A 57,671-nucleotide genomic window follows, 5' to 3' on the forward strand; every position below is an offset into this window, starting at 1 on the left:
TCGCGGCCGGCGACACTTTCTGGGATCTGGCTGTGACCTTCTATGGCGATGGGACGCTGTGGCGGAAGCTTTCGGAGGCCAATGGCAAGCCGAATCCGCACCACCTGACGGTTGGCAAGGAGATCCAGGTTCCTGCAAAGTAAGACGATTTGTCTCGACACCATCGGCCGGCTCGGGGTTTCCCGGGCCGGCTTTTCTTTCTATAGGGTGAACCATGTTCTCGAGGCTGCGTATCAGCCGACGGACAAGGAGCGTTGGGGCCAGAATGACAGCAGATATTTCACTTCGTCCGGCGGATCATCCGGCCGTCAAGTCAGGCAAGATCGGCGTCCTGCTTGTCAATCTCGGCACGCCCGACGGCACCGACTACACCTCGATGCGCCGCTATCTCAAGGAGTTCCTGACCGATCGCCGCGTCATCGAATGGTCGCCCTGGAAATGGTATCCGATCCTCTTTGGCATCGTGCTCAACACCCGTCCGCAGAAGGTCGGCAAGGCCTACGAACTGATCTGGAACAAGGAGAAGAACGAAAGTTATCTCCGCACCTACACGCGCAACCAGTCGGAACTGATGACCGAGCGCCTGCGGGATCTCGAAAATGTCAAGGTCGACTGGGCGATGCGCTACGGCACGCCGTCGATCGCTTCGCGCATCGAGACGCTGAAGGAGGAAGGCTGTGACCGCATCGTGCTCTTCCCGCTCTATCCGCAATATGCGGCGGCGACGACCGCGACCGTCAACGACAAGGCCTTCCAGAAGCTGCTCTCCATGCGCTGGCAGCCGGCGCTGCGCACCGTGCCGGACTATCATGACGACGAGACCTATATCGAGGCGCTCGCCCAATCCGTCGAAAGGCATCTTGCGACGCTCGACTGGAAACCGGACATGCTGCTCGCCTCCTTCCACGGCATCCCGATGTCCTATTTCAAGCAGGGCGACCCCTATTACTGTCAATGTCAAAAGACCGGCCGGCTCCTGCGCGAACGGCTCGGCCTGACTCAGGAAAACTTCATGGTCACCTTCCAGTCCCGCTTCGGGCCGGAAGAATGGCTGCAGCCCTATACCGACAAGACGGTGGAGAAGCTTGCCCAGGATGGCGTCAAGCGCATCGCCGTCATCAATCCCGGCTTCGTCTCCGACTGCCTGGAAACGCTGGAAGAAATCGCCGAACAAGCCGCGCATTCCTTCCACGAGAACGGCGGCGACAAGTTCACTCATATCCCCTGCCTCAACGATAGCGAAGACGGCATGAAGGTGCTGGAAAAGGTGGTCCGCCGCGAATTGCAGGGTTGGGTCTGAGAAGAAGCTAAAGACCTTGCCTAGAACCTCCTTTTCACCTGGAGGTGGTGCATGCGCGTGTCATTTCTTCCTCGCAAAGAACATGCTAATTCACCACATCAGTTGTGAGGCGCGTGCGCATGCGCCGATGGGAGGAATTTTTCATGCTGTTCGGCGGCTTCGACATCGTCGTGATCGTGCTGGTCATCTTCGTCATTCTGGTGCTCTTTGCCGGGATCAAGACCGTACCGCAGGGCTATCGCTACACCATCGAGCGCTTCGGCCGTTATACCCGCACGCTGGAGCCCGGCCTCAACCTCATCACTCCCTTCATCGAGCGCGTCGGAGCGCGGATGAACGTGATGGAGCAGGTGCTGAATGTGCCGACCCAGGAAGTGATTACCAAAGACAATGCCTCGGTTTCAGCCGATGCCGTCGCCTTCTTTCAGGTTCTGAATGCTGCCCAGGCCGCCTATCAGGTTTCCCACCTCGAAAATGCCATCCTCAATCTCACGATGACCAATATCCGCTCGGTCATGGGCTCCATGGATCTCGACGAACTGCTTTCCAATCGCGACGCGATCAATGACCGGCTGCTGCGCGTCGTCGACGAGGCCGTACAGCCCTGGGGCATCAAGGTCACCCGCGTCGAAATCAAGGACATCCAGCCGCCACGCGACCTCGTCGATGCGATGGCTCGCCAGATGAAGGCTGAGCGCGAAAAGCGCGCCCAGGTGCTCGAGGCCGAAGGCGCGCGCAATGCGCAGATCCTCAGGGCCGAAGGAGCCAAGCAATCCGCGATCCTCCAGGCGGAAGGCCAGCGCGAAGCCGCCTTCCGCAACGCCGAAGCCCGCGAGCGACTGGCCGAGGCCGAAGCCAAGGCGACGAAGATGGTCTCCGAAGCGATTGCCGCCGGTGACGTTCAGGCGATCAACTATTTCGTCGCCCAGAAATACACCGAAGCGCTCGCCTCGGTCGGCTCGGCGCCCAATTCCAAGATCGTGCTGATGCCGATGGAAGCCTCTTCCATCCTGAGCTCGCTCGGCGGCATCGGCGCCATCGCCCGCGAAGTCTTCGGTGACGCCGGCAATCCGCCACCGCCTCCCCCGCCGCGTCCGCGTCCCGCGCCGATCCGCTCTACGCCACCGATCAATCCGCCGGCCCCCAATCCCTTCAATCCGGATCAGGAGCGATAAGCCATGCTGGCGAAGATCATCGCGGAACTCGGTCCATGGAACTGGTGGGTTGCAGGCCTCGTGCTGCTCGCCGCCGAAATGATCGTGCCCGGTTTCTTCCTGGTCTGGATCGGCCTCGCGGCCTTGATCGTCGGCGCACTGTCGCTGCTCTTCTGGGACAGCGCCTTCTGGGTCTGGGAACCTCAGGCGATCCTTTTTGCGCTTCTGGCCGTGGCCACGACCTTTGCCGGCCGCCGGCTGACGCTGCGCAACGCCGAGACCGACGAGCCCTTCCTCAACCAGCGCGGCGCAAGTCTTGTCGGACGCACCGCCACGCTGCAGGAGCCGATCCGCGAGGGGCGCGGCCGCATCCGCCTCGACGATACGCTATGGCAGGTCATGGGGCCTGATTTGCCCGTGGGAACACAGGTGAAGGTGATCTCGTGTCACGGCCGCGACCTGCGGGTCGAACCGGCCTGATCAGGCGACGCCGATCCGCAGCAGGTCGTGGAAGTGCACCAGCCCGATCGGCCGACTGTCCTCGTCGATGACGATCAGGGCGCCGATGTGGTGCTGGTTGAGCAACGCCAGGGCCGCCGTCGCCAGCATCGTCGGTTTCACCGTCTTCGGCGTCTTCGTCATGATGTCGTCGACGGCAAGCTCGGCAAGATTGCGGCTCAGGTTCCGAGCCATGTCGCCTTCGGTGACGATGCCGCAGAGCCGCCCATCCTGGTCGAGCACGCCGACGCAGCCGAAATGCTTGCGCGACAGCACCGTGATCGCCTCCGGCATCGGCGTGCCCTTGGCAACGAGCGGCAGCTTCTCGCCGGTATGCATGATGTCTGCGACATGCATCAGGCTCGCACCCAGCTTGCCGCCGGGATGAAAAACATGGAAATCGGTGGCGGTAAAGCCGCGCGCCTCTAGAAGCGCCACCGCCAAGGCGTCCCCGATGGCAAGCTGCATGATCGCCGAGGTCGTCGGCGCCAGGCCATGCGGACAGGCCTCCGTCTCCTTCGGCAGCTTGAGGACGATGTCGGCGGCAAGGCCGAGGCTCGATGTCTCATCATAGGTGATGGCGATCAGCGGAATGGAAAACCGCCTCGAATAGGAGAGGATCGCCTTGAGTTCCTGTGCCTGCCCGCTCCACGAAATTGCGATAATCGCATCGCTCTGGCCGATCATGCCGAGGTCGCCATGATTGGCCTCGGCCGCATGCACGAAGAATGCGGGCGTTCCGGTGGAAGCAAGGGTCGCAGCGATCTTCACGCCGATGTGCCCGCTCTTGCCGACGCCGGTAACGATGACCCGGCCGGAGATGTCGCCGATGATCTCGACTGCCCGTGTGAAAGGGCCGGCCAGTCCATTGTCAAAAGCCTGTTCGAGCGCTTCAAGACCGCGTTTCTCGGCCTCTACCGTGCGTTTTGCTGATTCGAGCACGCTGTTTTCGACGAGTTTGACCGCTCTTTTGTTCATGCAGATGCGTTAGACCTTTTCACTTTCCGAGTCCACCCTGGGATATTTCCGAATTGTGAACAACGCCCACCGGTGGCAACGAATGATTAACCACAAGGCTTTACCTTTGAGTAAGAACCGAAAGCATGTCAGGCGAGTGAATGGGCCAGCCAAAACAGACGAGCAGTGTGACGCCGCTCCGCGCGATGAGGCGTGTCGTCTGCTTTACTGCGTTCGGCACCCTGCTGTTCGGCCAGGCCGCGGCACTCGCACAGTCCGCCTCACAGCAGCCTGTCGCTAGCCGCTTCGCCAGCCAGGACAATCGCACCACGAACAATGCCGCAGCCGGTTTCGATGACGAAATCGACGTTTCTACCGCTCCTGTGGCAACGGGTGCGGCGGGAAACCCGGACGATGCCCAGCAGAAGCCCGCCATACCGGACGCGCAATCCGGCAACGACATTACCGGATCCATCCTCGATGAGGACATGCGCCGACTGAACACCCGTGAAGCGCGGATCGACGAGACGCCGCCGGTCCGCAGGGCTGGCGAAAGTGCCTCGACGGCAGAAACACCCGGCATTCCGATCGGCACCTTCGTGCTCCGTCCGAGCGTGACCCAAAGCATCAACACCGAGACCACCAAGGACGGCAATACCCGGCAACGGCGCGCCTTCTTCGAAACGGATGCAGCCGCGACGCTCACCTCGGACTGGGGACGACACCAGCTGACCGTCACGTCGGCAGGCGCCTGGCAGAGGAATATCAGCGGCGAAGGCGAGGAGCAGCCGTCTTTCAAGGTCAACGGCGACCTCCGGCTGGACCTTGCCGACGACACGGTGGCGCACCTCACGGCCGGCTACAATTTCTACCGCGAGGATACGGATGATCCCGACGCCATCGCCGATGCCACACAACAGTCCGATGTGCAGGAATTCAGCGCCGGCGCCTCCATCCAGCGCGATTTCGGCATTCTGCGCGGCACGACGGCGCTGGTGCTGAGCCGTTCGATCTATTCCGACGCCACGCTTGCGAACGGCACGACCGTGGCATTGAGCGATCGCAACCAGACCACCGGTACGCTGCGCGGTCGCGTCGGCTATGAGCTGTCGCCCGCGATCATCCCCTTCATCGAGGCCACGATCGGCCGTACCCTCTATGACGAAACACGCGACTCAGCCGGTTACGAGCGCTCAGGCCATAGTTATGGCGCCAAAGCCGGCGTTGAGGTCGACCTCGGCGAAAAGCTGAAGGGTGAAGTCGGCGTCGGTTACGAAAGGGCGGATTTCAAAGACAGCCGGCTGGCCTCGATCGATACGGCCACGCTCGATGCGAGCCTGCTTTGGTCGCCGATCCGTGGCACCGATATCAATCTCGACCTGCAGACAAGCATCCAGCCCTCGACCACCGCCGGAGAGAGCGGCTACGTCTCGCATGCGCTGACGACGACGGTCACCCAGCAGCTGCGCGACAATCTGGTCGGAACCATGATCGGCGGCGTCATATGGCGCGACTATCCCACCGACAGCACCATCAACGACGAGCTCGTCTATACTGCAGCGACCGGCCTGACCTGGAACATCAACCGATATCTCGATCTCACCAGCACGCTCGGCTACGAGCTGACGACGCGCAAGGACGGCGACGACTCACAGCAATGGCGCGCCGGCGTCGGCCTTAAGCTGAAACGCTAAACGCCGCGCCTCCGGTGGGAGGCGCGGCGCTCGATCAACATGTGCGCAAACCTTAATTCAGGCCGGCAAGCAATTCCTTGAAGCCGCCTTCGACCGATGGGCGGATATCGGCGCGTTCGAGGGCGTAGGCAACGTTGGCCAGGATGAAGCCATCCTTGGCGCCGCAGTCGTAGGTCGTGCCACGGAAGTGGTAGCCGGCGAAATCCTGTTCCTTCAGCAGCTTCAGCATGCCGTCGGTGAGCTGGATTTCGTTGCCGGCGCCGCGCTCCTGGGTTTCGAGGATCTTGAAGATCTCAGGCTGCAGGATGTAGCGGCCGTTGATGAAGAAATTCGAGGGTGCCGTTCCCTTGGCAGGCTTTTCCACCATGCCGGTGATGCGGAAGCCTTCGCCGATCGCTTCGCCGACGCCAACGATGCCGTATTTATGAGCCTGATCGGGGGCACATTCCTCGACAGCGATGATGTTGCCGCCGCTCTGGCCGTAAAGGTCGATCATGCCCTTCATGCAGCCCTTGTCGCCCTTCATGATCATATCGGGCAGCAGCAGCGCGAAAGGTTCGTCGCCGACGATCTCGCGGGCGCACCAGACGGCGTGACCGAGGCCGAGCGGTTCCTGCTGCCGGGTGAAGCTTACCGTCCCGGCCTTCGGCAATTGCTCGGCAAGAAGGGTGATTTCCGCCTCCTTGGCGCGCTCGCGCAGTGTCTGTTCCAGCTCGAAATGAATGTCGAAATAGTCTTCGATTATGTGCTTGTTGCGTCCGGTAACGAAGACCAGATGCTCGATCCCGGCTTCCAGCGCCTCATCGACGACATATTGGATGATAGGCTTGTCGACAACGGTCAACATTTCCTTTGGAACAGCCTTCGTTGCCGGCAGGAATCGCGTTCCCAACCCCGCCACCGGAAAAACTGCCTTACGAACTTTATTGTGATGCGCCACACAGGCCTCCTGCTTTGACTAAATCGCCTTTTAAATAAAGCCGTTCACGTCTGACTAGTATAGAATTGCGACTGTTTTGCAATGGTGACCGCCGCGGGTCGCCATGGTAAAGAATTTGTTGACTCCGTTCCTGTAGTCTCGGGTCTGGGCGGACATGATGCCCTGCTGCACCGAAAACTGAAGATGACGGATACGACTGTCGATGATCCAGAATCACAAAAACTCCCTTCGTGGTCTTGCTCTCGCCCTCGTTGTCGCCGCCCAGGTAGGGCTGGCCCCCGACAACGCGAAAGCCGATTCCCGGTTCCAGAAATGGATCGCGGACTTTTACCAAACAGCCGCTGAGAGTGGCATCAGTAAGGCAACCTATCAAAAGGCCTTTTCCGGGGTGAGCGAACCCGACCCGACCGTGCTCGAAAAGGCGGCCTATCAACCGGAATTCACCTCGAAGATCTGGGATTACATTGATTCCCGCGTTAACCCCTACACCGTCAGGATCGGCCGCGAGATGGCCGTCAAGCATGCGCGGACGCTCAATGCGATCGAGCAGCGCTTCGGCGTCGACAAGACCATTCTGCTGGCGATCTGGTCGATGGAATCGAATTACGGCGCAATCCTCGACAAGGACGACCGGCTGCATTATGTGCCGCGCGCACTGGCAACCCTTGCCTATGCCGATCCGAGCCGGGCCAAATTCGCCAAGAAGCAGCTGGTTGCCGCGCTGAAGATCCTGCAGAACGGCGATGTGCCGGCACGTCAGATGACCGGCTCCTGGGCGGGCGCCATGGGCCACACTCAGTTCATCCCGACAAGCTACCTGCTCTACGCTGTCGATGCCGACGGCAACGGCCATCGCGATATCTGGACTTCGGTGCCGGACGCGCTGGCGACCTCGGCCAATCTCCTGATGAAGAACGGCTGGGATACCGGCCAGACCTGGGGCTACGAAGTCGTCGTTCCCGCCGCAGCCGCCAAGCAGGCCGGCAAGACCCATACGCTCGCCCGATGGGCGGAGCTCGGTCTGAAACGGCCGAACGGCAAGGCCTTCCGCGACGGCGGCACCAAAGCCGTGCTGAAAATGCCGGCCGGAGCCGGCGGCCCCGGCTTCCTGATGACGGCAAACTTCTTCACCATCAAGAACTACAATGCGTCGGACAGCTACGCGCTTGCCGTGGGCCTGCTGGCCGACCAGATCGCCGGCTATGGCGGCATGCAGCAGCGCTGGCCGCGTCCCGACGGCGCGCTCGACATCACCGAGAAATTCGAGCTGCAGACCCGTCTCAAGACGCTCGGCTATTACAATGGCGAGGTTGACGGCAATTTCGGCTCGGGTTCGAAAGCGGCGATATCGGCCGTGCAGGAGCGCATCGGCATGCAGCCGGACGGCGAGCCCTCGTTGCCGCTTTTGAACGCACTTCGCCGCTAGGCGCGGACGCCGGACAATATCTGATTGGAAGCGGCAGAACCGTGACCTAACTAATAAGCGGAGTGGATGCTGACCTACCCTGCGTGCAAGATGCCGGCAGATGCGGAACTGCTATGACGAAAACTGATCGAACCCCAATCCGCTGGCTCGCGCTTGCCTTGACGACGGCTGCGCTATGCCTCGGCGCGCTTGCGCCCATTCGTGTTGCCGAAGCCCAGGAGCAGCGTTACCAGCGTCGCTCGATCCTCGATTTCTTCCTGGGTCGGCGCTATCTCGACGACGAGCCGCAGGCCCCTGATGTCCAGCAGCCGAGACGCCAGCAGCGCAAGCGCCCGCCGGCGCAGAAAGCCGTGATCAATACCCGCACCGCGTCGCCTGTGCGGCCGCCCGTGCAGGAAGAGCCGGTCGTGCAGAAGCTTGGTGACGCGCGGAAAATCCTGATCGTCGGCGATTTCCTTGCCAGCGGCCTCGGCGACGGGCTTACCGCCGCCTTCGAGACTTCACCGGGCGTCATCGTCGAAGCCCGCGGCAACATTTCCTCGGGCCTTGTCCGCGACGACTATTACGACTGGCCGGAACAATTGCCGAAGATGATCGACGAGCTGAAGCCGGCAATGGTCGTCGTCATGATCGGCGCCAATGACCGCCAGCAGATGGTGACCGATAGCGCGAAAGAGAAGTTCCGCACCGATGGCTGGTTTGCCGAATATCGCCGTCGTGTCCTTTCTTTCGGCAAGGAAGTCACCAGCCGCAAGATACCGCTGCTCTGGGTTGGTCTTCCCGCCTTCGAATCCGATCAGATGACGGCCGATGCTGTCCAGATGAACCAGCTCTATCGCAACCAGGTCGAGAGCATCGGCGGCGAATTCGTCGATATCTGGGATGGTTTTGTCGACGAAAACGGCAATTTCATCGTTACCGGTTCCGACGTGAACGGCCAGCAGGTGCGCCTGCGCACCTCCGACGGCATCAACCTTACGCAGGCTGGCCGGCGCAAGCTTGCCTTCTATGTGGAAAAGCCCGCCCGCCGGATTCTCGGCACCCAGGCAAGTCCCGATCTGGTGCGCCTCGACGAAAGCAATTTGCCAGGTCTCGGCCTTCCGACCAATCCGGTCGAGCACACCGTGCCGATCAGCCTCTCCGATCCCAATCTTGACGGCGGCGCCGAGCTCCTTGGCGCAAGACCCCCACCAGTGACCCTGACGAAATCGCCGCGCGACCTCCTGGTCGAGCAGGGCGAGATGACGCCGGCACCTGTCGGTCGCGTCGACGACTACCGCATGCCGGCGGCCAAGACGCCGGCCGAAGTCTCGGTGAAATAAAAAGGCTACGCTAGGCGGCCTTCTTATGCCGCCTGCGGCCAGCTCAGATAATAGTAGTTCGAGCCGATCAGCCCGAAGAAAGCATTGCTGTCGTTTGTCTGGTCGACATAGCTGCCGTTCTCCTTGACAAAGGCGCCGTCGAAACCGCGCTCCAGATGCGCATCGAGGAAATCGCTCCAGCCGCTGATATCGATCGCCTCGCCGGCCTTGCTTTCCGTGTCGGCCTCATCCGGATCATCGACGTTCCAGGCGGGGATCGACACGCCCTGCGTCGGATCGGAGATGGTGAGCGTGCCTGCTTCGAGCGCAGCCAGCATGTCATGAGCCTTGCCGCTTTCGCCTTCGGCCGCGGCCGCTTCCTGCAACTGCTGCTTCAGCATCGACATGAAGGAGGCGCTGGTCACATCGGCGCTGTCGCCAGTCGTGTCGGTCTCGTCGAAGGTGTCGTCCTTGGACAAAAGCGTGTCGAGCAGCCCCGACAGCGCCTGATTGGAAAGAAGCGACGCGGAGCTCGAATCGAGTCCGTAGCTGCTCAGAATGCTTGCCGCCGACGAACTCTGCGTATCCTCCGAGCTTTCGTCGGAGCTACGAAGATTCTTCAAGGCGTATTGGGCCGAAACCATCCTGGTATTATCGAGTGCAGAAACCATTTGAATAATCCTTGTCGATCATTCGCGGCGGCTCCTCCTGAGCCCGCGTCAGGCATAAGCCTCACCGCCCGGCATTGCTTCAAGCTTGCGTCCCACCCAGGCGCGTCAAGCGGTCGCACCGGGAAAAAGAAGTCCCGCCTGACGCGCCGCACACAATAAAAAACTCCGCCGGAAAGGCGGAGTTCGTGTCTTCGTCAGCCTCTATGAGACGCGATCAGTTCGGCAGGACGGTCGAGCCCATCAACGCCTCGTCGATGGCGCGCGCTGCCTGGCGGCCTTCGCGGATCGCCCAGACCACCAGCGACTGGCCGCGGCGCACGTCGCCCGCCGTCCAGAGCTTGTCGACCGAGGTCTTGTAGTCGCGGTCGTTGGCGACGACGTTGGTCGAGCCGCGTTTGTCGGTGTTGAGCGTCAGCTTGCCTTCGAGCTCCTTCAGCACGCTTGTCGTGAACGGGCCGCGGAAGCCGATGGCGATGAAGGCCAGATCGGCGCGGATGACGAATTCCGTGCCGGCAACCGGCCGCCGGCGCTCGTCGACCTCGCAGCACTTGACGCCGGTCAGCACGCCGTCTTCGCCGACGAATTCGAGTGTTGCGACCTGAAACTCGCGTACGGCGCCCTCAGCCTGCGAGGAAGAGGTGCGCATCTTCGTCGCCCAGAAGGGCCAGACGGCGAGCTTGTCTTCCTTCTCGGGCGGCTGCGGCCGGATATCGAGCTGGGTGACCTTGACGGCCCCCTGGCGGAAGGCCGTGCCGACGCAGTCCGAAGCCGTATCGCCGCCGCCGACGACGACGACATGTTTGGCGCCAGCAAGGATCGGATCCGACGGCCAGCCGGCGCTGTCGATATTCTCGCGTCCGACGCGACGGTTCTGCTGGACCAGATAGGGCATAGCATCATGCACCCCGGCAAGGTCGGTGCCTGGAATGCCCGCCTCGCGCGGCGTCTCGGAGCCGCCGCAGTAAAGGACGGCGTCGTGGTCGGCCAGCAATTGTTCGATCTTGACGTCGACGCCGACATTGACACCGCAATGGAAGGTGACGCCCTCGCCCTTCATCTGCTCGACGCGGCGGTCGATGAAGTTCTTCTCCATCTTGAAATCGGGAATGCCGTAGCGCAGCAAGCCGCCCGGCTTGGTCTCGCGCTCATAGACATGCACCTCGTGGCCGGCGCGGCCAAGCTGCTGGGCGGCGGCCATGCCGGCGGGGCCGGAGCCGATGACGGCGACCTTCTTGCCGGTATGGACCGTCGCCGGCTGCGGCCGGATGAAACCGAGTTCATAGGCCTTGTCGGCAATCGCCTGCTCGACCGTCTTGATGGCGACCGGCGCATCCTCGAGATTCAAAGTGCAGGCTTCCTCGCAGGGGGCGGGACAAACGCGGCCGGTGAACTCCGGGAAGTTATTGGTCGAATGCAGGTTCTGGATCGCCGCTTCCCAGTTGTTGTTGTAGACGAGGTCATTCCAATCCGGAATCTGATTGTGAACCGGGCAGCCGGTCGGGCCGTGACAATAGGGAATGCCACAGTCCATGCAGCGCGCGGCCTGTTTCTGCACTTCCGGGTCCGACATCGGGATCGTGAACTCGCGGAAATGACGGATGCGATCCGACGCCGGCTGATACTTCGCCACCTGCCGGTCGATTTCCAGAAATCCTGTAACCTTACCCATGTCTTCGTCCCTTACCCTCATGACCGCCTCACCGCGGCCAGTTGTCTGTCGTCAGTCCCCGGAGTCCCGGGCGGGTTGCTTGTCTTGACCGTCATTGGAACAGATCTCCTGAAGGACACCGCGCGATCCGGGCGGCCTTTCGCCGTCGTCATTGCTACGGGTCGTCGAGATATTTCCGTCATCCGCCACCTGCAATCGGCAGGTGGCGGATGCTCCGGTTCAAATCATTCCGCGGCGATGCCCATCCTGCTACGCTCCATTTCCTCGAGCGCACGGCGATATTCCACAGGCATGACCTTGCGGAACTTCGGACGGTAGTCTGCCCAGCTGTCGAGAATCTGCTTGGCGCGAGCCGAGCCCGTATAGTGCAGATGATTGGAGATCAGCTGATAGAGGCGCTCCTCGTCGTGGCGCGTCATGTCGCCCGAGACGTCGACACGTCCCTTGTGCATGAGGTCGCCGCCGTGATGATGCAGCTTCTCCAGCATGTCGTCCTCCTCCGGCACCGGCTCGAGTTCGACCATCGCCATGTTGCAGCGGCTGGCGAAATCGCCGGCTTCATCGAGCACATAGGCGACGCCGCCCGACATGCCGGCCGCGAAATTGCGGCCGGTGGCACCGAGCACGACGACGACACCGCCGGTCATATATTCGCAGCCATGGTCGCCGACGCCCTCGACGATGGCGATCGCACCCGAGTTGCGCACGGCGAAACGTTCGCCCGCCACCCCGCGGAAGTAGCATTCGCCCTCGGTCGCACCGTAAAGCACGGTATTGCCGATGATGATCGAGTTTTCGGCGACGATCCGCGAATTCTCCGGCGGCCGGATGATAATTTTGCCGCCCGAGAGCCCCTTGCCGACATAGTCGTTGCCGTCACCGATCAGGTTGAAGGTGACGCCACGCGCCAGGAAGGCGCCGAAGCTCTGCCCCGCCGTGCCCCGAAGCGTCACATTGATCGTGTCTTCCTTCAGCCCGCGATGGCGGTAACGCTTGGCGACTTCGCCCGACAGCATCGCGCCGGCTGAACGGTCGACGTTCTTGATGCCGACCTCGAAGGCGACGGGCGTCTTGTCGGTCAGCGCCGGCTGTGCGAGCTCGATCAGCTTGCGATCGAGAATATCATCGATCGGGTGCTGCTGCCGGCTCGTCCAGAAAGTCTCCTCCTTGGCAGCCTCGACCTTGTGGAAGATTCGGCTGAAATCGAGGCCTTTCGCCTTCCAGTGCGCCAGCATCTCGTCCTTCTCGAGGAGCTCCGAAGCGCCGATAATGTCGTCGAGCCGGGTGAAGCCGAGCGAGGCGAGGATTTCGCGCACTTCGTTGGCGACGAAGAAGAAGTAGTTGATGACATGCTCCGGCGTGCCCTTGAAGCGCTTGCGCAGCACCGGATCCTGTGTCGCCACACCGACCGGACAGGTGTTGAGATGGCACTTGCGCATCATGATGCAGCCGGCTGCAATCAGCGGCGCGGTGGCGAAGCCGAACTCGTCGGCGCCGAGCAGCGCCCCGACGATGACGTCGCGGCCGGTCTTGAGGCCGCCGTCCACCTGCAGTGCAACGCGCGAGCGCAGACCGTTCAGCACCAGCGTCTGCTGGGTTTCGGCAAGGCCGATTTCCCACGGACTGCCGGCATGCTTGAGCGAGGTCAGCGGCGACGCGCCCGTGCCGCCATCGAAGCCGGCGACCGTGATATGGTCGGCGCGCGCCTTGGCGACACCGGCGGCGACGGTGCCGACGCCGACTTCGGAGACCAGTTTGACCGAGACGTCGGAGGTCGGGTTGACGTTCTTCAGATCGTAGATCAGCTGTGCCAGATCCTCGATCGAATAGATGTCGTGGTGCGGCGGCGGCGAGATCAGGCCGACACCCGGCGTCGAGTGGCGGGTCTTGGCAACGGTCGCGTCGACTTTATGACCCGGAAGCTGACCGCCTTCGCCGGGCTTGGCGCCCTGCGCCACCTTGATCTGCAGCACGTCGGCATTGACCAGATATTCGGTGGTGACGCCGAAGCGGCCCGATGCGATCTGCTTGATCGCCGAGCGTTCGGGGTTCATCGAACCATCGGAGAGCGGCATGTAGCGGTCGGATTCCTCGCCGCCTTCGCCGGTGTTCGACTTGCCGCCGATCCGGTTCATGGCGATCGCCAGCGTCGTATGCGCCTCTCTGGAGATCGAGCCGAAGGACATCGCCCCGGTCGAGAAACGTTTGACGATATCGGCGGCCGGCTCGACCTCGTCGATCGATACCGGCTTACGTCCGAGCGCCTCGGCGCTCTTGATGTTGAAGAGCCCGCGGATCGTGTTCATCCGCAGCGCCGAGTTGTTCACCATTTCGGAGAATTCGCGGTAACGATCCTCGGCATTGCCGCGCACGGCATGCTGAAGGGCTGCAACCGCGTCCGGCGTCCAGGCATGGCTTTCGCCGCGCATGCGGTAGGCATATTCGCCGCCGATATCGAGCGTTGTCGCCAGCAGCGGATCCTTGCCGAAGGCTGCGGTGTGGCGGGCAACGGTCTCTTCAGCGATCGCTTCGAGGCCGATGCCTTCGATCATCGTCGCGGTTCCGAAGAAATACTTATCGACCAGTTCCGACGACAGGCCGATCGCATCGAAGATCTGCGCGCCGCAATAGGACTGGTAGGTCGAGATGCCCATCTTCGACATCACCTTGAGGATGCCTTTGCCGACCGCCTTTATGTAGCGGTAGACGATTTCGGATGCATCGACTTCCTTCGGAAACTCGCCCTTGGCATGCATGTCGAGCAGTGTGTCGAAGGCGAGATAAGGGTTGATCGCCTCGGCGCCGTAGCCGGCGAGCAGGCAGAAGTGATGCACTTCGCGCGGCTCCCCCGTCTCGACGACGAGACCGACGGAGGTGCGAAGCCCCTTGCGGATCAGGTGATGGTGCACGGCAGCCGTCGCCAGCAGGGCCGGAATGGCGATTCTATCAGGGCCGATCTGGCGGTCGGAGAGCACGATAATGTTGTAACCGCCCTTGACGGCCGCCTCCGCGCGCTCGCAGAGCCGGTCGAGCATCTCAGGCATGCCGGCAGCACCGCGCTCGATATCATAGGTGAAATCGAGCGTCTTGGTGTCGAAGCGGTCTTCCGTATGGCCGATCGAGCGGATCTTTTCGAGATCGCCATTGGTCAGGATCGGCTGGCGCACTTCGAGGCGCTTGGCGTTTGCCATGCCTTCGTGATCGAGAATGTTCGGACGCGGGCCGATGAAGGAGACGAGGCTCATGACGAGCTCCTCGCGGATCGGATCGATCGGCGGGTTCGTCACCTGCGCGAAGTTCTGTTTGAAGTAGGTGTAGAGCAGCTTCGGCTTTTCCGACATCGCCGAAATCGGCGTATCCGTGCCCATGGAGCCGATTGCTTCCTGACCAGTCGTCGCCATCGGCGACATCAGGATCTTGGTGTCCTCGGTCGTGTAGCCGAAGGCCTGCTGGCGGTCGAGCAGCGACACGTCGCGGCGCAGCGCCCGCGGCTCCACCGGCTTCAGCTCTTCGAGGATCAGCTGGGTGCGGTCGAGCCAGTTACGATAGGGATGCGCCGTTGCAAGCTTCGACTTCACCTCGTCGTCGGAGATGATGCGGCCTTCTTCCATGTCGATCAGCAGCATCTTGCCCGGCTGCAGGCGCCACTTCTGGATGATCCTCTCCTCAGGAACCGGCAGCACGCCGGCCTCGGATGCCATGATGACGCGGTCGTCATCGGTCACGAGATAGCGCGCCGGCCTGAGGCCGTTGCGGTCGAGCGTCGCGCCGATCTGTCTGCCGTCGGTGAAGGCGACGGCAGCCGGTCCGTCCCACGGCTCCATCAGCGCGGCGTGATATTCGTAGAAGGCCTTGCGTTCGGCCGCCATCGACTGGTTGCCGGCCCAGGCTTCCGGGATCAGCATCATCACCGCATGCGCCAGCGAGTAACCCCCGCGCACCAGGAATTCCAGTGCATTGTCGAAACAGGCCGTGTCCGACTGTCCCTCGTAGGAAATCGGCCAGAGCTTGGAGATGTCCTCGCCGAACAGCGGCGAAGAGACCGAGGCCTGTCGCGCCGCCATCCAGTTGACGTTGCCGCGCAGCGTGTTGATCTCGCCGTTATGGGCGACCATGCGATAGGGGTGCGCGAGCTTCCATGAGGGGAAGGTGTTGGTCGAAAAGCGCTGGTGCACGAGAGCAACCGCGCTTTCGAACCGCGGGTCGGCCAAATCCTTATAATAGGCGCCGACCTGATAGGCCAGGAACATGCCCTTGTAGACCACCGTCGTCGACGACAGCGATACCGGATAGAAATTGCTCTCCTCGCCCTCGAACTCGTCATAGATGCGGTTGGAGATCACCTTGCGCAGCGTGAACAACCGGCGCTCGAACTCATCGTTGTTTTCGGCATCTTCGCCGGCGCCGATGAAGACCTGCACGTGATGCGGCTCGGTCGCGGCAATATCAGGCGCCTTGGAAAGCGAGGAATTGTCGACCGGCACGTCGCGGAAGCCGATGAAGACTTGGCCTTCCTCGACGATGACGTCCTTGATCACCTTCTTGAAGTGCTCGATCTGCTTTTCGTCGCGCGGCATGAAGATATGGCCGACGCCATATTCACCAACCGGCGGCAGAGTGATGCCCTGCGCCGCCATCTCCTCGCGGAAGAAGCGGTCGGGAATCTGCACCAGAATGCCGGCGCCGTCGCCCATCAGCGGATCGGCGCCGACGGCGCCGCGATGCGTCAGGTTCTCGAGAATGAAGAGGCCGTCCTTGACGATCTGGTGCGACTTCTCGCCTTTCAGATGCGCGACAAAGCCGACGCCGCAAGCGTCATGCTCGTTGGCAGGATCGTAAAGCCCCTGCTTCTTCGGCAGGCCGGAAGCGGATTTGGACGTCTTGGCCGTCGCGCGCGCCTCGGCAGCGGCAAACCGGTCAAACTCCATGGATGGCGTCTTCGTCATCGTCTTTCCTCCTGTCGAAGCCCGCGGGGCCGCGGGCGGCTTTTCGTCTTGCGCCGCAACCCGAAAACAGGTCCGTCGCATGACAGCGCTGTTGCATTGTGAAGATCGGCCGCAGACATCTGCTTTAAGGGAAAGCAAACCGCCGCGTTCCGCGCCTGCCATTCGCCTCCGCGCGCCGCCTGGGGCTTGACGCTTGGAAGAACTATAGCGTGAAAGCCCGTCGCTGCCAGGGTTTTCGGCGCCTCTTCGGCCGCAAGGGCCAAAATAGGACAGCAACACTGCCCTAATTCATCAGTTCCATGCCAGAAACGATCTCGGTCCGCAAGAGCGTCACGTCAAAAATCGTGATTTTGCGACGGAAGATTGCCAGATAATCCACAATGGAGAAATAAAATTACGCATATAAGCCCTATTCTTTTTATTGATTGCGTAATTCAATTTTCGTGATGTGTCGGGGGCGACAACCTTGATCCCGTGAAGCTTTGGCGTAAGGTCCGCTGCGAACCTCCCAGCTCCTTCCACTCCCCACGGTCTCCGCCATGTTCTTTGCTTCCGATAATTGGGCTGGCGCCCACCGATCCATTGCCGAACGCCTGCTCGCGGAATCGGCCGGCTTCGCTCCTGCCTATGGCGCCGGCGATCTCGACAAAAAGGTCGAGGCCCGCTTCTCAGAGATCTTCGAGCGTGAGGTTTCCGTCTTCTTCGTCGCCACCGGCACGGCCGCCAACTCGCTGGCGCTGGCGAGCGTCCAGCGGCCCGGCGGGATTACCTTCTGCCATTCGGAAGCCCATGTGATCGAAGATGAATGCGGTGCGCCGGAATTCTTCTCCGGCGCCGCCCGCCTAATGGCCGTTGACGGCGAAGCCGGCAAGATCGATCCGGCCAGGCTTTCGGCAAAGATCGCCCACTTCCCCGAGGATGCCCTTCGTCATGGCCGCGCCAGCGCTGTCACCATCACCCAGGCGACCGAGATCGGCACCGTCTATTCGCTGCCGGAGATCGGCGAGATCGCCGCCATATCGAGGAAGCGCAACCTGCCGCTCCACATGGATGGCGCCCGCTTCGCCAATGCATTGGTGGCCCTCGGCGCCACCCCAGCCGAAATGACCTGGAAGCGCGGCGTCGACATGCTATCCTTCGGCGGCACCAAGAACGGCTGCTGGTGCGCGGAAGCGATCGTCTTCTTCACCCCGGACCAGGCAAAGGAAATGCCTTTCATCCGCAAACGCGCCGCCCAGCATTTCTCCAAGTCGCGCTTCATCGCCGCCCAGTTCGATGCCTATTTCGAAAACGGCCTCTGGCTCGATCTCGCCCGCCATTCGAACACCATGGCCAGCCGCTTACGCGCCGGTATTGCCGCCAGCAGCGCCGGGCGCCTCGCCTGGCTGACCGCCTCCAACGAGGTGTTTGCCGTCATCAGCAGGAGTGCTGCTAGAACCGCAGAGGAAAAAGGTGCGAAATTCTATGAATGGCCAGCGCCTGCGGCAACGTCGGAACTCGTTTCCGAAAACGAAACCCTGATCCGCCTCGTCACCAGCTTCGCGACCACAGAAGCTGACGTGGATGGTTTCCTGAGGTGTCTGGCTGCCTGAGCGCCGCCCGGTAGGGCTTTCCTGATCGGTGACGGCGATGGGTCATGCGGACCTCAACCCCCTTACCTTTTGCAGAATATCGTCGGACAGCGCCGCGACCAGCACCTGATCCGCGCCCCTACGCGGCACCAAGACGAATTCCACGTCCTCGAGCACCGGCAGTTTTCCCGCGGCGATCTCTTTCAGTCCGGAAGGAGCCATACTGCGCGGCTGCACCAGCACACCCATTCCCGCCCGCGCTGCTGCCGTCAGCCCGCTCAGGCTGCCGCAGGTGCAGACGATCCGCCATGCCACTCGGTTTCGCCCGAGCGCTTCCAAAGCGATCGCCCGCGTGACGCTCGGCGGCGGAAAAGCGATCAGCGGCAATGGGCCGGAGGCGAGCACTCGTTCAGGATCGCGCGCCAGCCAGACGAGCGGCTCGCGATAGACCAGTTTTCCGCGCGCATCGCCAAGCCGGCGCTTGGCGAGCACCAGATCGATTTCGCCATTGTCCTGCATCTCATAAAGCACGCCTGAAAGCGCCACGGTCAGTTCCAGGTCGACCGACGGATGCGAACGAACGAAATCCTCCAGCACCGCCGGCAGCTGGCTGGTGACGAAATCCTCCGAGACGCCGAGCCGGAGGCTGCCGCGCAGGCTGGTGCTCTTGAACAGCGCCTGCACCTGCCCCTCGATCGAAAGCATGGCGCGCGCATGCGAAAGCAGCGCCTCGCCATCGCCGGTCAACATCACCTTGTGCGTGTCGCGCGCCAGCAGCTTGCGCCCAAGTGCGGCCTCCAGCCGCTGGATGTGCTGGCTGACCGTCGACTGCCCGAGGCCCAGCCTTTCTGCGGCGAGCGTGAAACTGCCCATCTGCTCGACGGCGACGAAACTGCGCAATTGCGAAAGATCCATCATGATATCCGGTTTCCCGATAACTGTTATTCCTTGCATCCTGCTTCATAATGAAGGAGAGAACAATGGCTAGTTCCTTTCGTCGCGAGACCGCCATGCGCCGCTTTCTGCCCGATACGTTCACAATCCTGCTCGCCTGCACCGTCATCCTCGCCTCCCTGTTTCCGGCGAGCGGCAGTTTTGCGGATTATTTCGGCATCGCCACCCATATTGCCATCGCGGCGCTGTTTTTCCTGCACGGCGCGCGCCTTTCCCGTGACGTCGTCATTGCTGGTCTGCTGCACTGGCGGCTGCATCTGATCATCCTGCTGACGACCTTCGGCATCTTCCCGCTGCTCGGGCTCGGGCTCGGCTTCATCCCCGACGCGATCCTGCCACGGCCGCTTTATCTCGGCATTCTCTTCCTCTGCGTGCTGCCGTCGACGGTGCAGTCGTCGATCGCCTTCACCTCAATGGCGGGCGGCAACGTGCCCGCCGCGATCTGCTCGGCCTCAGCCTCGAACATTTTCGGCATGTTCCTGACGCCGCTGCTGGTCGGCCTGCTCTTTTCCGTCGGCGGCCATGGCGGCTTCGCCTTCGACGCGCTTCAGCAGATCTTGCTGCAGCTGCTTGCCCCCTTTATCGTTGGCCAGATCCTGCAGCCCTGGATCGGCGATTGGATTCGCGCCAAGAAGAAGATCCTGATGCCGGTCGACCGCGGCTCGATCCTGATGGTGGTCTATCTCGCCTTCTCGACGGCGATCGTCGAAGGACTGTGGCACACTTTCTCGATTGCCGACATCGCCGTTGTCGTCGTCGCCGACGTCGTGCTTCTGGCGTTTGTGCTTGTTTTGACGATGTTCGGCAGCCGCTGGCTGGGCTTCGACAAGTCCGACGAGATCACCATCACCTTCTGCGGCTCGAAGAAGAGCCTGGCAAGTGGCGTGCCGATGGCAAACGTCATCTTCGCCGGCCAGTCGATTGGTGCGATCGTGCTTCCGCTGATGCTCTTCCACCAGATTCAGCTGATGGTCTGCGCCGTCATCGCCCAGAAATATGCCGCAGCAGCAGCCCGGCGCGTAACGGAACAGCAAATGAAGGACGCCGCCAGCCCGGCCTGAACAATAAGATGAACAGCAATAAAAAACGGCGCCCCGATCGGAGCGCCGTCCATTGTCCCTGAGGGACAGCTGTTAACCGCTGATGACCTGCGCCTCGATCGCCTTCGGAGCCTCGATCGGCTCGGCGGCAATCGTGATCTTGCGGGGCTTCATAGCCTCGGGAATATTACGCAGAAGATCGATGTGAAGCAGGCCATTCTTCAGCGAAGCGGCTGATACCTCGACGTGATCGGCAAGCTGGAAGCGGCGCTCGAAGGCGCGCTTGGCAATGCCGCGATAGAGGAATTCGCCGCCTTCGGCGGTTTCCTCGTTCTTTTCACCCTTCACGGACAGCACATGGGCGTGGGCTTCGATCGAAAGCTCGGTCTCGTCGAAACCGGCGACCGCCATGGTGATGCGATAGGTGTTTTCACCGGTGCGCTCGATATTATAGGGCGGATAGGTCTGTGCCTGCTCCGGCTGAGCAAGGCTGTCGAGCATGGTGAAGAGGCGGTCGAAACCGACCGTCGAACGATAAAGGGGAGAGAAGTCTACGTGACGCATGATGTCCTCCTAGGGAAGCGACGTGTTGCGATAAAATGCCCCTGAAACCCCATCTTGGCGGCCTCGGGACGGTTGCACGGGCCCTTTTGGCACCCGCAGGATGGAGATGGTGATGCGATTCGGGGAGTTCAAGACCGAAATCCCCTCGACCGGCCGTGAACCGCGCGTGAACGGCCGGTTCGGTAGGCGTTCAGACATGCCTGCCTAGAAATGACGATCTCGGGTGACACTGGCCCCGATGGCTGAAGTACATCGTCCCTTCTTCTTCAGTCTAAACTTGGGCCGGCCGCGAGCGCCCTCACGCTCCCGCCGGCCCTTTTTCCCCCTGCTTTCCAAGCCGGGCGCCATGCGGTATCCCTGATAGAGAAGCATTCAGCAGCGGCGCATTGGCAAGTCATGGATCAGGTTCTCTATTCGACGCCCGACAATCCCGTCCCGGAAAACCGCACCGAAGGGTTCTTCGAAACCCATGACGGCCACCGGCTGCGTTACGCCGTTTTCCGCTCCGGTGGCCAGGTCGCCAAGGGCACGGTCGTCATCATCCATGGCCGCAACGAATATATCGAAAAATATTTCGAGACGATCCGTGACTTGACGGGCAAGGGCCTCTGGGTCGCGACCTTCGACCTGCGTGGTCAAGGCGGTTCGTCGCGGCTCCTGAAGCGCCGTAATCACGGCCATATCCGCCGCTTTTCCGATTACGAGCGCGACCTCGACACCTTCCTCGAAAAGATAGTGCTGCCGGATACCCGCCTGCCCTTCTACCTGCTCGGCCATTCCACCGGCGGGCTGATCGCGCTGTCGGCCGCTCCCTATCTCACCACCCGCATCGATCGCATGGTGCTATCAGCTCCCTTCATCGGCCTGACCGGTCAGTCGGCCTCGCCTCGCGTCATCCGCACCCTCGCCGGCGCGCTGACGGCCGCCGGCCTTGGCTTCATGCCGCTGACTTCGAAGCTGAAGGATCCGGATTTCCGCGACAATCCGCTGACCTCGGACGAAACCCGCTTCGAGCGCAATGTAGCGATGATGAAGGCCTATCCGGAACTGACGCTCGGGCCGCCGACGGCCCGCTGGCTGACCGAAGCCTTCCGGACCATGGACCGGGTCACCTCGCCCAACCATCTCTTCTCGATCACCATCCCGACCATCGTCATCGCCCCGACACGAGACGGCGTCGTGCCCTACACGGCGCAGGAGCGGCTCTCGCGTTATTTCCGCGCCGGCCAGTTGGTGCCGATCAACGGCGCCCGCCATGAGATCTTCCAGGAACGGGATATCTATCGCGCCGCGGCGCTGGCGGCCTTCCACGCCTTCATCCCCGGCAGCGATGCCGAGGAAAATCATGATGTCGCCGCCCTCGGCACCTGAGCCGGATCAACCGAGCCGCCAGCAGAATCGGCCTTGCCGACCTGGGGCATCGGCTTTGCCGAGCCCGGGTTCAGCGCTGCAGGATGGCAATTGCCTGCTCGTAGACCGCGCGGCTGCCGGCGGCGATGATCGAACCGCCGTTTTCCGGCCGTCCGCCGTCCCAGGTGGTGATGATGCCGCCCGCCCCCTCGATGACGGGAATGATCCCGCCGACGTCATAGGGTTTCAGCCCGTTTTCGATGACGAGATCGATATGGCCGGCGGCAAGCAGCGCATAGGCATAGCAGTCGCATCCATAGCGGAAGAGCCGCACCTGACCCTCGATCTCCCGGTATTTCTCCATCTCCCCGCCGGCGAAGAGATGTGGCGAGGTCGTGAACAGAATGGCGCTCGAAAGCGCCTCGCACTGGCGCGTCACCAGCCGCCTTTCACCCTCCGGGCCGGTATAGATCGAGCCGTTCTCGTCGGCGAAATAACGTTCGCCGGTAAAGGGCTGCTCGATCATGCCCATGATCGCCCGGCCTTCCCTATGCAGGCCGATCAGCGTTCCCCAGACCGGCACGCCCGATATGAAGGCGCGCGTGCCGTCGATCGGATCGATCACCCAGACATAGTCCCGGTCGAGCCCGACATCGCCGTGCTCCTCGCCGAGAATGCCGTGGTCGGGGAAATTCTCCTCGATCAGCGCCCGGATAGCGAGCTCGGCCGCCCGATCACCTTCCGTCACCGGATCGAAGCCGGAAGAAAGTTTATTCGTGACATCGAGCCCGGAGCGGAAGCGCGGCAGCGTCTCGGCGCGGGCGACCTCCGCCAGACGATTGAAGAATGAATGGTCAGGAAGCATGGTGACACCGTTTGGCTGGCGGGAATGCGCTTTCATAGCGAAAACGAGCGGGAATGCAAACGAAGCGGGCAACCTCAGGCGAATTGCCCAAAGATATCGCAGCGCAATATATTGCTTGACATTTGTGCAACGCAATAGTAGCGTCGTCATTACAGTCTTCTGACTGTAAATACCCTCCTTGGGTGTTTCCTCCCTAGACTTAGCCGCGCTGACAAGCGCGGTTTTTTTTGGCCTGGGGAGGCAAGCCGAGAATCAGGAAATTGCAGGTTTACTCGGCGGCCAGCGCCCGATCGCCGGCGAATTTTTCGACATAATCCGCCATCTGCCGCATGAAGGCCGCGACGGCGTCGGCCACCGCGGCGAAATCCTCGCGCTTCTCCAGCGTCACCTCGTCGACATAGATCGCCCGGTTCACTTCGATCTGCAGCGCGTGCAGACCGCGCGAGGGACGGCCGTAATGCTCGGTGATGAAGCCGCCGGCATAAGGCTTGTTACGGATCGCAGCGAAGCCCATTTCCTCGAGGATGGCGATCGCGGCGCGTGAAAGTTCGGCCGAAGCGCTGGTGCCGTAGCGATCGCCGATGATGAAATCGGGCCGCCCGGTGCAACCCGCGACCCGCACATTGCCGGGCATCGAGTGGCAGTCGATCAGAACGCCGAAGCCGAACTGTACATGGGTGCGGGCGATAAGCCGGCGCAGCGCCGCGTGGTAGGGCTTGTAGACTGCCTCGACCCGATCAAGCCCCTCCTGCACCGGCAGCCGCCGTGCGTAGATCTCCATGTTCTCGGCAACGATGCGCGGAATGGTCCCGAGTCCGCCGGCGACCCTCAGCGAATTGATGTTGGCATAGGGCGGCAGCAGCCCGTCGAACATCCTGGGGTCGAGTTCGTAGGGCTCACGATTGACGTCGAGATAGGCCCGCGGAAAATTGGCGGCGAGCATTGGCGCGCCCAGTTCGACGGCCGAGCCGAACAGCTCGTCGACGTAATGGTCCTCCGAACGGCGGATCGCTATGCCTTCCAGCCTCGATTGGGCGATGAATTCCGGTGGATAAATGCGGCCGCTATGGGGAGAGTTGTAGACGAAGGGAATGGTCTGCGACACGGGCTCATGGACCTCAAAAAGCTCGTATTCGCGGATTTCCGGCACTTTCGGCCCTCTTTACCATGTCATGAACTGGCTGCTTCGTTCATGTTGCCAGTTGCCCGCCCTCAAGTCCATACTATGTAGAAGGGATGACTATCACGCACAGGCAATTCACCGGTTGTTTACCGGGCAAAGACTAGTGTAGACGGCTGGCAGCCCACCCAAAACCTATTGATTAGCGGTCTGGATTGATGACTCAGAAGATACTTCTCGCCGAAGACGACAATGATATGCGCCGTTTCCTGGTGAAAGCGCTCGAAAAGGCCGGCTACAAGGTCCTTTCTTACGACAACGGCGCCAGCGCCTATGACCGGCTGCGCGAGGAGCCGTTTTCTCTGCTCTTGACCGATATCGTCATGCCCGAAATGGATGGCATCGAGCTGGCGCGCCGGGCCACCGAACTCGATCCCGATCTGAAGGTGATGTTCATCACCGGTTTTGCCGCCGTGGCGCTGAACCCCGATTCGAAGGCGCCGAAGGATGCCAAGGTCCTTTCCAAGCCTTTCCACCTGCGCGACCTCGTCGATGAGGTCAATAAAATGCTTGCCGCGTAAGGCTTGTCGGGCGGCGCGTCACAAAACTGAAAAAAGCCTATTGACGGCTCCGAAGGTTTTGTGATCTATGCGCCGCCATCGGATGGGCGTGTAGCTCAGCGGGAGAGCACTACGTTGACATCGTAGGGGTCACAGGTTCAATCCCTGTCACGCCCACCATCCTAATTCGCTGAAAAGCAAAGGCCTTTCGAGAAATCGAGAGGCCTTTTGACATAGTGGCCCGCAGGTTCGATAAATCTGACAATAGGAGTTCTCAGCGTGGCGCAGGTCATTAAACGACGCAAAACTCTCGTGGTGTCCAACGACAAGATTTCGCTGGCAAAAGGTATCAGCCTTCCCAAGGGACGCTACCCCGTCACTGCCGAATATGTTGTATCTCACCTGCGAGGCAGGCCGGTCGAGCAAGCTGGCCGGGTGATGCTCCATCTGACGCGGCAAAACCTCCTGGACTACGGCGTTGATCTGACCGGCAGCGCGATGCTGGGCAGCGACATCGATGTGAGCGGCAATGTGGCGCGCAAGGAAGCTATTCTGGAGTGATTTGCAGAGCATAGACGGTTGACCACTGTCCTTGCCCCACAGGGATGCGCCTCCTGAGAGTGGCCAAGCCAATTTCGGTTACAAAACCATGTGAATTTTTGCCGATCCGGCGTACGGGGCATTCGCCTCTCGACCGGCAGTGCCGCAGTTTTTCCGCCCCTCGCCTCGCCGGGCTTCCACGGCACCTGCGCCCACGAAGTGCTGCTCGAACGAACTTGCAAGCCGTCACCCCCGCCGCGGCCTGACTTCCATCTTCACCATAGCGACCGGTGAAAGAGGCAAGCAACTGTCCGGTTTTTACCCGAGTCATGCAGATGGCGGCGCGCCCTCATATGAGGACGCGCTCATTCGAGCATCAATTGCATACCATTGCTGATGAGCGCCGCCATTATTGGACGTCACATCGCTCCCTTGCCGATGTCCCGCAAATTATGCCGTTGCTGGACCTTTTAGCCAGCAAGCTCAGCCGACGTTCGGCCCGTCGGCGACCGGCGGAATCTTTATGCTGCACGGAACCAAATTTCGGACACAGAGCCATGCCATGGCGGATCGAAGGTGAAGCGGTGATTCGCCTCGCCAGGACATGGGATTTGAGATCGAAATGAAGTTATCCGCGCTTGTTGTCGCCGGCCTTGTTGCCGCCGTCCTCGCCTTGCCAGCCGCCGCCGCGCCGGCCTCCCCGCCTGAGACATTTCCCGGCGCTCCCGGCGTCATTACGCTTTCCGGCAAATGCGCCAGACTGGTCGTCGCCAAATTTGACGCCACCAAGGGCTGCAAAAACGAGCTTGCCAGCGTCACTCTGGCCAACGGTTCGGTGACCTTCATCTTCACTTCAGATGGAAAGGCGCTCGGCTTCCAGGGCGATGGCAGTGGCATCAAGCCAGCCTCCAACGGCAATGCTCGCCTGCCGTTGAGCCTCGTCACGACGGGCGTCGGCAACAAGATGACCGGCCAGGTCAAGGTCGCCGGCTTCTGCACCTTCGGCAATCCCTATGCCGGCGAGCCGATCGCGATCGAATGCACCGCCGAAAGCAAGGACTCCTCCTTCACCGGCAGCTTCCGCACCGGCGGCAAGCTGGTGAAAAAGGGGAAATAGCTCCCGTCAGGCGGCGCACCACGCGCCGCCGGCAGCCCCCGGCTGGCGCGCCAGCCCTTCCTTGATCAGCTGCGCGCCAAAAGAGCGCCCGTCGCGCGAGACGATCCGCTGCGCGCCCGAGGGCTCGGTCTTTCCAGCCGCGTCGATGGTGAAGGGGCCGGCGTTCAGAAGCGCCAGCAGGCGCAGCTTCGCGGCGAAGGCCACCCTGCGTTCGTCATCGCAGCGCGCCTGGTCGGCCACCGGGCTTGCCATATCGGCAATGACGATCTTTTCGCCCTTGTACCAGAAGACGCCGCCGTCGCCGACGCAATTGATGTGCGCGCCCTGCCCGCAATAGCCGAAGGCGCCCGTCGCCGTCTGCTGAGCCCCGGGAGAGGCCGGGGCCGGCACCGCCTTGACCGGCTGGATTGCCGGCGTCGGGATTGTGGCAGGCGGCAGCGGCTGCGCCTGCAGCGTCGGCGGCGCGGCTCTCGGCATCGGTGCGGCAAGCGCCACCTGCTTCTGCGGCACATCCTTCCTGGCAACAGGTCTCGGCTCCGCCATTTCCCGTGCGGTCGGCGCCGACTGCCGTTCAAGCATAGGCTGAAGGCTCTTCCAATTGTCGTGAGCGACGATACCGCCGATCGCGGCAATGCCGATCACCGCCCAGGGCAGCAATCCACCGCTGCTGCGCGCTCTGCTCTTTCCTCTCGCCAGCGCCTTGCGGCGGCCGCGTCTCGCTGTCTTGGCCATGTATCCGAATCCCGTGAGGCCGGGATTATCGCTGTCCAATCCTTTCCGAAAGGTTGGCGTCAGCCGTTATCTTTGACGGCGTGTTGATTGGCACAAAGGCTGATAGACAGCGAAACGCCCGGCATCGCCGAGCGCCTATCTCTGCAAAACTATCTTCCGCTTATTCCGGATTGACGGCCGAAGGCTCGTTTTTTCCGGCCGATGCCACGCCGCTGATCGGCGAAGCGATCGGCTGTTTGCCTTTGCCGATCTCGATGCGCTTGTCGGCCCCCTCGCGGATGGCCTGCCATTCATTTTCGTGCCGGATAACAATATCCCGCGCCACAAAGTTCATTGTCATATGTTTCTCACCCTGTTTCAAATCGCCCTGTTTCAAATCGACGTCAGCACGCCGAAGAGGCCTTCGGAAGAGGCGTTATTTCTTCGTTTTCGCCTGACTTTTAATGTCGGGACCACCTTTGGAAAGGTCCGCGCCGGTCACATGCGCCGGCACGTGAATGTCATGGATGACGCCGGGCGTCAGCGTCAGGTCGACATGATGTGGCGGCAGCACCTGTGCCTTCTGCATACGATTCGGTTTCGCCCGCTTCATGCGGTCGGATGCCTCCGTGCGCTTGTCGGGAACATGGGTCGAAGTGTGCATCATCGGCCTCCTTTCAGCTCAACCAGGGTTTAACGAGCAGCGGCCCCCTATGGTTCCCGAAAAATTGCCGTTTTCTTTGGCGCGTTTGGCCTTGACTGGTTCGGGAAGTAGATTACCTAGGGCCTATCCCGCAGCCTTCCAGACATCGGCTACGGGGAACATTGGTGCCGGGCCCCTCTGGCGAGAGTTTTTACGGCGCTCTCGTGATGTCGGTACCGCCTGCAGCTCAGCCGGCGGATTTTTCATCGATGAAAAAGCTCACCATGCCTCGTCGGCATGCCCGTTGTGGCATGCCGCGTTTTTATAGTATCTCCACCCTCTCCAACACGCTTTGCGGCCGCGAGGTGCGGCCATGAACCAGTCCCAGACCAATAGATCCTCGCTCGGCTATTTCCGCTGGGCTTTCATCGTCACGGTCCTCGGCCTTATTCTCGGCGCCGTGCTTGGTTGGCAGACGACCGGCACGATCGGCGGCATGGCGACCGTCTTCTTCATCTGTGCCGTGCTTGCGGTGCTGGAGATTTCGCTCTCCTTCGACAATGCCATCGTCAATGCCAACAAACTGAAGGAGATGACGCCGGTCTGGCAGAAGCGCTTCCTTACCTGGGGCATCATCATTGCCGTCTTCGGCATGCGCATTGTCTTTCCGTTGGCGATCGTCGCCATCGCCGCACGCATCGGCCCCTGGGATGCTCTGGTGCTGGCCGCCCGCGAACCCGAGGAATATGCCCGCATCATGAACGATGCGCATCTGCCGATCGCAGCCTTCGGCGGCACCTTCCTGATGATGGTCGGCCTCAGCTATTTCTTCGATCATGAGAAGAAGATCCATTGGCTTCGCGGCCTGGAGAAGGTGATGGCGCGCTCGGCCACCATCAGGGGCATCGAGATCGCCTTCGTGCTGGCGCTGATGCTTGTCTTCTCCTGGCTGATCGGCGGCGAGGAAGCCAGCGTCTTCGTCCATTGCGCCATTTACGGCCTGCTCACCTTCCTCGCAGTCGAGGTCGTCGGCGAGTTGCTCGATGCGTCGCAGCAGACGATGAGCGCTGCCGCCAGGGGCGGCCTCGGCGCCTTCATCTATCTGGAGGTGCTGGATGCCAGCTTCTCCTTCGACGGCGTCATCGGCGCCTTCGCCTTGACGCAGAACCTCTTCGTCATCGCGATCGGCCTCGGCATCGGCGCCATGTATGTGCGCTCGATGACGATCATGCTGGTGGAGAAGGGAACGCTTGCCGAATACCGCTATCTCGAACATGGCGCCTTCTACGCCATCCTGATCCTCGCGGTGATCATGTATGCGCAAACCCTGGTGCACATTCCCGAAGTGATCACCGGTCTCGGCGGCGCGGCTCTGATCGGCCTGTCGCTCTGGTCGTCCATTCGCCACAACAAGCGCGAGCGGGCAGAAGATCACGCCGACCGGCGGGAAGAACTGCACGCCTGACGTGGCAGACAATTAAAGGTCGCAACGCGCCTCAGCGTTGCGGCTACTCCGACATAAACCGCGACCACCCGGTTGCGGGCTGTTTCATTCCTGCATGCCTTGAACGGCTTAGCGGATGACCTGACCGAACGAAGCCGGATCGATGCCAAGCTCCTTGAGGTCGCGGGCGCGCGGACGACGGCCGGCTTCGACAGCGGCGCTGACGGCGTTGGCGGCGCTCAGCGCAGCAAATGCGCGGCCCAGGAAGCCGGCGTGGACTGAATTTCGTATGGCGGACATTGTCCTGTTCCTCTTGCTTTATGATTGACCACTCATAGATGGCAGTGCGCTGTCGCATCGACAATGCATGTAAAATCACCGCAGCCATGCAAAAAGAAGAGGCCGGCGCATGGTTCCATGGCCGGCCTCCAGGCAGGGGTAAGGTTGTCTTTTTCTTCTAGTCTTCGTTTGCCGCCAGCTGCGACAGCACCTGGCCCCGACCGCGGATGCGCAGGATCAGCGGGATCAGGAAGGCAGCCGCCGCAACGATTAGAAGGCCTGCCGCGATCGGTGACATCACCAGCGTCGTCACATCGCCCTGGCTGATCGCCAGTGCACGGCGCAGCTGCTGCTCGGCCAGCGGCCCGAGGATGAGGCCGACGACGGCAGGTGCGATCGGATAGCCGAAGAGCCGCATCACATAGCCGAGCAGGCCGAAGGCGAGCAGCATGCCGAGTTCAAACACCGAAGGGTTGGCGCCGATCGTTCCGAGCGTCGCAAACAGCAGGATGCCAGCATAGAGCCACGGCTTCGGAATGGTCAGCAGCCGCACCCAGAGCCCGATCATCGGCAGGTTGAGGACGAGCAGCATCGCATTGGCGATGAGCAGGCTGGCGATCAGACCCCAGACGAGCTGCGGATTGGTGGCAAACAGAAGCGGCCCGGGCTGCAGCCCGTATTGCTGGAAACCGGCGAGCATGATCGCCGCCGTCGCCGTCGTCGGCAGGCCGAGGGTCAGGAGCGGCACCAGCGTGCCGGCGGCGGAGGCATTGTTCGCCGCCTCGGGACCGGCCACGCCTTCGATCGCGCCATGGCCGAATTCTTCCGGGTTCTTCGCCAGCCGCTTTTCGGTCGAGTAGGACAGGAACGTGCCGATTTCAGCGCCGCCCGCCGGCATCGCGCCGATCGGGAAACCGATCAGCGTGCCGCGAAGCCAGGGCTTCCAGGAGCGCGACCAGTCCTGTGCGTTCATCCAGAGCGAACCCTTGACCGCCTCCACTTGCTCCGCGACCCGGTTGCCCTGCGCTGCGATATAGAGCGTCTCGCCGATAGCGAACATCGCCACCGCCAGCGTCGTCACTTCGACGCCGTCGAGCAGGTCGGGAATGCCGAAGGAAAGCCTGGCCTGTCCCGTCTGCTGGTCGATGCCGACCATGGCAAGCGCGAAACCGATGAACAGCGCGGTCAGGCCTCGAAGCGCCGAATCTCCAAAAGCCGAGGAGACGGTAACGAAGGCGAGCACCATCAGCGCGAAATATTCCCGCGGCCCGAAGACCAGCGCCAGCTTGACAATGTAGGGCGCGATGAAGGCGAGTCCGAGCGTGGCGATGAGGCCGGCGACGAAGGAGCCGATCGCTGCCGTCGCCAATGCGGGTCCGCCGCGCCCGGCCCGCGCCATCTTGTTGCCTTCGAGCGCGGTGACGATCGAGGCGCTTTCACCCGGCGTGTTGAGCAGGATCGACGTCGTCGAACCGCCGTACATGCCGCCGTAATAGATGCCGGCGAACATAATCAGCGAGCCGCCCGGATCGAGCTTGTAGGTGGCCGGCAACAGCAGTGCCACGGTGAGCGCCGGGCCTATGCCGGGCAAGACGCCGACGGCAGTGCCGAGCGTCACGCCGACCAGCGCATAAACCAGGTTCATCGGCTGCATCGCAACCAGGATACCCTGCCATAGAAATTCGAATGTGCTCATCTTGGTGTCCCAGGCGGCGCTCTCGTCCGTGCCTTCGCAATCGGTCGCCGCGAAAAATCAAAAGAGCTGACAGCGCGTCCCGCGCGGTCAGAAGAACAGATGTTCGAGCGGCCCGGCCGGCAGCGTCAGCTGTAGGAGCTGCGAGAAGATCGACCAGACGACGAAGCTGAAAACGATGCCGATCGGCAGCGAGATCCAGAGCTTGCGTTTTCCGAAGCCGCGTGCGGTCAGCGCAAACAGTATACCGGTCGCAATCGAGAAGCCGGCAACGCGCAGAAGCAGCATCTGGCAGGCGAGACCGGCGACGATCCAGATGACGGGCGCCACTTCTTGCTTGTCCCGCTCCGGGAACTCGCCGCGCCAAGCTTCGGCGACGGTCCAGATGCCAAGACAGAAGAGCCCGAACGCCACCACCTCAGGCACCGTTGCCGGACCGATGCGGGCGTACTGTGCGATCGTTTTCAGATGCGTTGCATCCCAGGCCATCACACCCGCGATGGCGAAGAGGAAAACGGCAATGATGAACGCCGCCCAATCAGGGCGGCGTGTGGTTGCCGAGGAGGTCTTATCCTCGCTCATTGAACAAGTCCGATCTCTTTAAGAATGCCCTCGGTAGCGGAGACGTCCTGTTCGAGCTGCGCCTTGAAGGCATCGCCGGAAAGATAGGTGTCGGCCCAGCCCTTGGTCTTCAGGGTCTCCTGCCAGGTGGCAGAGCTGTGCAGCTTCTCGAAATCGGCAGTGATCTTGGCGACCTCGTCGTCCGACAGGCCGGGGGCTGCGGCAACCATGCGCCAATTCTGGATGCTGACGTCGGTGCCGGCTTCCTTCAGCGTCGGGGCATCGACACCGTCGATGCGCTTGTCGCTGGAAACGGCGAGGAGACGCAGCATGCCTGCTTTCACCTGCGATTCGAACTCGCTGTAGCTCGAAACGCCGGCTGTGACCTGGTTGCCGAGAATGGCTGCGAGCGCTTCACCGCCGCCAGAGAAGGCGACATAGTTGATCTTCGTCGGGTCGACGCCGGAAGCCTTGGCAATCAGTCCTGCGGTGATGTGGTCGGTGCCGCCGGCCGAGCCGCCGCCCCAGGAAACCGAGCCCGGATCCTTCTTCAGCGCCGCGACCAGATCGGCCATCGTCTTGATCTCGGACGCGGCGGGAACGACAATGGCCTCATATTCGCCGGTCAGACGGGCAATCGGCGTCACATCCTTGAGCGTCACCGGCGATTTGTTGGTGAGGATGGCGCCGACCATGACATAGCCGCCGACGATCAGCGAATTCGGGTTGCCGGCAGCCTGGCTGGCAAACTGCGCAAGGCCGATGGTGCCGCCGGCGCCGGGAACGTTCTGGACCTGTACGTTGCCGGCGATCTTCTCCTGCTGCAGCGCAGCCTGCAGCGAACGGGCCGTCTGATCCCAGCCGCCGCCGGGAGCGGCCGGCGCGATGATGGTGTAGTCGGCCGCATAGGCCGGCAGCGCGATTGCGGCGGCAAGAATGGTTGCGATGAACGTATGCTTCACGATGTGTCCTCCGTGGGCGATTGAGCGAACCGCCTGTTATTCTCGAGTGAATCGGGAGGGGTGGCCGGCCAGCGGACGCAGTTGTCCTGAATGACGAGCGGAATGCCTCCCAAGGCTTCAATTCTCCGCCTCCACGGAGAAGAAGTAGCCAAAGCCACCACAACAACCTGTCATCTAGCTGACATCGGCAAGATATCCAGAAGGAGAAGCCACTTTTTTGCCGTAATTGGGCCAGCAGCCCGCCGAGGAGTAACAGATATTGACGTCATGAAGCGGCCGAAAGCTGGCCTTCTTCACTGTGCCCGCAGAACCTCGTTCCAATGCGCGATCAGCCGCGCACGCTTTACCTGGTCGAGATAGACCATCAGCCCGGGACTGACCGGCACCGGCCGAAGTTGGGCGCCGAGCAGTTCCTGCAGCGTATTGGCAGTGTTTTCGCCCGCCACCTCCGGGCTGACGGCCGGGATCTGCAGCTCGCGCGCCATGATCGTCTGGCCCACCTTCGACATGAAAAAGGCAAGGTAGCGGCGCCCGAGTTCCGGCTCGGCTGCAGCCTGCGGCACCAGCCCGATGCGCGACATCACCACCGTATAGTCCTTCGGCAGCACGATGCCGACATCCGGGTGCCGCGAAGCCCAGTCAGCGGCGTAAGAACCGAGAATATTATAACCGAGCACGAAGCGCCCGTCGGCCACGCGTTCGAGGATCGCAGAGCTCGTCGAGTAAAGTTTGACGCCGGCCGCACCCATCGCGCCGATCACCGACCAGATGTCGCCGAATTGCTCCTGGTCGCGCGCCATGAAGAGAAAACCGACACCGGAGCGCTCGATATCGTAAGTGCTGATCCGGCCATAGACCGCATTGCCCTTGCGCTTCAGATAGTCGACGAGTTCCGCACGCGAGCTCGGCACCGGCTCGTGCGCGAAGCTCGGCTTGTGATAGACGAACACCGCCGGCTCGAAGGTCAACGCATAGGCGGTATTGCGCCAATTCGCCCATGTCGGCCAAGCAGCACTCATCGGCAGATTGCTGACCTGCGCATAGCCGTCGTTGGAAAGCTTCACCTGCAGGTCCATTGCCGAGGAAAAGGCAAAATCCGCCGTTTTGCCGCCTGCATCCGTTTCCCTGACGATCCGGTCGTAGATTTCGCCGGTCAGCATGTCCTCATATCTGACCGCGACATCAGGATTGGCCTCCTGGAACCCCCGGATCATCGGCTGCGCCAAGGGCTCGTCGAGCGAAGAATAGACCGTCAGCACCGGTGCGGCTGTATTGCCCGACTTCGCCGGATAGAAGGCTTGGTCGGCCAGCACGCAACCCGGCCAGAACGCCAGCAGCAAGATGAAAATTCTCCTCATGCAGCAACAATGCCTGAGCATACAGAGAGGAGCAAGGGCGTGACCGGACCTGCAGCGAGCGTCGCCTGCATTGCGACGGATCCGCAGCAGCCAACGTGTCGGTCCGACACCCCTTTGACCATAAATGATTATGACTCCGCGTCATCCTTCACCCGTTTTGAGTATTGATGAAGATTGGGGACGATATAGGGTGCGCTGCCGCGTCAAAACGTCGAAGCCGCCCGAATTTACTTCTTCGGGAGACGACTATACGCGACAAAAAACTCTAAAAAAGCTAGATTGACCTGGGAAGACCCATGGGAGGGGTCATGGAACGACGACTGAGCGCTATTCTCGCTGCGGATGTCGTCGGCTACAGCCGACTGATGGGCATTGATGAGTCAGGCACCTTGCAGGCGCTGAACCGCCATCGCTGCGAGTTGGTTGACGTTCGTATTTCGGACTACAAGGGCCGGATCGTCAAACTCACCGGCGATGGCATCCTTGCCGAATTCCAGAGCGTGGTGAATGCCGTCGCCTGCGCCGCCGAAATACAGCGCAGCATGTCGGCCCGCAACGAGAACGTGCCGAAGGAAGAGCGCGTCGAATTCCGTATCGGCATCAATCTCGGCGATGTCGTCGTCGAGAACGGCGACATATTCGGCGACGGCGTCAATCTTGCCGCAAGGCTTGAGCGTATCGCAGCACCGGGCGGCATCGCCGTGTCGGCCTCCGTGCGCGACCAGGTCGGCTCGCGCCTCAATCTCGGGTTCGAATTCATCGGCGAGCACATGCTGAAGAATATCAGGCAGCCCGTTCAGGTCTACACCGTCACCCTGGCGCCGCCCTCCTCCACCAGGCTGGTGGCTGAGAATCGCAATACCTGCTTCATTGCCGTGCTGCCCTTCACAAATATGAGCGGCGACGCCGATCAGGATTATTTTTCCGACGGCATCACCGAAGACATCATCACCGATCTCTCGAAGATCTCGAGCCTGCACGTCGTGCCCCGCAACACCATCTTTACCTACAAGGGCATATCGGTGAAGTTGAAGCGCCTCGCCCAGGAACTCGGAGTGCGTTATGTGCTCGAAGGGAGCGTGCGCATCTTCGACAAGCGCGTACGCATCTCCGGCCAGCTGATCGACACTGCCAATGGCGACCATCTCTGGGCCGAGCGTTACGACCGCGACCTCACCGACATCTTTGCCATCCAGGACGAGATCACCCAGGCGATCGTCAGCCAGCTGAAGGTGCGCCTGCTGCCGGAGGAGAAGAAGGCGATCGCCAACGAACCGACGGCCAATGTCGAGGCCTACACCTACTATCTCAGGGGCCGCCAGCTCTCCCACAGCTGGACGAAATCCTACCTGCAGCTCGCAAGGCGCATGTTCTGCAAGGCGGTGGAACTCGACCCTGATTACGCCCGGGCCTATGCCGGCATCGCCGATTGCGACGCTGCGATCCGCGACTGGGCGCCCGACGATGTGCCGCTGAGGCGCATCCTCGACATGAGCGCTCGGGCGCTTCAGCTCGATCCCGATCTTCCCGAAGCCCATGCCTCGCATGGCTTGGCCCTGCATCAAAGCGGCCTCGATGATCGGGCGGCGGCCGCTTTCGAACGTGCCCTCACGCTCGACCCGAACCTCTTCGAGGCGAATTTCCATTACGCCCGGTTCTTCTTCATGCGCGGCAACTTTGCCGAATCCGTGCAATATTTCACCCGCGCCGCCGAAATTCGCCCTGACGACTACGTCTCGCCGATCCATCTGATGTCGGCCTACCGCTCGCTCGGCCGTCCGGTGGATACGGAAAACTGGGCGAGACTCGGCCTGCTGCGCGCCGAACGTGCGCTGAATCTCAATCCCGAAAACTCCGGCCCGGCCCATCGCGGCGCGCTGGCGCTTGCCCATCTCGGCGACGCGACGCGGGCACGCGACTGGGCCGCCCGCGCGATCGCCATCGATCCCGACGACATTGTCGCCCAGTATAATCTTGCCTGCGTCTATTCCGTCCTCGGCGATACCGACCGGGCAATCGACCTGCTCGAGAAGCTGCTGCCGCACAGCTCCGTCTATCACATCAAATGGTTCAACAATGATTCCGACCTCGACAACATCCGCGGCGATCGCCGCTTCCGGCAGTTGCTCGCCGCCGCGATGACGCAGCGCGAACAGATTGAGAGAACCGGCAGCTGAAGTCTCGTCCCCGGCCATTCACCGAATTTTGAAAATCGCTATGACATCGCTCCGCCACCTCTGTAATCTCGCTGAAAACAGGGGAACCATCCGTGCGCATCCTGCTCACAGAAGACAATATCGCGCTGGCCGACGGTCTCTCGGCGATCCTGCGCGGCACGGGCCATGCCGTCGACGTCGTCCATGACGGCGCATCCGCCAATGCGGTCATCGCCGCTGAAAATTTCGATCTGGTCATTCTCGACCTCAACCTGCCCGAAATGGACGGGCTCGACGTGCTGCGCGCTATGCGCGCCCGGCAGAACCAGGCAGCCGTCCTCATCCTGACGGCGCGCGGCACGCCGGAAGAACGGGTGAAGGGTCTCGATCTCGGCGCCGATGATTATCTGATCAAGCCTTTCGATATTGCCGAATTCGAGGCCCGCGTACGCGTGCTGCTGCGCCGCCAGGCCGGGCTGCGTTCGGCGACCGTCGGCTTCGGCGGCATTTCTTTCGACCTTAATTCCCGCACCTTTTCATCAGGCGACACCCCTCTTGATATTCCCGCCCGCGAACTCGGCTTGCTCGAAATCCTCTTCATGCGGGCCGGCAAGGTCGTGGCCAAGGAGGCGATCATCCAGTCGCTGACAGCCTTCGACGACGACATTTCCGCAAACGCGATCGAGCAATATGTCAGCCGGCTGAGGAAACGCCTCTCGCCGCACGGCCTGACGGTCAAGACCGCCCGCGGGATCGGCTACTATCTCGACAAGCTGCCCGAGGCCTCATGAAAGCCGCCTATTCCCTCAGGCGCCGGCTGCTCTTCTGGCTGCTCATTTCGACCGCCGTCATCGGCACGCTGGCGCTCGCCGATACCTATCGCGAGGCGGTCAAGACGTCGAATATCGTCTCCGACCGCGTGCTCGCCGGCTCTGCTCTGGCAATTGCCGAACGCGTCGTCGTCGCCGAAGACGGGACATTGCAGGTCGACATTCCCTATGTCGCCCTGGAAATGCTGACCTCGGCGGCGCAGGACCGGGTCTTCTACCGCGTTGACGGCCCTCCGGGTCAATTCATCACCGGCTATCAATCCCTGCCGGTCCTGAAGAAGACGCCCGGCAATGCCGCAGCCTTCGCCGATGACAGCTTTCGCGGCGAGCCCATCCGCATCGCCACGCTCGAGCGCTCGGCTTCGACGGGCATCCGCTCCGTGCCCTTCGTCGTGACGGTCGCCGAAACCACCATCGCTCGCCGGCAATTGACGCAGGCGATTCTCGTACGTTCGGCGCTGCGTCTCGCCTTCATGATCTTGGGCGCGGCGGTCATCGTCTGGATATCGGTCACGGTGGCGCTCCGCCCGCTCTACAAGCTCGGGGACGCCATCGGCGAACGCAGTCCTGACGATCTGCATCCGATCGAACAAACCGTGCCGAGCGAGGTCGATCCGCTGGTCGATACGGTGAATTCCTTCATGGTCCGCCTGCAGTCGGCCCTCGATGCGCTGCGCAATTTCACCGGCAATGCCAGCCATCAGCTTCGCACGCCCTTAGCGATCATCCGTACCCAGCTCGCCCTTTCGGCCCGCGCCGGCACGCTCGATGAAGCCCAGGCGGCGGCGCTGAAGGGAGACCAGGCCGTGGCGCATGCCGAGCGCATCCTTGCCCAGCTTCTCCTGATGGCGAAGATCGACGCCGCCACCGCCAAGGAGGCGCTGACCGCCTCCGCCATCGACCTTGGGGCAATCGCCCAGGAAATCACCGGCGAGCAGATCCCGGCGGCCGCCGTCGCCGGCATCGATCTCGGCTTCGAGGGCGAAAGCCCGGCCATGATCCGCGCCGAGCCGCTGCTGATCGGCGAGATGCTGCGCAATCTCGCCGGCAACGCCATCGCCTATGCCGGCAAGGGGGCTGAAGTCACCGTCCGCATCATCGCAGCCGCCGACACGGTTCGTCTCGAAGTCGAGGACAATGGTCCCGGTATTCCCAGTGAGAAGCTGGAGGCGGTCCGCAGGCGCTTTTCGCGCGGCAATGATTCCGGCGCGCCCGGCGCCGGCCTCGGCCTGCCGATCGTCGAAGAAATCGCCAATCTTTTCAACGCCGCCTTAACGCTGGAGCCGGGCGCGGGCGGCAAGGGCCTGAAGGCGGTGGTCACCTTCGCCAAGGCGGTATAAACCGGCGGGTCCCCGGCGTTCCGCCCTTGCTTTCTTTCGCTGCATTGCACACACTGACTTCGGGAACAGCAAGCCGCACAACGATGCGCGCCGGACAAAAGAGAAATATGTCGATCAAAGCCAGCATCTATCATCTGACGCACTATACCTACGACAAACCGGTCCGCCTCGGCCCACAGATCATCCGGTTGAAACCGGCCTCGCATTCGAAGACAAGCGTGCTCAGCCACTCGCTGAAGGTCACGCCCTCCAACCACTTCGTCAACCTGCAGCAGGACCCCTACGGCAACTACCTCGCCCGCTATGTCTTCCCCGACCCCGTGACCGAGTTCAAGATCGAGGTCGACCTCGTCGCCGACATGACGGTCTATAATCCCTTCGACTTCTTCGTCGAGGAGGAGGCGACCAAGTGGCCGTTCGACTATCCTGAAAGCATCCGCGAGGATCTGTCGATCTACATGACGCCGGAACCGGCCGGCCCGCGCCTCAAGGCGCTGCTGCCGACGCTCGACTGGTCGCCGGGCCAGCCGACGATCGATATGGTCGTCGGTCTGAACGCCCGCCTGCAGCGGCAGATCGGCTATGTCATCCGCATGGAAACCGGTGTGCAGACGCCGGAGGAGACGCTGGAAAGCGCCAAGGGCTCCTGCCGCGACACCAGCTGGCTGCTCGTCCAGATCCTGCGCCATCTCGGCCTCGCCGCCCGCTTCGTCTCCGGCTACCTCATCCAGCTGACCCCTGATCTGAAGGCGCTCGACGGCCCCTCCGGGACCGAGGTCGATTTCACCGACCTGCATGCCTGGGCCGAGGTCTATCTACCGGGTGCCGGCTGGGTCGGCCTCGATCCGACCTCCGGCCTTCTGACCGGCGAAAGCCATATCCCGCTTGCAGCAACGCCGCATTACCGCAACGCTGCCCCGATTTCCGGCGGCTATTTCGGCGAGGCCGAAACCGAATTCGCCTTCGATATGAAGGTCTCGCGCGTCGCCGAACATCCGCGCATCACCAAGCCTTTCTCCGATGATAGCTGGAACGAGCTCAATGAACTCGGCGAGAAGGTCGACCGTGTCCTCGAAGCCGAGGATGTGCATCTGACGATGGGCGGCGAGCCGACCTTCGTCTCGATCGACGATTTCCAATCCGAGGAATGGAATACCGCCGCCGTCGGCCCGACTAAGCGTGAAAAGGCCGACACCCTGATCCGCCGGCTGCAGGAACGCTTCGCTCCCGGCGGCTTCCTGCATTACGGCCAGGGCAAATGGTATCCGGGCGAAAGCCTGCCGCGCTGGACCTTCTCGCTCTACTGGCGCCGCGACGGCAAGCCGATCTGGCAGAACCTCGATCTGGTCGCCGCAGAAGGCAAGGATACCGGCGTTACAGCCGAGGATGCCGGGAGGTTTCTGACGGCCATCGCAAAGGAATTGGCGATCAAACCTGACATGGTGCAGCCGGCCTATGAGGACCCGGCCGACTGGATCATCAAGGAGGGCAACCTCCCCGAAAACGTCGATCCGGCGAATTCGAAGCTGAAGGATCCCGAGGAGCGCAACCGTATCGCCCGGGTGTTTGCCCGCGGCCTGACCGTCCCCACAGGTTACGTCCTTCCGGTCCAGGCATGGAACGCCAGGGCAGTTGAAAGCCGTGTCTGGATCAGCGAGAGATGGAACACCCGCCGCGGCAGGATCTTCCTCGTTCCGGGCGACAGTCCGATCGGCTATCGCCTGCCGCTCGGCACCCTGCCCTATGTGCCCCCGGCGCGTTATCCCTATATCCATCCCGCCGATCCGACGATCCCGCGTGAACCGCTGCCGGACGTTTTCGTCCCGGCCGGCCGCGCCATGCCGGAAGCCTCCTTCCATTCCGGCGAGAGCAATCGCAGCCGCATCGAACAGACGCTCGGCGACATCGGCGGCGCCGTGCGCACCGCTATGTCGGTCGAACCGCGCGACGGCAGGCTCTGCGTCTTCATGCCGCCGGTCGAACGCATCGAGGATTATCTCGAGCTGATCGCCGCTGCCGAAAACGCCGCCGCCGAACTGAAGCTTCCGGTCCATATCGAAGGTTACCCGCCGCCGCAGGACGAGCGCATCAATGTCATCCGCGTCGCTCCCGATCCCGGCGTCATCGAGGTCAACATCCGTCCGGCTTCGAGCTGGAGGGAATGCGTCGACATCACCACGGCGATCTACGAAGAGGCGCGCGCCACAAGGCTCGGCGCCGACAAATTCATGATCGACGGCCGTCATACCGGTACCGGCGGCGGCAACCATGTCGTCGTCGGCAGCGCCAACCCGAACAACAGTCCCTTCCTGCGCCGCCCGGATCTCCTGAAGAGCGTTGTCCTCCACTGGCAGCGCCACCCATCGCTCTCCTACCTCTTCTCCGGCATGTTCATCGGCCCGACCAGCCAGGCGCCGCGCATCGATGAAGCGCGTCACGACAGCCTCTACGAGCTGGAGATCGCCATGGCGCAGATCCCCGCGCCCGGTCGCGGCCAGCAACCCCTGCCCTGGCTCGTCGATCGCCTGTTCCGCAACCTCCTGACCGACGTCACCGGCAATACCCATCGCGCCGAGATCTGCATCGACAAGCTGTTTTCGCCCGACGGCCCCACCGGCAGGCTCGGCCTCATCGAGTTCCGCGGCTTCGAGATGCCGCCGAATGCCCGCATGTCGCTTGCCCAGCAACTGCTGGTCCGCGCGCTGATCGCCCGCTTCTGGGTCAACCCCGCCGACGGCAAGTTCGTCCGCTGGGGCACGACCCTGCATGATCGTTTCATGCTGCCGCATTTCGTCTGGGCCGATTTCCTCGACGTGCTTGCCGACCTCAGCCAAAACGGTTTCGACGTCAGCCCGGAATGGTTCAGGGCCCAGCTCGAATTCCGCTTCCCCTTCTGCGGCGAAGTCGAATACGAGGGCTCGAAACTGGAACTTCGCCAGGCGCTGGAGCCCTGGCATGTCATGGGCGAAGAAGGCGCCATCGGGGGTACGGTGCGCTATGTCGACAGTTCCGTCGAGCGCCTTCAGGTGCGGTTCGAAACCAGCAATACAGCGCGCTATACGGTTACCTGCAATGGCCGAACCCTGCCGCTGACGCCGACCGGCACCTCGGGCGTATCGGTCGCCGGCGTCCGTTACAAGGCGTGGCAGCCGGCCTCAGGCCTGCATCCCGTACTGCCGGTCAACACGCCTTTGACTTTTGACATTTATGATACATGGTCGAAGCGTTCGATCGGCGGCTGCATCTATCATGTTGCCCATCCGGGCGGCCGGACCTATGACACCTTCCCGGTCAACGGCAACGAGGCGGAAGCAAGGCGGCTCGCCCGCTTCGAACCGTGGGGGCATACGGCGGGCGGATATATCCCGCGGGCCGAGACGGGTTCGCCGGAATTCCCGCTGACGCTGGATCTGAGGCGGCCCGCCGGCATTTAAGGCCCGGGGCAAAGGCCGAGGGTGAGGTTGGGTTTTGATGGGTAAGAGACCGGCAGCGGAGCGCAGGCAAGAGGCGGAGAGCAGCATCGGCAAGGATGCGGCCTTCGGCTATGCGCCGCTTCCCGGCACCGCCGACGAGATGGTCGACAATAAAGGCGCGGTCCGCCCCGTCTGGCAGCGTTTCCTCTCGCATCTGGGCGCAATGCCGGAAAAGGATCTCGCGGAGCGTTTCGCCCGCGCCGACCGCTATCTCAGAGACGCCGGCGTCTTCTACCGTGCCTATGGCAGCAAGGGAGCCGGCGAACGCGCCTGGCCGATCTCGCATATCCCGGTGCTGATCGACGAGCGCGAATGGCAGGCGCTGTCGGCCGGTCTCGTTCAGCGCGCCGATCTGCTGGAGGCGATCATTGCCGATATCTACGGCGAGAACCGGCTGGTCGAGGAAGGATTCCTGCCGCCGGCGCTGATCGCCGCCAATCCCGAATTTCAGCGCCCGCTGGCCGGCATCCGGCCAGCATCCGGCCACTATCTGCACTTCTGCGCCTTCGAGATCGGCCGCGGGCCTGACGGCAATTGGTGGGTGCTGGCAGACCGCACCCAGGCTCCCTCCGGCGCCGGCTTCGCGCTAGAAAACCGTGTCGCGACGACCCGAGCCTTCTCGGATATCTACGCCGAAACGCCCGTCCACCGCCTCGCCTCCTTCTTCGGCGGCTTCCGCGATGCGCTGCAGGACATGAAACATTCGGGCGACGACCGCATCGCCGTCCTGACGCCGGGCCCCGCCAACGAGACCTATTACGAACACGCCTACATCGCCCGCTATCTCGGCTTCATGCTGCTCGAGGGCGAGGATCTCGCCGTCGTCAAGGGCCGCGTCATGGTGCGAACCGTCGCCGGCCTGAAGCCGATCGGCGTGCTCTGGCGCCGCCTCGATTCGGCCTTTGCCGACCCGCTGGAGCTGAACCAGAATTCGCATATCGGCACGCCCGGTCTGGTGGAGGCGCTGCGCGCCGAAAGCGTCACCATCGTCAACGCGCTCGGCACCGGCATTCTCGAAACCCGGGCGCTTCTCGCCTTCATGCCGACCATCTGCCGGCATCTGCTCGGACAAGATCTGAAACTGCCCTCGATCGCCACCTGGTGGTGCGGCCAGAAGGAAGAGCGCGAGCAAGTCGCGAAGAATATCGAGAAAATGGTGATCGGCCCGGCCTATTCCCGTGCGCCCTTCTTCGACGACAACGGCGAATCCGTGCTCGGCTCGGCGCTGCGGGCGACCGCCAAGGACTCCATTGCCGATTGGCTGAATTCGGACGGTCAGAAACTGGTCGGTCAGGAAGTCGTCACACTGTCGACGACGCCCGCCTGGGTGAACGGCAAACTCGTGCCGCGGCCGATGTCGCTGCGCGTTTTCGCTGCCCGCACGGCAAACGGCTGGCAGATCATGCCCGGCGGTTTTGCCCGCATCGGCTCCGGTGCCGACGTCTCGGCGATCGCCATGCAGTCCGGCGGAGCAGCCGCCGACGTCTGGATCGTCAGCGACAAGCCGGTCGAGCGTCACACCCTGCTGCCGGCCGAAGGCAGCTTCACCCGCAACATGCCTGGCAGCCTGCCGAGCCGGGCGGCCGACAATCTGTTCTGGCTCGGCCGCTACATCGAACGCGCCGAAGGGGCGCTGCGCATCCTGCGCGCCTGGCATGCGCGTTTTGCCGAAGCCGCCGATCCGAGCCAGCCGCTGCTCGCCGATGTCTCCGCCTATCTCGCGGCCGTCGATATCGATACCGCCGAGCCCGTGCCCGAGAAGCTCCTGCGCAACATCGACAGCGCCGTCTATTCGGCGAGCAACATCCGCGACCGCTTCTCGCCCGATGGTTGGCTCGCTCTCAACGATCTCGCCAAGACCGCCCGCCGCTTTCACGCCACCGTCACGGCCGGCGATGACGCCAGCCATGCGATGACGATCCTCCTGCGCAAGCTGGCGGGCTTTGCCGGCCTCGTGCACGAAAACATGTACCGCTTCATGGGCTGGCGCTTCCTGTCGCTCGGCCGCTATATCGAGCGCGGCCTGCACATGACGCGCCTGCTCGGCCACATGTCCGGCCCGGAAGCGCCCGACGGCGCGCTCGACATGCTGCTCGAGATCGGCGACAGCGTCATGACCCACCGTCGTCGCTACAACGTCAATACCGCGCGGCTGACCGTCACCGACCTGTTGGCGCTCGATCCCCTCAATCCCCGCTCGGTCCTCTTCCAGGTGAACGAGATCCACCATGAGGTCGAGCAATTGCCGAACGCCCTGATCAATGGGCAGATGTCGCCCTTCTACCGCGAGGCGATGCGGCTTCATTCCGGCCTGGCGGTGATGACGCCGGAGGGCATGGGAGTCGAGGTCTACCAGCGGTTCGAACGCGAATTGGAGCAGCTTTCCGATCTGCTCGCCCAGACCTATCTCGGGTGACGGCGGTGCTTTACGATCTCTCGCTCCGCATGAATTACAGCTACGACGTGCCGGCCTCCGGCGCTCGCCACGTCATGCGACTGATGCCGCTGTCGCTGAGTAATCGGCAACGCCTGGTCGCCGGCTCGATCACCGTCTCACCGACGCCGGACGAGCAGTCGCATTTCGTCGATTTCTTTCAACATCCCGCCACCTCTTTCATGCTGCGGACGCCGCACGAGACCCTCGACATTCGCATGCAGGCCCGTGTGCAGGTCGAAAGCCAGCCGATCGCCGCCGATTTCTCGCCGCTGCTGGCCGACCTGCCGGAGGAAATATCAGACGTCTGGTCGCTGGCGCCGGATTCACCGCATCATTTTCTCGGCGACAGCCCGCGCCTGACGCAGGCGCGCGAGATTGGCGATTATGCACGAAGCTGCGTCACGCGCCAGCTGACAGCCATGCAGATCGCTCATGCGCTCTGCGCCCGCATCAATAAGGATTTCACCTACGATTCCGACGCGACGACAGTGGACACGACTCCGCTCGAAGCGTTCAGGCTCAAACGCGGCGTCTGCCAGGATTTCACCCACGTCATGATCCTGGCGCTCAGAAGCCTCGGCATTCCGGCCGGCTACGTCTCCGGTTTCCTGCGCACCATTCCGCCCCCCGGCAAGGAACGGCTGGAAGGGGCAGACGCCATGCATGCCTGGGTGCGGGTCTGGTGCGGCGAGACGATCGGCTGGATCGAGCTCGACCCGACCAACAACATTCCCGCCGGTATGGACCATATCGTCGTCGCCTATGGCCGCGACTATTCCGACGTCGTCCCCGTCATCGGCGTATTGAAAAGCTATGGCGGCCAGCGCGCCGTTCAGGCGGTCGATGTGATTCCGCTGAAATGATCCCAAAACTGGAAAAATTAGCCGATTCGTTAAAATTCTATTGACGCCGTAAGGACTGCGTAAAGAAGCAGCGTGCGTAAATCACCCCACAGGGTTTCCAGTTGGGTGAACATGATGAGCACCTCGTTTTTGCGTCCCTGCCTGCGTCGCATGTTCTGCGATCGAGGCGGTAATTTCGGTATCATGACGGCGATTTTGGCGCCGGTTCTGCTCGGCGCTGCCGGCATGGCGATCCAGGTCGGCGATATGCTGCTGTCGAAACAGCAATTGCAGGAGGCAGCCGACTCAGCCGCGCTGGCAACTGCGACAGCCCTGGGGAACGGCACGATCCAAACCTCTCAGGCCGAAGCCTTCGCACGGAACTTCGTCGCGGGGCAGATGGCGAATTATCTGCAGAGCGGTACCGACATCAAGAGCACGACGAGCGTCAATGTCCAGACGAGCACATCGGGCAATTCGGCGTCCTACCAGGTAACCGTCACACCGAGCTACGATCTCACGGTCAATCCGCTCATGCAGGCAGTCGGCTTCAGCACGCAGCATCTTTCGACGTCAAGCACGACGGTCAGCGGTCCTTCACAGACCCCGGGCTCCAATAGCCAGGGCTCCGTCTCCATGTTCCTCGCGCTCGATAAGTCAGGGTCGATGGGAGACCCTACCGAAACCGTCAACAAGGATCATCCGACGGAACCCTTCACCTATGACTGCAACCCCCACCTTAACAAGAAGGGCAAGTGGGTTTACGATACCTGCACGGGCAGCCGTACGAACTACTATACGAAGATAGAGGCGCTGAAGATGGCCGCCGGCAATCTTTTCGGCCAGCTCACCAGCGCCGATCCGAACGCCCAATACGTACGCACCGGCGCAGTCTCTTACGATATCGTTCAATACACACCCAGCACTCTTGCCTGGGGAACTGCCGGTGTCTCGAGCTACGTCAATGCGCTTCAGGCAGGAGGTGGCACCAATTCGAGTGGGGCGATGGGCACGGCGTATTCATCCCTCACGGCAAAGAATGCCGCAGGGAACGATGCCGAGGACGCCGCCCACAAATTGAAGACCGGGCAAATACCAAAAAAATACATCGTCTTCATGACGGACGGCGACAACAACAACGATAGCAGCGGCGGCCGTTCCTATGACACCCTGACCAGGGCGACATGTGACACCGCCAAGTCCAAGGGCATCGAAATCTATACGATTGCCTTCATGGCGCCGCCGGGCGGACAGGCGCTGCTGCAGTATTGCGCCTCCGATGCTGCCCATTATTTCCAGGCGGAACAAATGGAAGACCTCCTGGCCGCGTTCAAGGCGATCGGAGCGAAGGCTTCCGCACAACTGACGCGCCTGACTAACTAGCGACACCGCCAGGAGAAAGAGCCGAACAAAAAGCCGCGCCGGAGCAAGTCGGCGCGGCTTTTTGTTATCGCTATCCCTCACATCAGATCGGGAAAAGCAATTGAAATCAACCCCTTTAATTCGCGCGAATACGAAGGTTTCGCAAATTTTTCGTTTGTCCAAATCCTTTGTTGCAAGTGCTTCCCAACGATGCATAAACTGTTGCAAGCGCAGGCGACAAATCGATTAAATCAGGCATAACACCCTGAAACCAAATTAAAATTGGCGAGATCTGACCATGAATACCGTTTCCAAGCCGGTTATCCCCTCTCCCGCTCCCCGCAGCTCCAGGCCGGAAATTCTCGCCGAAGAAATCATCGAACGCCTGACCTACCGCATCGGCAAGGACGCCAAGGTGGCAAAGCCGCATGACTGGCTGACGGCGACGATCCTGGTGGTGCGCGACCGCATCATCGACAAGTGGATGGCCTCCACGCGTGAGGTCTATGCGACCGGAGCCAAGCGCGTCTATTATCTTTCTCTCGAGTTTCTGATCGGCCGCCTGATGCGCGATGCCGTCTCGAACCTCGGCCTAATGGAAGAGGTGCGCGATGCGCTAAGCTCCCTCGGCGTCGACGTCAACGTCATCGCCGGCCTGGAGCCGGACGCCGCGCTCGGCAATGGCGGCCTCGGCCGTCTCGCCGCCTGCTTCATGGAAAGCATGGCGACGGTCGATGTTCCGGCCTATGGCTACGGCATCCGCTACGTCCACGGCCTGTTCCGTCAGCAGATGGCCGACGGCTGGCAGGTGGAACTGCCGGAAAACTGGCTCGCCCACGGCAATCCCTGGGAATTCGAGCGCCGCGAGAGCGCCTATGAAATCGGTTTCGGCGGCGCCGTCGAATTCGTCACCACCCATGACGACCAGCCGCGCTACGTCTGGAAACCGGCCGAGCGCGTCATCGCCGCCGCCTTCGACACGCCGGTCGTCGGCTGGCGGGGGAAACGCGTCAACACGCTGCGCCTCTGGTCGGCGCAGCCGATCGACCCGATCCTGCTCGATGCCTTCAACGCCGGCGACCACATCGGCGCGCTGCGCGAAAGCAACAAGGCCGAAAGCCTGACCCGCGTGCTCTATCCGGCCGACGCTACGCCTGCCGGCCAAGAATTGCGGCTGCGCCAGGAATTCTTCTTCTCGTCGGCCTCGCTGCAGGACATTCTGCGCCGCCATCTGCAGCAATATGACGACTTTACCTCGCTGCCTGACAAGGTGGCCATTCAGCTGAACGACACCCATCCGGCCGTCTCGGTCGCCGAGCTCGTGCGTCTGCTCTGCGACGTACACGGCATGGATTTCGACCAGGCCTGGGATATCACCCGCCGCACCTTTTCCTACACCAACCATACGCTTCTGCCGGAAGCGCTGGAAAGCTGGCCCGTTCCGCTGTTCGAGCGCCTGCTACCGCGCCACATGCAGATCGTCTACGCGATCAATGCCAAGATCCTGCTGGAAGCCCGCAAAGGCAAGAACTTCTCCGACAGCGAAATCCGCTCGATCTCGCTGATCGAGGAAAGCGGCGACCGCCGCGTGCGCATGGGCAATCTCGCCTTCATCGGCTCGCACTCGATCAACGGCGTCTCGGCACTGCACACCGACCTGATGAAGGTCACGGTCTTTGCCGACCTGCACAAGCTCTATCCCGACCGCATCAACAACAAGACAAACGGCATCACGCCGCGCCGCTGGTTGCAGCAGTGCAATCCCGCCCTCACCGGTCTGATCCGGGAGGCGATCGGCGATGCGTTCCTCGATGATGCCGAGAAGCTGCGCCCGCTCGAGGCGCATGCTTCCGATCCGAGCTTTCAGCAGAAGTTCGCGGCGGTGAAGCGGGCCAACAAGGTGGCCCTTTCCAATCTCGTCGCCAGCCGCATGGGCGTGAAGCTCGATCCGTCGGCGATGTTCGACATCCAGATCAAGCGCATCCATGAATACAAGCGCCAGCTTCTGAACATCATCGAAGCCGTCGCCCTCTACGACCAGATCCGCTCGCATCCCGAGCTCGACTGGGTGCCGCGCGTAAAACTCTTCGCCGGCAAGGCGGCGCCGAGCTATTACAATGCCAAGCTGATCATCAAGCTGATCAACGACGTCGCCCGCACGATCAACCACGATCCGGCGGTGCGCGGGCTGCTGAAGGTCGTCTTCGTGCCCAACTACAATGTCTCGCTCGCCGAGATCATGGTTCCGGCCGCCGACCTTTCCGAGCAGATTTCGACCGCCGGCATGGAAGCCTCAGGCACCGGCAATATGAAGTTCGGCCTCAATGGAGCGCTGACGATCGGCACGCTCGACGGCGCCAATGTCGAAATGCGCGACAATGTCGGCGAAGACAACATCGTCATCTTCGGCCTTACGGCCGATGAGGTCGCCAAGGTCCGCAGCGACGGCCACAATCCCCGCGCCATTATCGAAGGGTCCCGCGAACTCTCCCAGGCGCTCTCAGCCATCGGTTCCGGCGTCTTCTCGCCCGACGACCGCAATCGTTATGCGGCGCTCATCGACGGGATCAATTCGCATGACTGGTTCATGGTCGCCGCGGATTTCGACGCTTATGCCCAGGCCCAGCGCGACGTCGATCAGATCTGGACCAACCAGTCCGCCTGGTACACGAAGACGATCAACAATACGGCACGGATGGGTTGGTTCTCCTCCGATCGCACGATCAGGCAATATGCAGACGAAATCTGGAGAGCCGGATGAAACCGCCGAAAACCGTCCCTGAAGTAGAGCTTTCCTGGGAAATTTCGGCAGATGAAATTACGGCGATCCTTGCCGGCTCACATTCCAATCCCTTTGCCGTCCTAGGTGTGCACCAAGCCGGCGACGCTTTCGTTGCCCGGTGCTTTATCCCGGGTGCGGAGGAAGTGACCGCCATGACCCTCGATGGCGGGATTGTCGGCGAATTGAACCAGCTCCACGCCGATGGCCTCTTCGCCGGGCCGGTTTCACTCGCCAAACTGCAGCCGGTGCGCTACCGCGCCCGGCGCGGCGACGCCGAATGGGCGGTCACCGACCCCTACAGCTTCGGGCCGGTGCTCGGGCCGATGGACGATTATTTCGCCCGCGAAGGTTCGCATCTGCGCCTGTTCGACAAGATGGGCGCCCATCTCATAAAGCATGACGGCGCGCAGGGCATCCACTTCGCGGTATGGGCGCCGAACGCCCAGCGCGTCTCCGTGGTTGGCGATTTCAACGGCTGGGACGGCCGCCGCCATGTCATGCGCTTCCGTGCCGACAGCGGCATCTGGGAAATTTTCGCTCCCGATGTGCCGCTCGGCGTCGCCTACAAATTCGAGATCCGCGGCCACGACGGCGTATTGCTGCCGCTGAAGGCCGATCCCTTCGCTCGCCGCAGCGAGCTCAGACCCAAGACCGCCTCGATCGCCGCTGCCGAGCTGGAGCAGGTCTGGGAGGACGAGGCCCATCTGAAGCACTGGCGCGAAACCGATAAGCGCCGGCAGCCGATCTCGATTTATGAGGTGCATGCCGGCTCCTGGCAGCGCCGGCAGGACGGCACCATGCTCTCCTGGGACGAGCTCGCCTCCAGTCTCATCCCCTATTGCGTCGACATGGGTTTCACCCATATCGAATTCCTGCCGATCACAGAGCATCCCTACGACCCCTCCTGGGGCTACCAGACGACGGGCCTTTACGCGCCGACCGCCCGTTTCGGCGAGCCGGAAGGCTTCGCCCGTTTCGTCAACGGCTGTCACAAGGTCGGTATTGGCGTCATTCTCGACTGGGTGCCGGCACATTTCCCGACCGACGAACACGGCCTCGGCTGGTTTGACGGGACGGCGCTCTACGAGCACGAAGACCCGCGCAAGGGCTTCCATCCGGACTGGAACACGGCGATCTATAATTTCGGCCGCACCGAAGTGGTTTCCTATCTGGTCAACAACGCCCTCTATTGGGCCGAGAAGTTCCATCTTGACGGCCTGCGCGTCGATGCGGTCGCCTCGATGCTCTATCTCGATTACTCCCGTAAGCACGGCGAATGGATCCCGAACGAATATGGCGGCAACGAGAACCTCGAAGCTGTCCGCTTTCTGCAGGACCTCAACATCCGCATCTACGGCCAGCATTCCAACGTCATGACCATTGCCGAGGAATCGACCTCCTGGCCGAAAGTCTCGCAACCGGTGCATGAAGGCGGCCTCGGCTTCGGCTTCAAATGGAACATGGGCTTCATGCATGACACGCTGAGCTACATGAAGCGCGACCCGGTGCACCGCAAGCACCACCATAATGAGCTCACCTTTGGCCTCCTCTACGCCTATTCGGAAAATTTCGTCCTGCCGCTGTCGCACGACGAGGTCGTTCACGGAAAGGGCTCGCTGATCGCCAAGATGCCGGGCGACGACTGGCAGAAGTTCGCCAATCTGCGCGCCTATTACGCTTATATGTGGGGCTATCCCGGCAAGAAGCTGTTGTTCATGGGCCAGGAATTCGCCCAGTGGAGCGAATGGAGCGAGGATCGGTCGCTCGACTGGAACCTGCTGCAATATCGCATGCACGAGGGCATGCGGCGCCTGGTGCGCGACCTCAACTTCACCTATCGCAGCAAGCCCGCCCTGCATGAGCGTGACTGCGAGGGCGAAGGCTTCGAATGGTTGATTGCCGACGACGGCGAGAATTCGGTCTTCGCCTGGCAGCGCAAGGCGCCGGGCCAGAAGCCGATCGTCGTCATCACCAACTTTACTCCCGTCTACCGCGAGAACTACTTGTTACGCCTGCCCTCCGCAGGCCGCTGGCGGGAGATTCTGAATACCGATGCCGACATCTATGGCGGTAGCGGCAAGGGCAATGGCGGGCGCGTGCAGGCCGTCGATGCCGGCGGCAATATCACCTGCTCGATCACGCTGCCGCCCTTGGCGACAATCATGCTTGAACCTGAAAATTAAGACTGGTGGGAGGAGAAAATGGTAGAGAAGCGTATTCAGCCACTTGCCCGCGATGCAATGGCTTACGTTCTGGCGGGCGGCAGGGGGAGCCGTCTCAAGGAACTCACCGACCGGCGCGCCAAGCCCGCCGTCTATTTCGGCGGCAAGGCCCGCATCATCGATTTCGCTCTGTCGAACGCGCTGAATTCGGGCATTCGCCGCATCGGCGTCGCGACGCAATACAAGGCGCATTCGCTGATCCGTCACATGCAGCGCGGCTGGAACTTCTTCCGCCCCGAGCGAAACGAAAGCTTCGACATCCTGCCTGCCTCGCAGCGCGTTTCCGAAACGCAGTGGTATGAAGGCACCGCCGACGCCGTTTATCAGAACATCGATATTATCGAGGATTACGGCGTCGAATACATGGTCATTCTCGCCGGCGATCATGTTTACAAGATGGATTATGAATACATGCTCCAGCAGCATGTCGATTCCGGCGCGGACGTGACGATCGGCTGCCTGGAAGTGCCGCGGATGGAAGCGGTGGGCTTCGGCGTCATGCATGTCAACGAAAAGGATGAAATCTTCGCTTTCATCGAAAAGCCGGCCGATCCGCCTGGCATTCCCGACAAGCCGGATTTCGCGCTCGCCTCGATGGGCATCTACGTCTTCCACACCAAATTCCTGCTCGATGCGCTGCGCCGCGACGCCGCCGACCCGACCTCGAGCCGCGATTTCGGCAAGGATATCATCCCCTATATCGTCAAGAACGGGAAGGCGGTCGCCCACCGTTTCGCCAAATCCTGCGTCCGTTCCGATTTCGAGCACGAGCCCTACTGGCGCGACGTCGGCACGATCGACGCGTACTGGCAGGCCAATATCGACCTGACGGCGATCGTCCCGGAGCTCGATATCTACGACAAGTCCTGGCCGATCTGGACCTATGCCGAGATCACCCCGCCGGCAAAATTCGTCCATGACGACGACGACCGCCGCGGCTCGGCCACGTCCTCCGTCGTCTCGGGCGACTGCATCATCTCGGGCGCCAGCCTCAACAAGAGCCTGCTCTTCACCGGCGTCAGGGCAAATTCCTTTTCCAAGCTGGAGGGAGCGGTCATCCTGCCGAACGTCAAGATCGGACGCCGCGCGCAGCTCAAGAATGTGGTGATCGACCATGGCGTCGTCATTCCGGAAGGCCTTGTCGTCGGCGAGGATCCGAAGCTCGACGCCAAGCGCTTCCGGCGGACGGAGAGCGGCATCTGCCTGATCACGCAGCCGATGATCGACAAGCTGGATATCTGACGTATGAAAGTTCTTTCGGTTTCGTCCGAAGTCTTCCCCTTGATCAAGACAGGGGGCCTGGCCGATGTGTCCGGCGCCCTGCCCATTGCTCTGAAAGCCTTCGGGGTCGAGACCAAGACCCTCCTGCCCGGCTACCCCGCCGTCATGAAGGTCATTCGCGACCCTGTCGTAAGACTCGAATTCCCGGACCTGCTCGGTGAGCGGGCGACCGTGCTCGAGGTTGAACACGAGGGCCTCGATCTGCTCGTCCTCGACGCACCCGCTTATTACGACCGGCCGGGCGGTCCCTATCTTGATCCGCTCGGCAAGGATTATCCCGACAATTGGCGCCGTTTCGCCGCTCTGTCGCTCGCCGCTTCCGAGATCGCCGCCGGACTGCTGCCCGGCTGGCGACCGGATCTCGTCCACACCCATGACTGGCAGGCGGCGCTGACCTCGGTCTACATGCGCTATTATCCGACGCCGGAACTGCCGAGCGTGCTGACCATCCACAACATCGCCTTCCAGGGCCAGTTCGGCTCCGAAATCTTTCCCGGTCTGCGCCTGCCCGACCATGCCTTTGCAGTCGACGGCATCGAATATTACGGCACGGTCGGCTTCCTCAAGGGCGGTCTGCAGACCTCTCATGCGGTCACGACCGTCAGCCCGACCTATGCCGACGAGATCCTGACGCCGCAATTCGGCATGGGGCTCGAAGGCGTCATCGCCACCCGCATCGATGAATTGCATGGAATCGTCAACGGCATCGACACCGATGTCTGGGACCCGGCGACCGATCCCGTCGTCCACACCCATTATGGCCCGACGACGCTGAAGAACCGCGAGGAAAACCGCCGCTCGATCGCCGAGTTCTTCCACCTCGACAATGACGATGCGCCGATCTTCTGCGTCATCAGCCGCCTCACTTGGCAGAAGGGCATGGATATCGTCGCCAACGTCGCCGACCAGATCGTCGCCATGGGCGGCAAACTCGTCGTGCTCGGCTCCGGCGAAGCAGCGCTCGAAGGCGCGCTGCTTGCCTCCGCCAGCCGCCATCCCGGCCGCATCGGCGTCTCGATCGGTTATAACGAGCCGATGTCGCATCTGATGCAGGCCGGCTGCGACGCGATCATCATCCCGTCGCGCTTTGAGCCCTGCGGCCTCACCCAGCTATACGGCCTGCGTTACGGCTGCGTGCCGATCGTCGCCCGCACCGGCGGATTGAACGACACCGTGATCGACGCCAATCACGCCGCACTTGCGGCGAAAGTGGCAACCGGCATACAATTCTCACCCGTGACCGAAACGGGCATGCTACAGGCAATCCGCCGTGCGATGCATTTTTACGCGGACCGAAAACTCTGGACCCAATTGCAAAAGCAAGGCATGAAATCGGATGTCTCCTGGGAGAAGAGCGCCGAACGCTACGCTGCCCTCTATTCAAGCCTCGTCTCGAAAGGCATGTGACCTAAAATGATCAAGTCCGTACCCACCACGCCCTATCTGGACCAGAAACCCGGCACGTCGGGTCTGCGTAAGAAGGTTCCGGTCTTCCAGCAGTCGAACTATGCGGAGAATTTCATCCAGTCGATCTTCGATTCGCTGGAAGGCTATCAGGGCAAGTGCCTCGTCATCGGCGGCGACGGACGTTACTACAATCGCGAAGTCATCCAGAAGGCGATCAAGATGGCCGCCGCCAACGGCTTCGGCAAGGTCATGGTCGGCAAGGGCGGCATTCTGTCAACGCCGGCCGCGTCCCACATCATCCGCAAGTACAAGGCCTTCGGCGGCATCATTCTGTCGGCCAGCCACAATCCCGGTGGCCCGACCGAAGACTTCGGCATCAAGTACAACATCAACAATGGCGGCCCGGCGCCGGAGAAGATCACCGACGCGATCTATGCGCGCTCCAAGACGATCGACAGCTACAAGATCGCCGATTTCGCGGACGTCAATCTCGACCGCATCGGCAAGGACGAGCTTCCCGGCGGCATGATCCTCTCGGTCATCGACCCGGTCGAGGACTATGCCGCGCTGATGGAAGAACTGTTCGATTTCGGCGCCATCCGCAATCTGATCAGCCTCGGTTTCCGCATCGCTTTCGACGGCATGAGCGCCGTCACCGGTCCCTACGCCAAGGAAATCTTCGAAAATCGCCTCGGCGCTCCCTTGGGTTCGGTGCGCAACTTCATGCCGCTGCCGGATTTCGGCGGTCATCACCCCGATCCGAACCCGGTTCACTGCAAGGAACTCTTCGATGAGATGATGGGAGAGGACGCGCCCGATTTCGGTGCCGCGTCCGACGGCGACGGCGACCGCAACCTCATTATCGGCCGCGGTATCTTCGTCACCCCCTCGGACAGTCTGGCGATCCTTGCCGCCAACGCCAATCTCGCTCCCGGCTACTCCGGCGGCCTAGCCGGCATCGCCCGGTCGATGCCGACATCGGGCGCGGCCGACCGCGTCGCTGAAAAACGCGGCATCGGCATGTATGAGACGCCGACCGGCTGGAAGTTCTTCGGCAACCTGCTCGACGCCGGCATGGCGACGATCTGCGGTGAGGAAAGCTCCGGCACGGGCTCCAATCATGTCCGTGAGAAGGATGGCCTCTGGGCCGTGCTGCTGTGGCTGAACATCCTTGCCGTGCGCGGCGAGAGCGTCGCCGACGTCGTCACCCAGCACTGGCAGACCTACGGCCGCAACTATTACTCGCGCCACGATTATGAAGGCCTTGACACCGACGCAGCGAATGGCTTGATGGACAATCTCCGCAGCCAGCTTTCCACCTTGGCCGGCAAGAACATCGGCAGCCTGAAGGTCGAGAAAGCCGACGACTTCGCCTATCATGATCCGATCGACAAATCGGTCAGCGAGCATCAGGGCATCCGCGTGCTCTTCGAGGGCGGCTCCCGCGTCGTCTACCGTCTCTCCGGCACCGGCACGTCCGGCGCAACCTTGCGCGTCTATATTGAGCGCTACGAGCCGGATTCGACTCGTCACAACATCGAAACGCAGGAAGCGCTCGCGGATCTGATTGCGGCCGCCGAAAGCATTGCCAGCATTCGTGAGCGCACGGGACGCGATGAGCCAACCGTGATCACCTGATCCGGGGCGGGACGTGCGGGACAGCAATTCGGCGCGGGGCGCGCTCGTCTTCGAGACCGGCGTCGAATTTGCCGTGTGGTCGCATCATGCCGCGCAGATCGAACTCTGCCTCTTCGAAGATGACGGCAACAGGGAATTCGCGCGCCTGCCGATGGCCCGCGATGGCAATCATACCCATCGCCTCTTCGTCGACGGCCTCGGGCAAGGCGCCCGCTACGGCTATCGCGCCGACGGCATCTATGCGCCCGACAAGGGCCTCTGGTTCGATCCGTCCAAACTGCTGATCGACCCTTACGCCAAGGAGATCGACCGGCCGTTCCGCTATGATCACCGCCTCGGTATCTATGGCGAGGACAGCCAGGATCTGATGCCGAAGGCGATCGTCACCACCGATACCCCGGCCGCAATCGCTAAGCCGCTCTTCAAACCGGGCGGTTTTATCTATGAAGTGGCGGTGCGGCCCTTCACCATTCTTCACCCCGATGTGCCGGAGGCCGAGCGCGGTACCGTCGCAGCCCTTGCCCATCCGTCAGTGATCGCGCATCTGAAGCGGATCGGGGTCGATGCCGTCGAACTGATGCCGATTACCGCCTGGATCGATGAGCGCCATCTGCCGCCGCTCGGTCTCACCAACGGCTGGGGCTATAACCCCGTCGGCCTGATGGCGCTCGATCCGCGGATTGTCCCCCGCGGCATTGCGGAACTGCGCAGGACGGTCGCCGCTCTCCATGCCGAAGGCATCGCCGTCATCCTCGATCTCGTCTTCAACCATACCGGCGAGAGCGACCGCTATGGCACGACGCTGTCGCTGCGCGGCCTCGACAACCTGCATTATTACCGCCACGTCCGAAACAGCCCCGGCGAACTCATCAACGACACCGGTACCGGCAACACGATCGCCTGCGACCATCCCGAGGTCAGGCGCCTCGTCATCGACAGCCTGCGGCATTTCGTGATCAACGCCGGCGTCGATGGTTTCCGTTTCGATCTCGCCCCGGTGCTGGGCCGCACCGCGAGCGGCTTCGAGCGCGACGGCGGAACGCTCGCTGCGATCCTTGCCGATGATCTGCTTGCCGACCGCATCATGATCGCAGAACCCTGGGATATCGGTCCGGGCGGTTACCAGCTCGGCAACTTCCCGCCGTCCTTCCTCGAATGGAATGACAGGGTTCGCGACGATCTGCGCTGTTACTGGCGTGGCGACCAATGGAAGACCGGCTCGCTCGCAACGGCGCTTGCCGGTTCCTCCGACATCTTCTCCCGCAACGACGGCAAAGGGACGCGCAGCGTCAATTTCCTCGCCGCCCATGACGGCTTCACGCTGATCGACCTCGTCTCCTATGCCGGCAAGCACAATGACGCCAACGGCGAGCACAATCGGGACGGCCACAACGAGAACCATTCCTGGAACAATGGCGTCGAAGGCGAGACCCCCTATCCCACAATCCGCAAGCGCCGGATCAATGACGTGATGGCGTTGATATCAACGCTCTTTGCCACCCGTGGCAGCGTCATGCTGACGGCGGGTGACGAGGGCGGCCGCAGCCAGCGCGGCAATAACAATGCCTATTGCCAGGACAACGAGATCACCTGGCTGGACTGGAAGGCGTTGAACGAGGATCTCATCGCCCATACCGCTTTCGTCGCAGGGCTGCGGCGCCGCTTCACTGTTTTTTCCGAAACCGGCTTCCTCTCCGGCAATGGCGATGTCGAATGGATCTCACTCTCCGGCGAACCGATGACCGTTGCCGAATGGGAGACGCCGTCGCTCTCGACGCTCGGCATGCTGCTCGCCACCGGCGACCGCTCCTCGCGCGGCAAGAACACCCGGCTTGCCGTGCTTTTCAATCGCTCGGAGAGCCGCCAGCTCTTTACGCTCCCGTCGGAAAACGAGCCGGGCTGGCGCCAGCTGACGCCGGAGGGAGCGAAGAAGGCCGACGCCCGCGTGACCGTCGAGCCACGCTCCGTCGCCTTTTTCGTAGAAAAATGACCGCCTCCCCCCACGCACGCAAA

Annotated in this window: 44 protein-coding genes and 1 tRNA gene (1 of these 45 cut by a window edge); 28 read left to right on the plus strand and 17 right to left on the minus strand. The window is 62.0% G+C overall.

The features are described from left to right. From QWJ46_RS10360 to QWJ46_RS10375, 4 genes are all read left to right on the plus strand, one after another. Positions 1-143, plus strand: partial view of a 5'-nucleotidase C-terminal domain-containing protein gene (locus QWJ46_RS10360; RefSeq protein WP_302751072.1) — the 3' end only. 1,831 nt of this gene lie to the left of the window's left edge; only the last 143 of its 1,974 coding nucleotides appear in the window; the start codon falls outside the window, past its left edge; the stop codon is at positions 141-143. A gap of 122 nt (positions 144-265) precedes the next feature. Then, the gene (hemH, locus tag QWJ46_RS10365; RefSeq protein WP_302751073.1) at positions 266-1,300 is read left to right on the plus strand and encodes a ferrochelatase; all 1,035 of its coding nucleotides are present in this window, start codon (positions 266-268) and stop codon (positions 1,298-1,300) included. A gap of 143 nt (positions 1,301-1,443) precedes the next feature. After that, complete coding sequence (locus QWJ46_RS10370; RefSeq protein ID WP_285192563.1) at positions 1,444-2,475, plus strand: SPFH domain-containing protein; 1,032 nt, start codon at positions 1,444-1,446, stop codon at positions 2,473-2,475. A 3-nt stretch (positions 2,476-2,478) separates the two neighbouring features. After that, positions 2,479-2,934, plus strand: coding sequence for an NfeD family protein (locus tag QWJ46_RS10375; RefSeq protein WP_302751074.1), 456 nt, complete (start codon positions 2,479-2,481; stop codon positions 2,932-2,934). Here QWJ46_RS10375 and QWJ46_RS10380 read toward each other — a convergent pair whose 3' ends face one another. Beyond that, positions 2,935-3,930, minus strand: a complete 996-nt coding sequence (locus tag QWJ46_RS10380; RefSeq protein ID WP_302751075.1) for an SIS domain-containing protein — start codon at positions 3,928-3,930, stop codon at positions 2,935-2,937. A 140-nt stretch (positions 3,931-4,070) separates the two neighbouring features. Here QWJ46_RS10380 and QWJ46_RS10385 point away from each other — a divergent pair, with 140 nt between their 5' ends. Further along, positions 4,071-5,603 (plus strand): outer membrane beta-barrel protein, encoded by a 1,533-nt coding sequence (locus QWJ46_RS10385; RefSeq protein WP_302751076.1) that lies wholly within the window; start codon positions 4,071-4,073, stop codon positions 5,601-5,603. A 52-nt stretch (positions 5,604-5,655) separates the two neighbouring features. Here the strand turns inward: QWJ46_RS10385 and galU are convergent, their stop codons facing one another. Beyond that, a complete protein-coding gene (gene galU, locus QWJ46_RS10390) occupies positions 5,656-6,543 on the minus strand; it encodes a UTP--glucose-1-phosphate uridylyltransferase GalU (protein ID WP_302751077.1) in 888 nt (295 codons plus the stop codon). Between the two features lie 202 nt (positions 6,544-6,745). On the opposite strand from galU, the gene QWJ46_RS10395 reads away from it, so the two are divergent. Beyond that, a complete protein-coding gene (locus tag QWJ46_RS10395) occupies positions 6,746-7,969 on the plus strand; it encodes a lytic murein transglycosylase (RefSeq protein WP_302751078.1) in 1,224 nt (407 codons plus the stop codon). A 113-nt stretch (positions 7,970-8,082) separates the two neighbouring features. After that, positions 8,083-9,291, plus strand: coding sequence for an SGNH family hydrolase (locus QWJ46_RS10400; protein WP_302751079.1), 1,209 nt, complete (start codon positions 8,083-8,085; stop codon positions 9,289-9,291). A 23-nt stretch (positions 9,292-9,314) separates the two neighbouring features. Here QWJ46_RS10400 and QWJ46_RS10405 read toward each other — a convergent pair whose 3' ends face one another. The 3 genes from QWJ46_RS10405 to gltB form a co-directional block, all read right to left on the minus strand. Next, on the minus strand, positions 9,315-9,941 hold the full coding sequence (locus QWJ46_RS10405) for a hypothetical protein (protein ID WP_302751080.1): 627 nt from the start codon (positions 9,939-9,941) through the stop codon (positions 9,315-9,317). Between the two features lie 214 nt (positions 9,942-10,155). Next, the gene (locus QWJ46_RS10410) at positions 10,156-11,610 is read right to left on the minus strand and encodes a glutamate synthase subunit beta (RefSeq protein WP_184454991.1); all 1,455 of its coding nucleotides are present in this window, start codon (positions 11,608-11,610) and stop codon (positions 10,156-10,158) included. Positions 11,611-11,834: 224 nt separating this feature from the next. Continuing rightward, positions 11,835-16,556, minus strand: coding sequence for a glutamate synthase large subunit (gltB, locus tag QWJ46_RS10415; RefSeq protein ID WP_302751081.1), 4,722 nt, complete (start codon positions 16,554-16,556; stop codon positions 11,835-11,837). A 539-nt stretch (positions 16,557-17,095) separates the two neighbouring features. Here gltB and QWJ46_RS10420 point away from each other — a divergent pair. Further along, complete coding sequence (locus tag QWJ46_RS10420; RefSeq protein WP_302751082.1) at positions 17,096-18,148, plus strand: low specificity L-threonine aldolase; 1,053 nt, start codon at positions 17,096-17,098, stop codon at positions 18,146-18,148. A 42-nt stretch (positions 18,149-18,190) separates the two neighbouring features. On the opposite strand, the gene QWJ46_RS10425 is transcribed toward QWJ46_RS10420, so the two are convergent. Beyond that, the gene (locus QWJ46_RS10425; RefSeq protein ID WP_302751083.1) at positions 18,191-19,045 is read right to left on the minus strand and encodes a LysR family transcriptional regulator; all 855 of its coding nucleotides are present in this window, start codon (positions 19,043-19,045) and stop codon (positions 18,191-18,193) included. Between the two features lie 47 nt (positions 19,046-19,092). On the opposite strand from QWJ46_RS10425, the gene QWJ46_RS10430 reads away from it, so the two are divergent. Next, on the plus strand, positions 19,093-20,142 hold the full coding sequence (locus QWJ46_RS10430) for a bile acid:sodium symporter family protein (protein WP_302751084.1): 1,050 nt from the start codon (positions 19,093-19,095) through the stop codon (positions 20,140-20,142). A gap of 72 nt (positions 20,143-20,214) precedes the next feature. On the opposite strand, the gene QWJ46_RS10435 is transcribed toward QWJ46_RS10430, so the two are convergent. Then, positions 20,215-20,685, minus strand: coding sequence for an Hsp20 family protein (locus QWJ46_RS10435; protein WP_184454986.1), 471 nt, complete (start codon positions 20,683-20,685; stop codon positions 20,215-20,217). A 396-nt stretch (positions 20,686-21,081) separates the two neighbouring features. On the opposite strand from QWJ46_RS10435, the gene QWJ46_RS10440 reads away from it, so the two are divergent. Further along, a complete protein-coding gene (locus QWJ46_RS10440; RefSeq protein ID WP_302751085.1) occupies positions 21,082-22,056 on the plus strand; it encodes an alpha/beta fold hydrolase in 975 nt (324 codons plus the stop codon). A 70-nt stretch (positions 22,057-22,126) separates the two neighbouring features. On the opposite strand, the gene hisN is transcribed toward QWJ46_RS10440, so the two are convergent. Beyond that, positions 22,127-22,900 carry a histidinol-phosphatase gene (gene hisN, locus QWJ46_RS10445; protein ID WP_302751086.1) on the minus strand — a complete coding sequence of 258 codons (774 nt, stop codon included), beginning with the start codon at positions 22,898-22,900 and terminating at the stop codon, positions 22,127-22,129. 268 nt (positions 22,901-23,168) lie between these two features. After that, positions 23,169-24,050 carry an N-formylglutamate amidohydrolase gene (locus tag QWJ46_RS10450; RefSeq protein ID WP_184454983.1) on the minus strand — a complete coding sequence of 294 codons (882 nt, stop codon included), beginning with the start codon at positions 24,048-24,050 and terminating at the stop codon, positions 23,169-23,171. Between the two features lie 188 nt (positions 24,051-24,238). Here QWJ46_RS10450 and cpdR1 point away from each other — a divergent pair, with 188 nt between their 5' ends. The 4 genes from cpdR1 (at position 24,239) to QWJ46_RS10470 (ending at position 26,237) form a co-directional block, all read left to right on the plus strand. Then, positions 24,239-24,601 carry a response regulator CpdR1 gene (cpdR1, locus tag QWJ46_RS10455; protein WP_003542883.1) on the plus strand — a complete coding sequence of 121 codons (363 nt, stop codon included), beginning with the start codon at positions 24,239-24,241 and terminating at the stop codon, positions 24,599-24,601. Positions 24,602-24,685: 84 nt separating this feature from the next. Then, positions 24,686-24,760 (plus strand) — tRNA-Val (locus QWJ46_RS10460). A gap of 99 nt (positions 24,761-24,859) precedes the next feature. Next, the gene (locus QWJ46_RS10465) at positions 24,860-25,141 is read left to right on the plus strand and encodes a hypothetical protein (protein ID WP_302751087.1); all 282 of its coding nucleotides are present in this window, start codon (positions 24,860-24,862) and stop codon (positions 25,139-25,141) included. Between the two features lie 601 nt (positions 25,142-25,742). Beyond that, positions 25,743-26,237 (plus strand): hypothetical protein, encoded by a 495-nt coding sequence (locus tag QWJ46_RS10470; protein ID WP_184454982.1) that lies wholly within the window; start codon positions 25,743-25,745, stop codon positions 26,235-26,237. Positions 26,238-26,243: 6 nt separating this feature from the next. Here QWJ46_RS10470 and QWJ46_RS10475 read toward each other — a convergent pair whose 3' ends face one another. From QWJ46_RS10475 to QWJ46_RS10485, 3 genes are all read right to left on the minus strand, one after another. After that, positions 26,244-26,969 (minus strand): hypothetical protein, encoded by a 726-nt coding sequence (locus QWJ46_RS10475; RefSeq protein WP_302751088.1) that lies wholly within the window; start codon positions 26,967-26,969, stop codon positions 26,244-26,246. Between the two features lie 160 nt (positions 26,970-27,129). Continuing rightward, complete coding sequence (locus QWJ46_RS10480) at positions 27,130-27,309, minus strand: hypothetical protein (protein WP_302751089.1); 180 nt, start codon at positions 27,307-27,309, stop codon at positions 27,130-27,132. Positions 27,310-27,384: 75 nt separating this feature from the next. Further along, the gene (locus tag QWJ46_RS10485) at positions 27,385-27,615 is read right to left on the minus strand and encodes a hypothetical protein (RefSeq protein WP_302751090.1); all 231 of its coding nucleotides are present in this window, start codon (positions 27,613-27,615) and stop codon (positions 27,385-27,387) included. Between the two features lie 349 nt (positions 27,616-27,964). On the opposite strand from QWJ46_RS10485, the gene QWJ46_RS10490 reads away from it, so the two are divergent. Then, a complete protein-coding gene (locus QWJ46_RS10490; RefSeq protein ID WP_302751091.1) occupies positions 27,965-29,056 on the plus strand; it encodes a DUF475 domain-containing protein in 1,092 nt (363 codons plus the stop codon). Between the two features lie 108 nt (positions 29,057-29,164). Here the strand turns inward: QWJ46_RS10490 and QWJ46_RS10495 are convergent, their stop codons facing one another. The 5 genes from QWJ46_RS10495 to QWJ46_RS10515 form a co-directional block, all read right to left on the minus strand. Continuing rightward, a complete protein-coding gene (locus tag QWJ46_RS10495; RefSeq protein WP_094299101.1) occupies positions 29,165-29,335 on the minus strand; it encodes a hypothetical protein in 171 nt (56 codons plus the stop codon). Positions 29,336-29,492: 157 nt separating this feature from the next. Beyond that, positions 29,493-31,010, minus strand: coding sequence for a tripartite tricarboxylate transporter permease (locus tag QWJ46_RS10500; protein ID WP_011426797.1), 1,518 nt, complete (start codon positions 31,008-31,010; stop codon positions 29,493-29,495). A gap of 87 nt (positions 31,011-31,097) precedes the next feature. Then, positions 31,098-31,589: a tripartite tricarboxylate transporter TctB family protein gene (locus tag QWJ46_RS10505; RefSeq protein WP_302751092.1), complete on the minus strand. Its 492-nt coding sequence runs from the start codon at positions 31,587-31,589 to the stop codon at positions 31,098-31,100. Then, the gene (locus QWJ46_RS10510) at positions 31,586-32,530 is read right to left on the minus strand and encodes a tripartite tricarboxylate transporter substrate binding protein (protein WP_302751093.1); all 945 of its coding nucleotides are present in this window, start codon (positions 32,528-32,530) and stop codon (positions 31,586-31,588) included. The genes QWJ46_RS10505 and QWJ46_RS10510 overlap by 4 nt, the downstream gene beginning before the upstream one ends. A gap of 293 nt (positions 32,531-32,823) precedes the next feature. Then, positions 32,824-33,870 (minus strand): ABC transporter substrate-binding protein, encoded by a 1,047-nt coding sequence (locus tag QWJ46_RS10515; protein ID WP_184454975.1) that lies wholly within the window; start codon positions 33,868-33,870, stop codon positions 32,824-32,826. 326 nt (positions 33,871-34,196) lie between these two features. On the opposite strand from QWJ46_RS10515, the gene QWJ46_RS10520 reads away from it, so the two are divergent. The 13 genes from QWJ46_RS10520 to glgX all read left to right on the plus strand — a co-directional run bounded on the left by QWJ46_RS10520 (position 34,197) and on the right by glgX (position 57,648). Beyond that, complete coding sequence (locus QWJ46_RS10520) at positions 34,197-36,065, plus strand: tetratricopeptide repeat protein (protein ID WP_302751094.1); 1,869 nt, start codon at positions 34,197-34,199, stop codon at positions 36,063-36,065. 92 nt (positions 36,066-36,157) lie between these two features. Then, positions 36,158-36,835, plus strand: a complete 678-nt coding sequence (locus tag QWJ46_RS10525) for a response regulator transcription factor (protein ID WP_020922268.1) — start codon at positions 36,158-36,160, stop codon at positions 36,833-36,835. Continuing rightward, positions 36,832-38,214, plus strand: a complete 1,383-nt coding sequence (locus QWJ46_RS10530) for a sensor histidine kinase (protein WP_184454974.1) — start codon at positions 36,832-36,834, stop codon at positions 38,212-38,214. Before QWJ46_RS10525 ends, QWJ46_RS10530 begins: the two co-directional genes overlap by 4 nt. Positions 38,215-38,321: 107 nt before the next feature. Continuing rightward, on the plus strand, positions 38,322-41,648 hold the full coding sequence (locus QWJ46_RS10535; protein ID WP_302751095.1) for a DUF2126 domain-containing protein: 3,327 nt from the start codon (positions 38,322-38,324) through the stop codon (positions 41,646-41,648). 37 nt (positions 41,649-41,685) lie between these two features. Next, positions 41,686-44,103: a circularly permuted type 2 ATP-grasp protein gene (locus tag QWJ46_RS10540; protein ID WP_302751096.1), complete on the plus strand. Its 2,418-nt coding sequence runs from the start codon at positions 41,686-41,688 to the stop codon at positions 44,101-44,103. Continuing rightward, the gene (locus QWJ46_RS10545) at positions 44,100-44,987 is read left to right on the plus strand and encodes a transglutaminase family protein (RefSeq protein ID WP_302751097.1); all 888 of its coding nucleotides are present in this window, start codon (positions 44,100-44,102) and stop codon (positions 44,985-44,987) included. The genes QWJ46_RS10540 and QWJ46_RS10545 overlap by 4 nt, the downstream gene beginning before the upstream one ends. A gap of 114 nt (positions 44,988-45,101) precedes the next feature. After that, positions 45,102-46,349, plus strand: a complete 1,248-nt coding sequence (locus QWJ46_RS10550) for a TadE/TadG family type IV pilus assembly protein (RefSeq protein ID WP_302751098.1) — start codon at positions 45,102-45,104, stop codon at positions 46,347-46,349. A gap of 277 nt (positions 46,350-46,626) precedes the next feature. Beyond that, positions 46,627-49,089, plus strand: a complete 2,463-nt coding sequence (locus QWJ46_RS10555; RefSeq protein WP_302751099.1) for a glycogen/starch/alpha-glucan phosphorylase — start codon at positions 46,627-46,629, stop codon at positions 49,087-49,089. Further along, entirely contained in the window at positions 49,086-51,293 is a 2,208-nt protein-coding gene (gene glgB, locus QWJ46_RS10560; RefSeq protein WP_302751100.1) for a 1,4-alpha-glucan branching protein GlgB, read from the plus strand. The genes QWJ46_RS10555 and glgB overlap by 4 nt, the downstream gene beginning before the upstream one ends. 18 nt (positions 51,294-51,311) lie before the next feature. Next, positions 51,312-52,574: a glucose-1-phosphate adenylyltransferase gene (gene glgC / locus QWJ46_RS10565; RefSeq protein WP_184454968.1), complete on the plus strand. Its 1,263-nt coding sequence runs from the start codon at positions 51,312-51,314 to the stop codon at positions 52,572-52,574. A gap of 3 nt (positions 52,575-52,577) precedes the next feature. Beyond that, positions 52,578-54,020, plus strand: coding sequence for a glycogen synthase GlgA (gene glgA / locus QWJ46_RS10570; RefSeq protein ID WP_302751101.1), 1,443 nt, complete (start codon positions 52,578-52,580; stop codon positions 54,018-54,020). A 6-nt stretch (positions 54,021-54,026) separates the two neighbouring features. Next, positions 54,027-55,658: an alpha-D-glucose phosphate-specific phosphoglucomutase gene (locus QWJ46_RS10575; RefSeq protein WP_302751102.1), complete on the plus strand. Its 1,632-nt coding sequence runs from the start codon at positions 54,027-54,029 to the stop codon at positions 55,656-55,658. A gap of 13 nt (positions 55,659-55,671) precedes the next feature. Continuing rightward, complete coding sequence (gene glgX, locus QWJ46_RS10580; protein ID WP_302751103.1) at positions 55,672-57,648, plus strand: glycogen debranching protein GlgX; 1,977 nt, start codon at positions 55,672-55,674, stop codon at positions 57,646-57,648. Positions 57,649-57,671: the final 23 nt, after the last annotated feature.

Source organism: Rhizobium sp. CBN3 (assembly GCF_030518245.1).
Classification (GTDB): domain Bacteria; phylum Pseudomonadota; class Alphaproteobacteria; order Rhizobiales; family Rhizobiaceae; genus Rhizobium; species Rhizobium aethiopicum_A.

Excerpts from the sequence above, each read along its gene's own strand:
- QWJ46_RS10495 (WP_094299101.1), bottom strand. The coding sequence starts at position 29,335 with ATGTCCGCCATACGAAATTCAGTCCACGCCGGCTTCCTGGGCCGCGCA.
- QWJ46_RS10520 (WP_302751094.1), top strand. The coding sequence starts at position 34,197 with ATGGAACGACGACTGAGCGCTATTCTCGCTGCGGATGTCGTCGGCTAC.
- hemH (WP_302751073.1), top strand. The coding sequence starts at position 266 with ATGACAGCAGATATTTCACTTCGTCCGGCGGATCATCCGGCCGTCAAG.
- QWJ46_RS10500 (WP_011426797.1), bottom strand. The coding sequence starts at position 31,010 with ATGAGCACATTCGAATTTCTATGGCAGGGTATCCTGGTTGCGATGCAG.
- QWJ46_RS10555 (WP_302751099.1), top strand. The coding sequence starts at position 46,627 with ATGAATACCGTTTCCAAGCCGGTTATCCCCTCTCCCGCTCCCCGCAGC.
- QWJ46_RS10380 (WP_302751075.1), bottom strand. The coding sequence starts at position 3,930 with ATGAACAAAAGAGCGGTCAAACTCGTCGAAAACAGCGTGCTCGAATCA.
- gltB (WP_302751081.1), bottom strand. The coding sequence starts at position 16,556 with ATGACGAAGACGCCATCCATGGAGTTTGACCGGTTTGCCGCTGCCGAG.
- QWJ46_RS10435 (WP_184454986.1), bottom strand. The coding sequence starts at position 20,685 with ATGCGTCACGTAGACTTCTCTCCCCTTTATCGTTCGACGGTCGGTTTC.
- QWJ46_RS10475 (WP_302751088.1), bottom strand. The coding sequence starts at position 26,969 with ATGGCCAAGACAGCGAGACGCGGCCGCCGCAAGGCGCTGGCGAGAGGA.
- QWJ46_RS10575 (WP_302751102.1), top strand. The coding sequence starts at position 54,027 with ATGATCAAGTCCGTACCCACCACGCCCTATCTGGACCAGAAACCCGGC.
- QWJ46_RS10480 (WP_302751089.1), bottom strand. The coding sequence starts at position 27,309 with ATGACAATGAACTTTGTGGCGCGGGATATTGTTATCCGGCACGAAAAT.
- QWJ46_RS10425 (WP_302751083.1), bottom strand. The coding sequence starts at position 19,045 with ATGATGGATCTTTCGCAATTGCGCAGTTTCGTCGCCGTCGAGCAGATG.
- QWJ46_RS10440 (WP_302751085.1), top strand. The coding sequence starts at position 21,082 with ATGGATCAGGTTCTCTATTCGACGCCCGACAATCCCGTCCCGGAAAAC.
- QWJ46_RS10540 (WP_302751096.1), top strand. The coding sequence starts at position 41,686 with ATGGGTAAGAGACCGGCAGCGGAGCGCAGGCAAGAGGCGGAGAGCAGC.
- cpdR1 (WP_003542883.1), top strand. The coding sequence starts at position 24,239 with ATGACTCAGAAGATACTTCTCGCCGAAGACGACAATGATATGCGCCGT.
- QWJ46_RS10505 (WP_302751092.1), bottom strand. The coding sequence starts at position 31,589 with ATGAGCGAGGATAAGACCTCCTCGGCAACCACACGCCGCCCTGATTGG.
- QWJ46_RS10395 (WP_302751078.1), top strand. The coding sequence starts at position 6,746 with ATGATCCAGAATCACAAAAACTCCCTTCGTGGTCTTGCTCTCGCCCTC.
- glgC (WP_184454968.1), top strand. The coding sequence starts at position 51,312 with ATGGTAGAGAAGCGTATTCAGCCACTTGCCCGCGATGCAATGGCTTAC.
- QWJ46_RS10405 (WP_302751080.1), bottom strand. The coding sequence starts at position 9,941 with ATGGTTTCTGCACTCGATAATACCAGGATGGTTTCGGCCCAATACGCC.
- QWJ46_RS10420 (WP_302751082.1), top strand. The coding sequence starts at position 17,096 with ATGTTCTTTGCTTCCGATAATTGGGCTGGCGCCCACCGATCCATTGCC.
- glgA (WP_302751101.1), top strand. The coding sequence starts at position 52,578 with ATGAAAGTTCTTTCGGTTTCGTCCGAAGTCTTCCCCTTGATCAAGACA.
- QWJ46_RS10375 (WP_302751074.1), top strand. The coding sequence starts at position 2,479 with ATGCTGGCGAAGATCATCGCGGAACTCGGTCCATGGAACTGGTGGGTT.
- QWJ46_RS10485 (WP_302751090.1), bottom strand. The coding sequence starts at position 27,615 with ATGATGCACACTTCGACCCATGTTCCCGACAAGCGCACGGAGGCATCC.
- glgB (WP_302751100.1), top strand. The coding sequence starts at position 49,086 with ATGAAACCGCCGAAAACCGTCCCTGAAGTAGAGCTTTCCTGGGAAATT.
- QWJ46_RS10370 (WP_285192563.1), top strand. The coding sequence starts at position 1,444 with ATGCTGTTCGGCGGCTTCGACATCGTCGTGATCGTGCTGGTCATCTTC.
- QWJ46_RS10410 (WP_184454991.1), bottom strand. The coding sequence starts at position 11,610 with ATGGGTAAGGTTACAGGATTTCTGGAAATCGACCGGCAGGTGGCGAAG.
- QWJ46_RS10385 (WP_302751076.1), top strand. The coding sequence starts at position 4,071 with ATGGGCCAGCCAAAACAGACGAGCAGTGTGACGCCGCTCCGCGCGATG.
- QWJ46_RS10400 (WP_302751079.1), top strand. The coding sequence starts at position 8,083 with ATGACGAAAACTGATCGAACCCCAATCCGCTGGCTCGCGCTTGCCTTG.
- QWJ46_RS10470 (WP_184454982.1), top strand. The coding sequence starts at position 25,743 with ATGAAGTTATCCGCGCTTGTTGTCGCCGGCCTTGTTGCCGCCGTCCTC.
- QWJ46_RS10550 (WP_302751098.1), top strand. The coding sequence starts at position 45,102 with ATGAGCACCTCGTTTTTGCGTCCCTGCCTGCGTCGCATGTTCTGCGAT.
- QWJ46_RS10530 (WP_184454974.1), top strand. The coding sequence starts at position 36,832 with ATGAAAGCCGCCTATTCCCTCAGGCGCCGGCTGCTCTTCTGGCTGCTC.
- QWJ46_RS10535 (WP_302751095.1), top strand. The coding sequence starts at position 38,322 with ATGTCGATCAAAGCCAGCATCTATCATCTGACGCACTATACCTACGAC.
- hisN (WP_302751086.1), bottom strand. The coding sequence starts at position 22,900 with ATGCTTCCTGACCATTCATTCTTCAATCGTCTGGCGGAGGTCGCCCGC.
- QWJ46_RS10430 (WP_302751084.1), top strand. The coding sequence starts at position 19,093 with ATGAAGGAGAGAACAATGGCTAGTTCCTTTCGTCGCGAGACCGCCATG.
- QWJ46_RS10490 (WP_302751091.1), top strand. The coding sequence starts at position 27,965 with ATGAACCAGTCCCAGACCAATAGATCCTCGCTCGGCTATTTCCGCTGG.